At 62.4% G+C, this 57,004-nt stretch carries 50 protein-coding genes (1 of these 50 cut by a window edge); 33 read left to right on the top strand and 17 right to left on the bottom strand.

Annotation, left to right across the window (positions count from 1 at the left end):
• On the top strand, window positions 1–1,248 hold the 3' portion of the coding sequence (locus E4P32_RS15490; protein WP_116434940.1) for a sensor domain-containing diguanylate cyclase. It extends 267 nt beyond the left edge of the window; only the last 1,248 of its 1,515 coding nucleotides appear in the window; its start codon lies beyond the left edge, outside the window; its stop codon occupies window positions 1,246–1,248.
• A gap of 132 nt (window positions 1,249–1,380) precedes the next feature.
• On the opposite strand, the gene E4P32_RS15485 is transcribed toward E4P32_RS15490, so the two are convergent.
• The 4 genes from E4P32_RS15485 to E4P32_RS15470 form a co-directional block, all read right to left on the bottom strand.
• Window positions 1,381–1,710 (bottom strand): hypothetical protein, encoded by a 330-nt coding sequence (locus E4P32_RS15485; RefSeq protein WP_116434941.1) that lies wholly within the window; start codon window positions 1,708–1,710, stop codon window positions 1,381–1,383.
• 141 nt (window positions 1,711–1,851) lie between these two features.
• Entirely contained in the window at window positions 1,852–2,808 is a 957-nt protein-coding gene (locus tag E4P32_RS15480) for a chemotaxis protein (RefSeq protein WP_116434942.1), read from the bottom strand.
• Window positions 2,809–2,870: 62 nt separating this feature from the next.
• The gene (locus E4P32_RS15475; protein WP_116434943.1) at window positions 2,871–4,589 is read right to left on the bottom strand and encodes a methyl-accepting chemotaxis protein; all 1,719 of its coding nucleotides are present in this window, start codon (window positions 4,587–4,589) and stop codon (window positions 2,871–2,873) included.
• 298 nt (window positions 4,590–4,887) lie between these two features.
• Window positions 4,888–5,559, bottom strand: a complete 672-nt coding sequence (locus E4P32_RS15470) for a DUF1120 domain-containing protein (protein WP_116434944.1) — start codon at window positions 5,557–5,559, stop codon at window positions 4,888–4,890.
• Window positions 5,560–5,853: 294 nt separating this feature from the next.
• Between E4P32_RS15470 and map the strand changes: the two genes are divergently transcribed.
• Together map and E4P32_RS15460 are read left to right on the top strand one after the other, a co-directional pair.
• Window positions 5,854–6,621: a type I methionyl aminopeptidase gene (gene map / locus E4P32_RS15465; protein ID WP_116434945.1), complete on the top strand. Its 768-nt coding sequence runs from the start codon at window positions 5,854–5,856 to the stop codon at window positions 6,619–6,621.
• A gap of 156 nt (window positions 6,622–6,777) precedes the next feature.
• A complete protein-coding gene (locus tag E4P32_RS15460; RefSeq protein WP_116435320.1) occupies window positions 6,778–7,860 on the top strand; it encodes an ionic transporter y4hA in 1,083 nt (360 codons plus the stop codon).
• A gap of 14 nt (window positions 7,861–7,874) precedes the next feature.
• Here the strand turns inward: E4P32_RS15460 and E4P32_RS15455 are convergent, their stop codons facing one another.
• Entirely contained in the window at window positions 7,875–8,105 is a 231-nt protein-coding gene (locus tag E4P32_RS15455) for a DUF3820 family protein (protein ID WP_116434946.1), read from the bottom strand.
• 13 nt (window positions 8,106–8,118) lie between these two features.
• Window positions 8,119–9,696, bottom strand: coding sequence for a sensor domain-containing diguanylate cyclase (locus E4P32_RS15450; protein ID WP_116434947.1), 1,578 nt, complete (start codon window positions 9,694–9,696; stop codon window positions 8,119–8,121).
• Between the two features lie 205 nt (window positions 9,697–9,901).
• Between E4P32_RS15450 and E4P32_RS15445 the strand changes: the two genes are divergently transcribed.
• Window positions 9,902–10,099: an oxidoreductase-like domain-containing protein gene (locus E4P32_RS15445; protein ID WP_116435321.1), complete on the top strand. Its 198-nt coding sequence runs from the start codon at window positions 9,902–9,904 to the stop codon at window positions 10,097–10,099.
• Window positions 10,100–10,212: 113 nt separating this feature from the next.
• Window positions 10,213–11,121 carry a polyphosphate kinase 2 gene (ppk2, locus tag E4P32_RS15440; protein WP_116434948.1) on the top strand — a complete coding sequence of 303 codons (909 nt, stop codon included), beginning with the start codon at window positions 10,213–10,215 and terminating at the stop codon, window positions 11,119–11,121.
• A gap of 100 nt (window positions 11,122–11,221) precedes the next feature.
• Here ppk2 and E4P32_RS15435 read toward each other — a convergent pair whose 3' ends face one another.
• On the bottom strand, window positions 11,222–11,746 hold the full coding sequence (locus tag E4P32_RS15435; RefSeq protein ID WP_116435322.1) for a hypothetical protein: 525 nt from the start codon (window positions 11,744–11,746) through the stop codon (window positions 11,222–11,224).
• A gap of 315 nt (window positions 11,747–12,061) precedes the next feature.
• Between E4P32_RS15435 and E4P32_RS15430 the strand changes: the two genes are divergently transcribed.
• From E4P32_RS15430 to E4P32_RS15415, 4 genes are read left to right on the top strand one after another with little or no spacing between them, the layout of a single operon-like run.
• Window positions 12,062–12,541 (top strand): FecR domain-containing protein, encoded by a 480-nt coding sequence (locus E4P32_RS15430; protein ID WP_233526673.1) that lies wholly within the window; start codon window positions 12,062–12,064, stop codon window positions 12,539–12,541.
• On the top strand, window positions 12,534–13,145 hold the full coding sequence (locus E4P32_RS15425) for an OmpA family protein (RefSeq protein ID WP_116434949.1): 612 nt from the start codon (window positions 12,534–12,536) through the stop codon (window positions 13,143–13,145). The genes E4P32_RS15430 and E4P32_RS15425 overlap by 8 nt, the downstream gene beginning before the upstream one ends.
• An 18-nt stretch (window positions 13,146–13,163) precedes the next feature.
• Window positions 13,164–14,162 (top strand): hydroxyacid dehydrogenase, encoded by a 999-nt coding sequence (locus tag E4P32_RS15420; RefSeq protein WP_116434950.1) that lies wholly within the window; start codon window positions 13,164–13,166, stop codon window positions 14,160–14,162.
• Window positions 14,163–14,180: 18 nt separating this feature from the next.
• Window positions 14,181–15,005, top strand: coding sequence for an amidohydrolase family protein (locus E4P32_RS15415; protein WP_116434951.1), 825 nt, complete (start codon window positions 14,181–14,183; stop codon window positions 15,003–15,005).
• Here the strand turns inward: E4P32_RS15415 and E4P32_RS15410 are convergent.
• Complete coding sequence (locus E4P32_RS15410; protein ID WP_116434952.1) at window positions 14,993–15,934, bottom strand: hypothetical protein; 942 nt, start codon at window positions 15,932–15,934, stop codon at window positions 14,993–14,995. The genes E4P32_RS15415 and E4P32_RS15410 overlap by 13 nt on opposite strands.
• A gap of 248 nt (window positions 15,935–16,182) precedes the next feature.
• Between E4P32_RS15410 and E4P32_RS15405 the strand changes: the two genes are divergently transcribed.
• Complete coding sequence (locus tag E4P32_RS15405; RefSeq protein WP_116434953.1) at window positions 16,183–17,316, top strand: metallophosphoesterase; 1,134 nt, start codon at window positions 16,183–16,185, stop codon at window positions 17,314–17,316.
• Between the two features lie 366 nt (window positions 17,317–17,682).
• Here the strand turns inward: E4P32_RS15405 and E4P32_RS15400 are convergent, their stop codons facing one another.
• Window positions 17,683–18,654: a GlxA family transcriptional regulator gene (locus E4P32_RS15400; protein WP_116434954.1), complete on the bottom strand. Its 972-nt coding sequence runs from the start codon at window positions 18,652–18,654 to the stop codon at window positions 17,683–17,685.
• 119 nt (window positions 18,655–18,773) lie between these two features.
• Between E4P32_RS15400 and E4P32_RS15395 the strand changes: the two genes are divergently transcribed.
• Both E4P32_RS15395 and E4P32_RS15390 read left to right on the top strand, forming a co-directional pair.
• Window positions 18,774–20,039: an MFS transporter gene (locus tag E4P32_RS15395; protein ID WP_116434955.1), complete on the top strand. Its 1,266-nt coding sequence runs from the start codon at window positions 18,774–18,776 to the stop codon at window positions 20,037–20,039.
• Window positions 20,040–20,096: 57 nt separating this feature from the next.
• Window positions 20,097–21,002: a LysR substrate-binding domain-containing protein gene (locus E4P32_RS15390; protein ID WP_348533512.1), complete on the top strand. Its 906-nt coding sequence runs from the start codon at window positions 20,097–20,099 to the stop codon at window positions 21,000–21,002.
• A gap of 8 nt (window positions 21,003–21,010) precedes the next feature.
• Here E4P32_RS15390 and E4P32_RS15385 read toward each other — a convergent pair whose 3' ends face one another.
• Both E4P32_RS15385 and E4P32_RS15380 read right to left on the bottom strand, forming a co-directional pair.
• The gene (locus tag E4P32_RS15385) at window positions 21,011–22,126 is read right to left on the bottom strand and encodes an alkene reductase (RefSeq protein ID WP_116434957.1); all 1,116 of its coding nucleotides are present in this window, start codon (window positions 22,124–22,126) and stop codon (window positions 21,011–21,013) included.
• Complete coding sequence (locus E4P32_RS15380) at window positions 22,123–22,836, bottom strand: SDR family oxidoreductase (RefSeq protein ID WP_116434958.1); 714 nt, start codon at window positions 22,834–22,836, stop codon at window positions 22,123–22,125. The genes E4P32_RS15385 and E4P32_RS15380 overlap by 4 nt, the downstream gene beginning before the upstream one ends.
• Before the next feature lie 167 nt (window positions 22,837–23,003).
• On the opposite strand from E4P32_RS15380, the gene E4P32_RS15375 reads away from it, so the two are divergent.
• The 3 genes from E4P32_RS15375 to E4P32_RS15365 all read left to right on the top strand — a co-directional run bounded on the left by E4P32_RS15375 (window position 23,004) and on the right by E4P32_RS15365 (window position 25,809).
• The gene (locus E4P32_RS15375; RefSeq protein ID WP_116434959.1) at window positions 23,004–23,603 is read left to right on the top strand and encodes a TetR/AcrR family transcriptional regulator; all 600 of its coding nucleotides are present in this window, start codon (window positions 23,004–23,006) and stop codon (window positions 23,601–23,603) included.
• 104 nt (window positions 23,604–23,707) lie between these two features.
• The gene (locus E4P32_RS15370) at window positions 23,708–24,736 is read left to right on the top strand and encodes an NADP-dependent oxidoreductase (RefSeq protein ID WP_116434960.1); all 1,029 of its coding nucleotides are present in this window, start codon (window positions 23,708–23,710) and stop codon (window positions 24,734–24,736) included.
• A 56-nt stretch (window positions 24,737–24,792) separates the two neighbouring features.
• The gene (locus E4P32_RS15365; protein ID WP_116434961.1) at window positions 24,793–25,809 is read left to right on the top strand and encodes an LLM class flavin-dependent oxidoreductase; all 1,017 of its coding nucleotides are present in this window, start codon (window positions 24,793–24,795) and stop codon (window positions 25,807–25,809) included.
• Between the two features lie 83 nt (window positions 25,810–25,892).
• Here the strand turns inward: E4P32_RS15365 and E4P32_RS15360 are convergent, their stop codons facing one another.
• From E4P32_RS15360 to E4P32_RS15350, 3 genes are read right to left on the bottom strand one after another with little or no spacing between them, the layout of a single operon-like run.
• Window positions 25,893–26,729, bottom strand: coding sequence for a GntR family transcriptional regulator (locus E4P32_RS15360; RefSeq protein ID WP_116434962.1), 837 nt, complete (start codon window positions 26,727–26,729; stop codon window positions 25,893–25,895).
• Complete coding sequence (locus tag E4P32_RS15355; protein ID WP_116434963.1) at window positions 26,726–27,967, bottom strand: amidase; 1,242 nt, start codon at window positions 27,965–27,967, stop codon at window positions 26,726–26,728. The genes E4P32_RS15360 and E4P32_RS15355 overlap by 4 nt, the downstream gene beginning before the upstream one ends.
• Before the next feature lie 4 nt (window positions 27,968–27,971).
• Complete coding sequence (locus E4P32_RS15350; protein WP_116435324.1) at window positions 27,972–28,919, bottom strand: polysaccharide deacetylase family protein; 948 nt, start codon at window positions 28,917–28,919, stop codon at window positions 27,972–27,974.
• 255 nt (window positions 28,920–29,174) lie between these two features.
• Between E4P32_RS15350 and E4P32_RS15345 the strand changes: the two genes are divergently transcribed.
• The 13 genes from E4P32_RS15345 (at window position 29,175) to E4P32_RS24305 (ending at window position 49,644) form a co-directional block, all read left to right on the top strand.
• Entirely contained in the window at window positions 29,175–30,362 is a 1,188-nt protein-coding gene (locus E4P32_RS15345) for an ABC transporter substrate-binding protein (protein ID WP_116434964.1), read from the top strand.
• A gap of 87 nt (window positions 30,363–30,449) precedes the next feature.
• The gene (locus tag E4P32_RS15340) at window positions 30,450–31,328 is read left to right on the top strand and encodes a branched-chain amino acid ABC transporter permease (RefSeq protein WP_116434965.1); all 879 of its coding nucleotides are present in this window, start codon (window positions 30,450–30,452) and stop codon (window positions 31,326–31,328) included.
• The gene (locus E4P32_RS15335; RefSeq protein ID WP_116434966.1) at window positions 31,325–33,913 is read left to right on the top strand and encodes an ATP-binding cassette domain-containing protein; all 2,589 of its coding nucleotides are present in this window, start codon (window positions 31,325–31,327) and stop codon (window positions 33,911–33,913) included. The genes E4P32_RS15340 and E4P32_RS15335 overlap by 4 nt, the downstream gene beginning before the upstream one ends.
• Window positions 33,914–33,923: 10 nt before the next feature.
• Entirely contained in the window at window positions 33,924–34,313 is a 390-nt protein-coding gene (gene hpxZ / locus E4P32_RS15330; protein ID WP_116434967.1) for an oxalurate catabolism protein HpxZ, read from the top strand.
• Window positions 34,314–34,339: 26 nt separating this feature from the next.
• Window positions 34,340–35,929 (top strand): gamma-glutamyltransferase family protein, encoded by a 1,590-nt coding sequence (locus E4P32_RS15325; protein WP_116434968.1) that lies wholly within the window; start codon window positions 34,340–34,342, stop codon window positions 35,927–35,929.
• Between the two features lie 279 nt (window positions 35,930–36,208).
• Window positions 36,209–38,356, top strand: coding sequence for a diguanylate cyclase (locus E4P32_RS15320; protein WP_233526674.1), 2,148 nt, complete (start codon window positions 36,209–36,211; stop codon window positions 38,354–38,356).
• Window positions 38,357–38,639: 283 nt separating this feature from the next.
• Window positions 38,640–38,729, top strand: a complete 90-nt coding sequence (kdpF, locus tag E4P32_RS15315; RefSeq protein WP_053195662.1) for a K(+)-transporting ATPase subunit F — start codon at window positions 38,640–38,642, stop codon at window positions 38,727–38,729.
• Between the two features lies 1 nt (window position 38,730).
• A complete protein-coding gene (gene kdpA / locus E4P32_RS15310; protein ID WP_116434970.1) occupies window positions 38,731–40,515 on the top strand; it encodes a potassium-transporting ATPase subunit KdpA in 1,785 nt (594 codons plus the stop codon).
• 296 nt (window positions 40,516–40,811) lie between these two features.
• The gene (gene kdpB / locus E4P32_RS15305; protein ID WP_116434971.1) at window positions 40,812–42,875 is read left to right on the top strand and encodes a potassium-transporting ATPase subunit KdpB; all 2,064 of its coding nucleotides are present in this window, start codon (window positions 40,812–40,814) and stop codon (window positions 42,873–42,875) included.
• Between the two features lie 19 nt (window positions 42,876–42,894).
• Window positions 42,895–43,473 carry a potassium-transporting ATPase subunit KdpC gene (gene kdpC / locus E4P32_RS15300; RefSeq protein WP_116434972.1) on the top strand — a complete coding sequence of 193 codons (579 nt, stop codon included), beginning with the start codon at window positions 42,895–42,897 and terminating at the stop codon, window positions 43,471–43,473.
• 744 nt (window positions 43,474–44,217) lie between these two features.
• The gene (locus E4P32_RS15295) at window positions 44,218–46,923 is read left to right on the top strand and encodes a DUF4118 domain-containing protein (RefSeq protein ID WP_167735770.1); all 2,706 of its coding nucleotides are present in this window, start codon (window positions 44,218–44,220) and stop codon (window positions 46,921–46,923) included.
• A gap of 4 nt (window positions 46,924–46,927) precedes the next feature.
• The gene (locus E4P32_RS15290) at window positions 46,928–47,629 is read left to right on the top strand and encodes a response regulator (protein ID WP_116434974.1); all 702 of its coding nucleotides are present in this window, start codon (window positions 46,928–46,930) and stop codon (window positions 47,627–47,629) included.
• Between the two features lie 116 nt (window positions 47,630–47,745).
• The gene (locus E4P32_RS24305) at window positions 47,746–49,644 is read left to right on the top strand and encodes a methyl-accepting chemotaxis protein (protein WP_233526675.1); all 1,899 of its coding nucleotides are present in this window, start codon (window positions 47,746–47,748) and stop codon (window positions 49,642–49,644) included.
• A gap of 15 nt (window positions 49,645–49,659) precedes the next feature.
• On the opposite strand, the gene E4P32_RS15280 is transcribed toward E4P32_RS24305, so the two are convergent.
• The 3 genes from E4P32_RS15280 to E4P32_RS15270 form a co-directional block, all read right to left on the bottom strand.
• Window positions 49,660–49,983 carry a hypothetical protein gene (locus E4P32_RS15280; RefSeq protein ID WP_135008751.1) on the bottom strand — a complete coding sequence of 108 codons (324 nt, stop codon included), beginning with the start codon at window positions 49,981–49,983 and terminating at the stop codon, window positions 49,660–49,662.
• A gap of 7 nt (window positions 49,984–49,990) precedes the next feature.
• Window positions 49,991–50,791 carry a TorF family putative porin gene (locus E4P32_RS15275; protein ID WP_116434976.1) on the bottom strand — a complete coding sequence of 267 codons (801 nt, stop codon included), beginning with the start codon at window positions 50,789–50,791 and terminating at the stop codon, window positions 49,991–49,993.
• A gap of 114 nt (window positions 50,792–50,905) precedes the next feature.
• Entirely contained in the window at window positions 50,906–51,688 is a 783-nt protein-coding gene (locus tag E4P32_RS15270; protein ID WP_116434977.1) for a GntR family transcriptional regulator, read from the bottom strand.
• A gap of 324 nt (window positions 51,689–52,012) precedes the next feature.
• Here E4P32_RS15270 and E4P32_RS15265 point away from each other — a divergent pair, with 324 nt between their 5' ends.
• The 5 genes from E4P32_RS15265 to hydA are packed head-to-tail and all read left to right on the top strand — an operon-like array spanning window position 52,013 to window position 56,923.
• On the top strand, window positions 52,013–53,077 hold the full coding sequence (locus E4P32_RS15265; RefSeq protein ID WP_199525649.1) for an ABC transporter substrate-binding protein: 1,065 nt from the start codon (window positions 52,013–52,015) through the stop codon (window positions 53,075–53,077).
• A 46-nt stretch (window positions 53,078–53,123) separates the two neighbouring features.
• Window positions 53,124–53,939 carry an ABC transporter permease gene (locus E4P32_RS15260; RefSeq protein ID WP_116434978.1) on the top strand — a complete coding sequence of 272 codons (816 nt, stop codon included), beginning with the start codon at window positions 53,124–53,126 and terminating at the stop codon, window positions 53,937–53,939.
• 14 nt (window positions 53,940–53,953) lie between these two features.
• Window positions 53,954–54,745, top strand: a complete 792-nt coding sequence (locus E4P32_RS15255; RefSeq protein WP_116434979.1) for an ABC transporter ATP-binding protein — start codon at window positions 53,954–53,956, stop codon at window positions 54,743–54,745.
• 18 nt (window positions 54,746–54,763) lie between these two features.
• On the top strand, window positions 54,764–55,492 hold the full coding sequence (locus tag E4P32_RS15250; protein ID WP_116434980.1) for an aspartate/glutamate racemase family protein: 729 nt from the start codon (window positions 54,764–54,766) through the stop codon (window positions 55,490–55,492).
• A gap of 12 nt (window positions 55,493–55,504) precedes the next feature.
• Window positions 55,505–56,923, top strand: a complete 1,419-nt coding sequence (gene hydA, locus E4P32_RS15245) for a dihydropyrimidinase (protein WP_116434981.1) — start codon at window positions 55,505–55,507, stop codon at window positions 56,921–56,923.
• The last annotated feature ends 81 nt before the right edge of the window (window positions 56,924–57,004 follow it).

Genomic DNA, 57,004 nt, shown 5'->3' with positions numbered 1-57,004 from the left:
CACCGCCTGCTGGCGGTACAGGTCAAGGAGCTGCCGCAACTCAACGGCATCTTCGTCTACGACAGCCAGGGCCGCTGGGTCGTCAATTCGCAGCCGAGGCTGGACAACACGCAAAACAATGCCGATCGCGATTACTTCATCTATCACCGCGAGCATCCCGACGACGGCCCCTACATCGGCCCGCCGGTGCGCAGCCGGTCCACCGGAAAATGGATCGCCACCGTGACGCGCCGCGTCAATAATGCCGACGGCAGCTTTGGCGGCGTGGTGTTGGCGACGGTGGACATGGCCTACTTCCAGCGCTTTTACGACAGCTTCAACATCGGCAAGTCGGGCGCCATCCTGCTGGCGCTCAACCGCGGCACCATCCTGTTCCGCCGTCCCCTGCGCGAAGACTCGATCGGCAAGAGCATGGCCGACGCCGCCATCTTCCGCGACCATGCAGCGAAGAATGCCAGCGGCCTGGCCATCATCAGGTCGTCGCAGGACGGCGTGGAGCGCATCAACGGCTACCGTCACCTGCAGACCTATCCGCTGTTCGTCTCGGTGGCGCTGTCACGCGACGAGGTCTTCGCAGAATGGCGCGCCGACGCCTACATGCACATGGTCGGCGTGCTGATCCTGGTAACCGGGTTCGCGGTCATGGGGCGGCGCATGGTGGCGCAGATCGACCAGCGCTCGATCGCCGAGAACGAAGCCAACGAAGCGCGCGCGCAGGTGGAAAAACTGAATCAGACCTTGGAGCGGCTTGCCTTGCAGGACGGTCTCACCGGCCTGGCCAACCGGCGCCAGTTCGACGTCGCGCTGGCGCGTGAAATGAGCCGCGCGGTGCGCAGCGGCAAGAGCCTGGCGCTGGTCATGATCGACGTCGACCGCTTCAAGCTGTACAACGATTTATATGGACATCTGTCCGGCGACGAATGCCTGCGCAAGGTCGGCAAGTCCATCCTGTCCGGCGAACGACGTCCCGACGATCTGGCTGCGCGCTACGGCGGCGAGGAGTTTGCGATCATCCTGCCCGATTGCGATGCGGCGGGTGCGCTGGCGATTGCGGAACAGATCCGGCTGGCGGTACGCGCGCAGCAAATGGAACATGCGGCCAATCCGGACGGCATCGTGACGGTCAGTCTGGGTGTCGGTTGTTTGCCGGAAGTGAAACGGGACATGTCAGTGCGCGATCTGATCGGTGTTGCGGATCAGGCGCTGTATCGGGCCAAGGGCGAAGGCAGGGATCGTGTCGGCGTGTAAGAAGAGCGGGTAGAACGGGGTAGAAGAGGGCGTAGAAGCGGGAGTAAAAGCGGGAGTAAAAGCGGGAGTAAAAGCGGGAGTAGAAGAGCGAGGTAAATATGCGGCGAATCGGAGCATTCGCCGCAGAAGGCATCAACGACTAATGACGGATTTTTCCGGTTGTTTGAATTCCAGCTTCAATTCCTGCTCCATGGCCTCGCCGGCGACCACTTGCATTTCGTCGTCAAGATTGGCATCGACGACAGGTGTTTTGACGGTATTGCGATTGAGCACGTAGATCTCCGCACTGCGAATTTTCGGTGCTTCGTCGGGGATGACATTCTGAACCTGGTACATCGCGAGATCATTTTCCCATTTCTTTTCACGGTAGAAAAAGTAGAGCAGGAAAACCAGGCCGACGCTTAGATAGGAGACGACGGCGAGGAACATGTCTTGCTGGAACAGATTGGAGATGAAGTCCATGGTCAGGTGCGCTCTCTGGTGGTGAGGATGTGGTTGGGCGATGTAGTAATGATAATGAGCGGGTCCTTTTCCTGATATCGGGGAATTCCTTATTCCTTGCCGGCACTGCGTTGCAGACGCACGGCAAGGGCTTGCAATGCATTAGTGCATCAGCGTTTTCTTGAGAGCGGCGGCAAGTTCGTCGATAGCGAATTTGGCGACGTAACCGTTGGCGCCGACACTGCGCACGTGGTCCTCATTGGCCGAGCCCGACAGCGACGAATGGATCACCACCGGAATGCCCTTGTAGCGCTGGTCCGCCTTGATGTTGCGGGTCAGCGTGAAACCGTCCATCTCCGGCATTTCCAGGTCGGTCAGCATCAACGCCACCTTGTCGGCGACCTGCTTGCCTTCACGCTGTGCTTCGGCGCCCAGCGCCTGCAATTTTTCCCAGGCTTCCTTGCCGCTCTTGGTCATGATGTACGGCACGCCCAGTGTGGTGAGTCCATCCTCGATCAACGCCCGCGCCACCTTGGAATCGTCCGCCGCCAGCACGATGGCGCCGGGCTTGACCAGGCTCTTCAGTTCGCCGTTGTGGCCGCTGTCCAGCGCCTGCTTGACCGGCGAGGTCAGGTTGAGGATCTGTTCCACGTCCAGCACCTGCACCAGGCGGCTGCCGTCGACGTCCGAATCGAGACGTGCGATGCTGGTGACCAGGTCGCCGCCGGCGCTGGCTTCGGCCGACAGCACCTGGCTCCAGTCGAGACGCACGATTTCTTCCACCGATTCCACCGCGAAGGCCTGGGTATTGCGCGCGTATTCGGTGATCAGCAAAATGTTAAGGCCGGTTTTGGGCTTGCAGCCGGTCACGGCCGGCAGGTCGATCACTGAAATCACCTGGCCGCGGATGTTGACCATGCCTAGCATCGGTGACTTGGTGCCGGCGGCCGTGGTGATCGGCACCATCGGCACGATCTCGCGAATCTTGAAGACGTTGATGCCGAACAACTCGCCCGGGCCGTCGCCACCGGCGTTGCCCAGGCGGAACAGCAGCAGTTCGAATTTGTTGCTGGCCGTCAGGTTCGTACGCTCGTCGATTTCTTTTTGGAATGCATCCATGGGATACCTCAGGTGGTGGGTTTGGTTGCGGGTTCTAAGTGATTTCTAAGTGACGTTTCAGATCAGAATTGTTCCCATGAGCCGGTCTCGTCGTTGGCTGCAGTGGGCGACTTCAGCGCGGGCCGGGCTTCCTTGCGCATGACGGCGGGTTTGGCCGATTTCAATCCCGGTGCGCGTACCGGCGTGATGTCGATGGTGCGCTTCGGCGCCGCCGGCTTGCTCAGCGCGGCGCGCTCGTCCAGCTTGAATACGCTGACAACTTCCGACAGGCGACCGGCTTGCTCTTGCATCGACTGCGCGGCAGCAGCAGCTTGTTCGACCAGGGCGGCGTTCTGTTGCGTGACTTCGTCCATTTGTGTGATGGCGAGATTGATCTGCTCGATGCCCTGGCTTTGCTCGTGGCTGGCGGCGGTGATTTCGCTGACGATGTCGGTCACGCGACGCACGCTGTTGACGACTTCTTCCATGGTGCTGCCGGCTTGCTCGACCAGCTTGCTGCCGATGTCGACCTTGGATACCGAGTCGTCGATGAGGATCTTGATTTCCTTGGCGGCGGCGGCCGAGCGCTGCGCCAGGCTGCGCACTTCGGAGGCGACCACGGCGAAGCCGCGACCTTGTTCACCGGCACGCGCCGCTTCGACTGCCGCATTCAGGGCCAGGATATTGGTCTGGAAGGCAATGCCGTCGATCACGCCGATGATGTCGACGATCTTCTTCGACGAGTCGTTGATCGAACCCATGGTGTCGACCACCTGGCCGACCACGTTGCCGCCGGCGACGGCGACTTCCGAGGCCGTCACGGCGAGTTGATTGGCCTGACGGGCGTTGTCGGCGTTCTGCTTGACGGTGGACGTCAGTTCTTCCATGGCCGAGGCGGTTTCTTCCAGGGAACCGGCCTGTTGTTCGGTGCGCGAGGACAGGTCCATGTTGCCGCTGGCGATTTCGTTGGACGCGGTGGCGATGGTGTCGGTGCCGGTGCGCACTTCGCCGACGATCTTGAGCAGGTTGTCGTTCATGCCGCGCAAGGCTTCCAGCAACTGACCGGTTTCATCTTTGCTCTCGGCGCGGATGGTTCCGGTCAGGTCGCCGCCGGCGACGCGCTGGGCGACGCCGACCGCCTCGGTCAACGGACGCGAGATCACGCGGGAAATCCAGATTGCCAGTGTCATCGCTGCGGCCATGCAGATCAGCAACATGGCGATGATCCACATGCGTGCACTTGCGTAGGTGGCGTCGGCATCGGTGCTAGACTTCTCGGCGCCTTTTTCGTTGACCTCGACCAGCTTTTCAACCTGGTCGAGCAGGCTGCGATAGACCTTGGTCGATTCGCCCTTGAGCATGGTGCGCGCGTCTTCGTTCTTGTTGGTGCGGGAGACGTCGAGAATTTTCTTGTGTTCGGAAAGGAATACGGCGAGCGCCTTTTCCACATCGGGAAATAGCACTTTTTCTTCGGGCTCGCTGATCTGTATCTGGTAGTCGCGCTGTTGTTTTGCCAGCGCCGCGATCTGTTTGTCCGCATTGCGTTCGATTTCTTCAAACTCTTGCGGCGTTGACGCCAGGATGTGCTGCAACTCGAAACTGCGGATGCGCGCCAGCGACAGTTTCAACTGCGACAGTGTGCGAATGCTCGGCAGCCAGTTGGTGGCGATTTCGGTCGAGGCCTGGTTGACGCGGCCCAGTTCACGGATGGCGAAGGCGCCGAGGGCGGCTTCCAGGGCAACCACGATAAAGAAGACTGAAATCAGTTTTCGGGAAATTTTCAGATCGTAGAACCACTTCATATTTTTCTCCTGGGGACGGCGGGGCTGCATGTCGATATTGCCGTCGGCAATGCGACTGAATCTGGCCATCAGGCAGGGAACCGGCGCGGCGTCGGACGATCGTGGCTGTCGAAGCCGGGCCGGTGGAAATTCCGCTATGCCCGATGTATGGCCAGACTATCGAATCGACATACTCTTCGGTATCAGTGATTTCCTGATAGCTGAAAGGCAACAAAAGGGAGGACGGCGGAAAAGGCGGGACGTGAATGAACAAAGCCCGCTTGCGGGAGCAAGCGGGCGGGATGATGACTGGAAGAAATTACAGGTACTGCACTTCAATCGTGGCGGAGCCGTCGAGGTCGATGTTCTGCGTCAGCGGCAGGTTGTCGCCCTTGTCCAGCACGGCGGTCACGCCGAGGTTGCCGGACATGGTCTTGTACGAACCCGGTGTGGTCGAGCCGGTGGTGGCGAACGCCTGGCGGTTGGTGCCGTCAGCATGGAAGCGGCCGTAAGCCGACTTGGCCCAGGTGCCATTGTTGGCGGCATCGGCGACGATGTCAGGTGTCGCGCCGTCGGCTGTGAAGGAGCCGATGATGGAGCGCACGCTGTAGGCGCCGATGTTCTTGCCGCCTGCTGCGCCCAGACCGTAGGCATTCTTGTCGCTCAGGTTCGAGTTGATCGCGGTCATCAGGCCGGTGACCACAGTCGAGGCCTTGTTGTCGATGGCGCGGACGGCAACTTTGGTTGCTGCGTCGCAAGTGACGGTGAAGGCGATGGTCTTTTCAGGCAGTACATTGGCAGCTGTCTTTTTCAGGCCCGCGCCGGAGATGGTGCCGTAGTCGACCACGTTGGTGCCGGTGAAGGCCGGGGTACAGGCCGAAGGACGAATCACGCCTTTGACCTTCAGTTCGGCGGTGTCGGCGGCTTGCGCAGCGAAAGACATCAGCAGGGAAGCTGTCAGGGCGGAGAAGAGGGCGATTTGCTTGTTCATGATGGTTTCCTTAAGTAGTCAGAATGAGTTGAAGTTCGGTTGAATTCGTTTTGCATTCGTTGTGCATTCGTTTTGCTTCAGCGCTTTGTGTTTGCTTAAGCAGTGAAGCCATTCTGACGATTTAAGGATCGGATTTATATGAGAAAACTCTCAAAAAACAGGGTGGTGAAAAAACGAGACAACAGGCGTGAGGATCTTGCCGACACCTGTCTTGCACAGCGGAAACGCTGCAGTTGCCGGCCTGATCGGGGATAATAGAAGCCATTATTCTCTTTACTCTCAACAAGGAACGTCGTGGCAGTCTCCATCAAAACCGAAAAACAAATCGCCATGATGCGCGTGGCAGGCGGCCTTGCTGCGGAAGTGCTGGAGATGATCGGCGAGTATGTGGTGCCGGGCGTGTCGACCGAAGAGCTCGACCGCCGCTGCCACGACTACATCCGCAAGGTGCAGAAGGCCACGCCGGCCAACGTCGGCTATCACGGTTTTCCGAAGACCTTGTGCACCTCGATCAACGCGGTGGTGTGCCATGGCATCCCCAGCACCAGGGATGTGCTCAAGGACGGCGATATCGTCAACATCGACGTCACCGTGATCAAGGATGGCTGGCACGGCGACACCAGTCGCATGTATTTTGTCGGTACGCCCAAGCCGGAAGCGGCGCGGTTGGTGCAGACTACGCTCGACGCCATGCTGGCCGGGATTGCCGTGGTGCGGCCGGGCGCCCGCCTGGGCGACGTCGGCCATGCCATCCAGACGCTGGCCGAGGGCGCCGGTTATTCGGTGGTGCGAGAATATTGCGGCCACGGCATCGGCAAGGTGTATCACGAAGAACCGCAGGTGCTGCATTACGGCACGCGCAATTCCGGCCTGCTGCTGCGCGAGGGCATGACCTTCACCATTGAGCCGATGATCAATCTCGGCGCGCGCGCCGTGCAACAACTGGACGACGGCTGGACCGTGGTCACGCGCGACGGCTCGCTCTCCGCACAATGGGAGCACATGATTGCGGTGACGGCCGACGGCGCCGAGATCCTGACGTCCTGGCCGTCCTCCAAATAATTCCCCGACGCACGCATCGGTTATCATTTCTTGCCGCGCGGCATTCGCGCGCATTGTTTTCTTTGTTTTGCGTCGTTTCATTTCGTCTCGCTGCGCGCCGCCGTCTTTTCGCCCGCAACTTCCATCCACCGTCCTGACAACGATACTTATCCACTCATGAAAATTTCCCCGTCGCTGCCACTGTGGTCCATCGCTTCGCCCATCCTTGGTTGGCTGGTGTACGCCGTCAACGGCCTGCAACCCGGCGGCTGGTTCGTCGCCTTGCTGGTGGTCGGCCTGATGGCCAGCGTGCTGGCCGCGGTGTATCACGCCGAAGTGGTGGCGCACAAGGTCGGCGAGCCGTTCGGTACGCTGGTGCTGGCGCTGGCGGTGACGCTGATCGAGGTGGCGTTGATCGTGTCGCTGATGCTGGCCGGCGGTGAAGCGACCACCGGCCTGGCGCGCGACACGGTATTCGCGGCGATCATGATCATCCTCAACGGCATCGTCGGCATCTGTCTGCTGGTGGGCGCCAGCCAGCACCGCGAGCAGTCATTCGGCCAGCACGGCGTCAGCGCTTCGCTGGCGACGCTGGCAGCGATTGCGGTGTTGACGCTGGTCTTGCCGAACTACACGCTGACCAAGGTCGGGCCGTACTACAGCGCCAGTCAGCTGGCGTTCATCGCAGTGATTTCGCTGGTGCTGTACGGCACCTTCGTGCTGGTGCAGACGGTGCGCCACCGTGACTATTTCCTGCCGCCGAACGCAGCCGGCGATGCGGAAGCGCATGCCGAGCCGCCATCCAACAAGGTCGCCATTACCGCCGCCGTGCTGCTGCTGGCGTGCCTGGGCGCGGTGGTGCTGCTGGCCAAGGCGCTGGCGCCGACGCTGGAGGCCGGCCTCGACAATCTGGGCGCGCCGAAATCGGTGGTGGGCATCATCATCGCCGCCATCGTGTTGCTGCCGGAAGGACTGGCGGCAGTGCGCGCGGCGCGCGCCAATCGCTTACAGACCAGCCTCAACCTGGCGATCGGTTCGGCGCTGGCCAGCATAGGCCTGACGATTCCTGCGGTGGCGGTGGTGTCGCTGGCAACCGGCTGGACCTTGTCGCTGGGACTGGACATCAAGTCGACGGTGCTGCTGATGCTGTCCTTTATCGTCGCCGGCTTCTCGCTGAGCACGGGCCGTACGACGGTCATGCAGGGCATGGTGCACCTTGTGATTTTTGCGGTGTATTTGTTTACGACGATCGTACCGTAGCAGATCTGGTTTGATCAGCGCCGCAGGTTGGCGGCGTCCTTGCGCAGCGGATCGAGCAGCTGGCGCAGGGCGTTGTGATCGAGTTCGTACATGAGTGCAATCAGGCTGCCCAGTTCGCCGCGCGGAAATCCCTCACGCGCGAACCAGCCGAGGTAGTGGCCGGGCAGGTCGGCCAGCAGCCGGCCCTGGTATTTTCCATACGGCATTTCCATGCTGACCAGCTTGAGCAGAGATTCTTGATCCATCGCTACGATCTCTTCATGGAAACGCGTTGTCGATCCTGGCGTCGTCATGCCGCGCCACATAATTGCGCCCCTTGGCCTTGGCGACATACAGCGCGCGATCGGCTTCTTCGACCAATTCTTCCGGTTCTCCCGATTCTTGTGACGGTTCGATCATGGCGACGCCGGCGCTGACCGTCACGATGGTCAGCGGACTGGCGGCATGCAGGATGTCGAGCGCGACGATGTCGGCGCGGATGCGTTCGGCAATCAACGCGGCCGACTCCAGCGAGGTTTGCGGCAGCAGCACCACCAGTTCTTCGCCGCCGTAGCGCGCCACCAGGTCGCCGGTGCGCTGCGGCACCTGCTTGAGCAGCGCGGCGATGCGGCGCAGGCAATCGTCGCCGGCGCGATGGCCGTAGATGTCGTTGTACTGCTTGAACCAGTCGACGTCGAGCATGATCAGCGCGACGCTGTCCTTGTTGCGCAGCGCGCGCGCAAACTCCTGGCTGAGCGCGATATCGAAATGGCGCCGGTTGGCGAGGCCGGTCAGGCCGTCTTCCAGCGCCAGGTTCTGCAGATGGCGGTTGAGCTGGTCGAGGTTGTCGCGTGCGACGCGCAACTCGGCCTCGGTTTCCAGGCGCAACTTGATCTGGCGCAGCAGCCAGTTGCCCAACAGCGCCAGGATCACGATCAGCAGCAGGATGGCGGCGGTATGGTGCAGCGTGTCCTCGAACCAGCTGTCGAGCACTTCATCCTTGGACAGCGCAATCGCGACGAACAGCGGGAACTGGCTGAAGTGCCGGTAGGCGTTGATCCGGTCCTTGCCGTCGACGGTGGATGGCGCGATGTGCGTGCCGTGATGATTCTTGGTGACGTAGTCGCGGAAAATCGGCACATTGTTGAGGTTGTAGCCGACGTACTTGTCGAAGAACGGCCGGCGCGCCAGCAGCGTGCCGTCATTGAGGCCGAGGATGATCAGGCCGTTGTCGCCGATGTTGAAGGTGTTGTAAAAGTTGCGGAAATAGTCGATGTCGATCGCCGCCAGCACCACGCCGCGGAACCTGCCGTCGGGGTAGTCGAAGCGGCGCGACACGGTCAGGCGCCAGGCGCCGGCCGGATTCTTGATCAGCGGTCCGATGTAGGGACCGCGTTCGGGATGGTCGCGATGATATTGGAAATACTTGCGGTCGCTGATGTTGCCGCTGAACGGCGTGACGTTGGAGTCAACCACCGGATTGCCGTGGGCATCGAGGATGAATACGCCGGCCAGTTGGCTGACTTCCGCCACGCGCTTTTGCAGCAGGCTGTGCAGGCGCGGCTTCTGGGCATCGTCGACGCCGTCCGACTCCAGCCGTTCGACCACGCCGGAGAGAATGATGTCGGCCGCCTTGAGCGTATCGTCGCCATGCTGCGCCAGCGCACGCGCCATGTTGACGATATTGGCTTCGGTATCGTTGAGATGTTCCGCGCGCGCCTTCCATGCCTGCCAGCCATTGACTGCCAGCAGCGACACGCACACGATGACGAAAAAAATCTTCGCCCTGAACACGAGCGGCGCGGTTTCGCCGGGTTCTCGGGAGATGAGTTCTTTCAATCGCTGCAAGACGGTCATAACGAATGTTGTGTTTATTGTCGACGCGGAGGTGGTGGGACACCTGCGTCTTCAATGCTACTAGAAATATGCAAGAAATTCGCGGTAGTTTGTTCTTCTCCGGCAAATATTAGGGCCCGGCGCGACACTGTGCAATCGCGCATTGTCGCAGGGAAAGAATACCTTGCGGTTCTATAATCGGACAGTCCTCATTTTCATACCCGCCATGCCGACTTCCCGTGCCGACGATCCGCAACCCACCCCGCCCATCGAACCGGCGCTGGAAGATTGCTGCCAGAGCGGCTGCGATCCCTGCATCTTCGACATTTACCAGGATGCGCTGGAGCGCTACCGCCTTGCCTTGCAGGAGTGGCAGGCGCGCCAGCCGCCGCCAAAGCCTGTTCGGAAACGTTCTCTACGGTAATGGATTTTTCGTTGTCACCCGAGGGTCATAATCCTCAGGTATGTTCCAACGGTGCCGACCGCAGCAGGTCGCCGCCTATTCAGGCTATTCAGGCATCATCCGACGGAGAAAAAATGAACGACGAAGAACTGGTGCGCCGCATTCATCGCGAGCTCGCCGACAGTTACGACGAAGAGCTGGAACTGGAAATCGAAGATCGCACAATCGAACAGCTGGCCGGTGGCGTCGACGCCATCAGCGAGCAGGACAAGGCTGACCGCCGCCTGTATTTCCGCGAACTGTTCCGCTTGCAGGCTGAACTGGTCAAGCTGCAGGACTGGGTAGTCGCCACCGGCCACAAGGTGGTGATCCTGTTTGAAGGCCGCGATGCAGCGGGCAAGGGCGGCGTCATCAAGCGCATCACCCAGCGCCTCAATCCACGCGTCTGCCGCGTCGCCGCCTTGCCGGCGCCGAATGATCGCGAACGCACGCAATGGTATTTCCAGCGCTATATTTCGCATCTGCCGGCGGCCGGTGAAATCGTGTTGTTCGATCGCAGCTGGTACAACCGCGCCGGCGTCGAACGGGTGATGGGTTTCTGCAGCGACGACCAGTACGAAGAATTCTTCCGTTCCGCGCCGGAGTTCGAGCGCATGCTGGTGCGTTCCGGCATCCAGCTGGTCAAGTACTGGTTCTCGATCACGGACGAAGAGCAGCACATGCGCTTCCTGAGCCGTATCCACGATCCGCTCAAGCAGTGGAAGCTGAGCCCGATGGACCTGGAGTCGCGCCGCCGCTGGGAGGATTACACCAAGGCCAAGGAAATCATGCTGGAGCGCACCCACATCGCCGAGGCGCCGTGGTGGGTGGTGCAGGCAGTGGACAAGAAGAAGGCGCGCCTGAACTGCATCCATCACCTGCTCAGCCAGATGCCGTATGGCGAAGTCGAGCATGCGCCGATTTCGTTGCCGGAGCGCGAGCGCCACGACGATTACTTCCGTCGTGAAGTGTCGAGCGAGATTCTGGTGCCGGAAGTTTACTGACGGTCGCTGCCAGGTAAATCACCGGCATGAAAAACGGGAGCCCTTGGGCTCCCGTTTTTCATTGATGCCGACCATGCCTGGTCAGCTCAGAAGTACCGGTTCAGAAGTACTTTTTGACGATTTCACCGAAAGCCTGCTCAGCCGGCATGCCACCGCGCATGAGCGTAGTGATTTCTTCGGAGTGCTCGCCGATGGTGTCCGGCAAGGTGGCGCGATTGGCCTTGAAGTACTCGTACTTGTCGCTGTCGATCTGGTCCTTGGCGCGTGTCGCGGCGCTCGGCGCACGGGTGGTGCTGGCGCGCTTGACGCCGCCGGTGCTCAGCGTACGGGTGGTCTTGCTGCCGCCGGCCTTGGCCAACCGGATCTGGTCCAGCGTAAACACACCGGTGGCGTTGCCAGGAGCGAATTCGCCGTCTTCCGGATGATGCAGGTGATGATTGCCGTCGAAGGCCATCTTCTTGCCGGCAGTGTTGGTCAATTGATAACGAGGGCCGTTACCCGACGTGACGAGGGCGAACTGGACGCGTTCGCCGTAAATGCCCATTTGGGTAATGACGCCTGCCAGGTAGGGCGCTTTCAGGGTGTCGATGTTGCCATTCCAGCGTTTGCTTCTTGTCGTAGTCAAAATATGTACTTCCGTAATGATGACGGCCGCGCGCAATGAGGATCTTGATGAAACAGCGATCCGGGGCGGCCGGCCTTGAAAAAACAGCGTGACCTGCCATTATCCTCTTCTCCCGCCCAGATTGACAGCGCGACGCAGCAATTTTTGCCGCAGGGGATCATCCCGAAAACCCGGAATCCCCGCCCAGAGCGCTTTTCAGCCCCACGATTGATGCCCGGCAATGCTTCCATGGGGCAATAACAGCGCTATAATGCGCCAACTCCGCGCTCGCGGAGATCGCCCACAAAGCTGCACGCCAAAAAAAAACGGGGAATCATGGGATCGGGAAACCATACATATCGCGTCTTCATGCCGGCCGCCTTGTGCGTCTGTTTAGGCTGCGCCGGCAACATGGCGCATGCGCAAGTGCAGGATTACGTCCAGGCCGGCATCGTCAAAGTCGTCAGCGGCAGCGTCCAGCTGCTGCGTCGCGAACAACCATCAGCCGCCCATGTCGGCGACCGCGTCTTTTCCGGCGACCGCGTGGTCACCGCCGAGGGCGCCGCCATCGGTATCACGCTGCGCGACGACACTCTGTTGTCGCTCGGCCCCAAAAGCAATTTCCTGCTGGAGCAATACAACTTCGACACCAGCTCGGGCGACGGCAACGTTGCCGTGCGCGTGGTCAAGGGCACGCTGCGCTACGTCACCGGTCTGATCGGCAAGCATGCGCCGGAGCGCCAGCAAGTCGTGACGCCGACGGCCACCATCGGCATCCGCGGCACCGACTTCATTGTGGATGTGGCCGATGAATAAGCTTGTCAAAAAACTCATCGGCCCGGTCGCTCCGGTCGCGCTGGCGCTTCTGCTCACCGCTTGCGCCGGACCGAAAGAACGCTTCGTGCTGTTGCCGCAGGCGGACGGCTCATCCAGCAGCATCGTGGTCAAGGCCGGCGGCAGCGAGACCGCGCTGACGACGCCGTATGCTTCCGTCGAAACGCAGGCAGGCAAAGCCGGCAAGACGCTCACGCTGAGCGAAGCCGACGTCAGCAAGCGTTATGCGCCGGTGATGGAAAACCTGCCGATGCGTCCGCGCACCTATGTGCTGCAGTTCGAACTCGGGCGCGATCGCCTGACGCCGGCCTCGCGCAAATTCCTTGACCAGGCAATTGATGAGTTCAAGCAGTTCCCCGCCGGTGAATTCCTGGTGATCGGTCACGCCGACAACATCGGCAACGACGCCTTCAACGACACGCTGTCAGTGCGTCGCGCCAAGCTGGTCGAGAGCGAACTGATACGTGCTAAAGTCAATCTGATCAGCATCGAAGTGATCGGCAAGGGCTCGCGCGAACCGCGCTTCCCGGCCGGGAAAGGCGTGCCGGAGCCGCGCAACCGCTACGTCGAGATCAAGCTGCGCTGAAAAAACAAATTCAGAGACATGGCCGACATCTACCTCGCGTACTCCCCCGAGACGCGTGCGAATTACTATGGCGACAAACCGCTGGCGCTGTTGCAGGCGCTGGGAACGGTACGCCTGAATGACAGCGAAACGCCGCTCACCCCGACCGACCTGGTGCGCGTCGCCGCAGGCTGCGACATCATCGTCGCGCCGCGCATCCCGGCGGCGACTGCCGAGGTCTTCGATCAACTTCCGCAACTGGTCGCCTATTGCCGTGGTGCGGTCGATATCCGCAACATCGACGTTGCCGCCGCCAGCCGTAATGGCGTGCTGGTCACGCGCGCCACGCCGGGTTTCGCCGCCTCGGTGGCCGAATGGGTGCTGGCGGCGATGTTCGATCTCAGCCGCAACATCAGCGACGCCGCGCTGGCTTATCGCAACGGTATCGTGCCCGCCGTCAGGATGGGCCGCGAATTGCGCGGTGCCACGCTGGGCGTGGCCGGCTACGGCACCATCGGCCAATACCTGTGCCGCATTGCGCAGGCGCTGGGGATGAAAATACTCGTCGCCGATCCCTACGCAAACATCACCGAACCGGCGCACGTGGCGACCGGCTTCGAGGCCATGCTGGCGCAATCCGATGTCGTGGTCTGCCTGGCCCCGGCCACGGCGGAAACGGCGCACTTGTTCAACGCCGCCGCCTTCGCCAAGATGCAGGCATCGGCCTTCTTCATCAACGCCTCGCGCGGCGAGCTGGTCGACGAAGCGGCGCTGCTGCAGGCGCTGGACCAGGGCGTCATCGCCGCCGCCGCACTCGACGTCGGCATGGCGCCCGACCAGATGCCGTCGCCGCTGCTGGCGCGCCATCCGCGCGTGATCGCCACGCCGCACATCGGCGGCCTGACGCCGCAGGCGGCCGAACATCAGGCCATGGACACGGTCAACCAGGTGGCGGCAATTCTTGCCGGTCGTTTGCCGGAAGGCGCGGTCAACATCGAACAGGCACACCGGCTGACGCGTTTCGTTTCAGCACAATAAGATCAGCGGAGAAAGCCCATGAGTTCCAACGCCATACCGGACGGCGCCTGCGACTGCCATATCCACATTTACGATTACACGCGCTTTGAGCTCATGCCGACAGCGCCTTCCAAACCGCCGCAATCGCTGTGGTCCGACTACCGGCGCGAACAGCAGGCGCTCGGCCTGACCCGTGCGGTGATCGTGCAGCCGACCGGCTACGGTTTCGACAACCGCTGCACGCTCGATGCGCTGGAGCAGGCGCAGGGCAGTGCGCGCGCCATCGTCACGGTGCCGGCAGACATTTCCGAAAGCGAACTTGCGGCGCTGGACCGGGCCGGTGTGCGCGGCGTGCGTTTCATGATGGTGGCCAATGGCGGCGGCGTGATGCGCTGGGACATGCTGGAACCGATTGCCGCCAAAATTGCGCCGTTCGGCTGGAACATCAACCTGCAGATCGACGGCCGCGATTTTGAACAATACGAAGACGTGCTGAAGTCCTTGCCGTGCCGCATCGTGATCGACCACAACGGCAAATTCCTCAAACCGGTGGCGCCCGATCATCCCGCCATGCAAAGCCTGTTGCGTTTGTTGGATACGGGACGCTGCTGGATCAAGCTGTCGGCGCCGTACGAGACCTCGCAAACCGGCGCGCCGGAGTATGAAGACGTCGCCGCATTGGCGCACACTTTCGCGCGGGAGTTTCCTGAACGCTGTCTGTGGGCCAGCAACTGGCCGCATCCCGGCCGCAATCCGCAGCCATCCAATCGCGCGCTGCTCGACCTGCTGCCGGCATGGGCGCCGTCGGCCGACGTGCGCACGCGCATCCTGGTCGACAATCCTGCGGCGCTTTACAGGTTCTGAGCGAAGCTGAAAATGGAAGCCGGCGTGATTGCCGGATCTTCATCGAAGCTGTCGGGATCATCCAGCGGCCATGCCAGCGACAAGGGCGTCAATTGCACGCCGAAACGTGCAGCGGTTGTTTCAATTGCATGCGGCAGACAGTCGCGGGTCATCAGATCGACCATGGTGGCCGACGCCCCGCGCTGCGCTGAAAACTGTTCAGCACGTACACAGCGCAGCGGCACCTGGCGACCATTGACCAGCTGCGCCAGCTCGGCCAGGCTGTATTCTTCCGGACCGCCCAATTCATAAATCCCTGCATCGCCTTCGCCCAGCGCGGCGGCTTCGGCGATGGTAGCGACGTCGCCCAGGTTGATCGGGCGGCAACGCTGTTCGCCGTCGCCGGCCAGCAAGACCGTCTCGCCCGGCACGCGTTGCTGCAACGACAACTCGAACGGCAAGGGATGCGGACTGCCGCGCACCACCGGACCGATGCGAAAGATCACGCTGTTGTGCAGCCGCGCCAGCACGCGTTCGGCCAAGCCCTTGGCTTTCAGATGCCAGTTGTCTGCTTCGGCATCGGCATCGACGTGGGAAAAATACACCACGCGCGTGTCGCGCGTGCCGACCGCTGCGGCGATGCGCTCAGCGGTGTCCACCGTGCCCTGCTGATAGGCGGGCCAGTCGTCGGCATGGAGCCCGGCGCCGGTCAGCAACACCACCGCGTCCGCCTCGGCGATGACCTCAAAGCTGCGTTCGCTGTGGGTCCAGTGAGCCACGGTTTCATCGGCCGTCAGCCGCACCGGTTCGCGCACCAAGGCGGTGACGTGGACGTCGGCATCGCGCAGCAGCAACAGCAACAAGCGGCCGGTGGGACTGTTGGCGCCGGCCACGGCGACACGGCGTACCGGTGCAATGGATGTAGCTGATGGAATCTTTGACTTGTTCATGACTTCCCCTGTTCGCAACAATGCAGACATGCAGGTGAAGACGTACGGGCGAGCGGAATATTGTGCGCCGGTGAAAATATTTTTTACTGCTTTGCATTGCGCGACAAAACGATGACAATCCGGTCAGCATTCATGCCGACAACTGAGTTGCAGTCATTCAGCCTGCCGTCAGCTACGTAAAAACCGCCATTGAAAACACCGCATGCATACCAACATGCACGCCAATACATCTCCCTTTGCGAGGCCCCATGCCGTCACGTTTCACCATCGTATTCGTCCTCTCGGTCATGGGCGCGCTGCATGCCTTGATCGGTTGGCGCCTGTTGCCGGCGCTCGGCATTGATGCTGCCTGGCAGGGCGTCGGCGCGCTGTTGCTGGTGCTGTCATTCATCTTGATCCCGGCCGGCTTGCTGGCGCGCGGGATCAAGCAGCAGCCGCTGTCGGACCGGCTGGCCTGGGTCGGCATGCTGGTCATGGGCCTGTTCTCCTCCCTGTTGCTGCTGACCATCGTGCGCGAGCTGGTCTTGCTGGTGTTGTCGCTGCTGCATGTCGTCACGCCCGAGATTATCGAAAGCTCGGCGCGCGCCGTGATCGGTTGCGCCTTGCTTCTGACCGTGGTGGGCTACATGAACGCACGCCGGCTGGCCGAAGTGGTCAACGTCGATGTGCCGATCGCCGACCTGCCGCAGGCCTTGCAGGGTTTCACCATCGTGCAGATCAGCGACATCCATGTCGGTCCCACCATCAAGAAGCGCTACCTGCGCGCCATCGTCGACAAGGTCAACGAGCTCAAGGCGGACCTGGTGGCGATCACCGGCGACCTGGTCGACGGCAGTGTGCAGCAGCTTTCCGAACACACCGCGCCGCTGGCGCAATTGCGTGCACGTCACGGCGCTTATTTCGTCACCGGCAACCATGAGTATTATTCCAACGCGCCGGCCTGGATTGCGGAAGTGCGCCGGCTTGGTTTGACCGTGCTGTTGAACGAACACGTGGTGCTCGATCATGGCGGCTCACCGCTGGTGCTGGCGGGGGTGACCGATTTCACCGCGCATCATTTCGATGAGAGCCAGCGCAGCGATCCGCATGCAGCAATTCGCAATGCGCCGGTGAGTGCGGCGAAGGTGTTGCTGGCGCATCAGCCGCGGTCGGCTGCTGCGGCGGCGGATGCGGGGTTTGATTTGCAGTTGTCGGGGCATACGCACGGGGGGCAGTTCTTTCCGTGGAATTTCTTTGTGCCGTTGCAGCAGCCTTATGTGGCTGGGTTGAATCGGTTGCGGAATTTGTGGGTTTATACCAGTCGCGGTACGGGATATTGGGGGCCGCCTAAGCGGTTGTTGGCACCTTCGGAGATTACTCGGTTGAGGTTGGTTCGGGCTTGAGTGTTCGGCCGTTTTCTTTGTAACTGATCTTCGTAACTGATACTGTTTTTTCTTCGGACGACCGTGGTTGCCGGGGGCGGCCCGGCAGCCGCTCACTTTCTTTGCTTCGCCAAAGAAAGTAAGCAAAGAAAGGCGACCGCGATTCGCCGCCTCGCTGCGCGAGGTTCCCGTTGATGCCACGCACAAATCGGGAAGGGAAACAAACTCGCTGCGCTCAGACAAGTTTCCCTTCTTTTTCCGATTTGTGCGCGTCATCAACGGCGACTCATAAGCGGAATTCTTTTTCGGCTCGCTTCGCATTGCCTTGGGTGGCTCGCCTTCGGCTTCGTAATTCTGGTTCTTTAGTTTTTCAGCGTTTCTTCCACTTCAAAGATACAAAGCTTCCTGCCTTCGCTGCGCACGCCTGATCGCCTGCGGCGGATAGCCGAACACGCGCAGGAACGCCCGGCGCATGCGTTCCGGGTCGTCGAAGCCTACTGCTCTCGCGATGCTTTCCAGTGACTCTTCTCCTGCTTCGACTCTTGGACGTGCGGCTTCGGCGCGCAGTTTTTCGATCGCCTTGGCGGGGGTCTGGCCGGTCTCGGCGCTGAAGGCGCGGTCGAACTGGCGGCGGCTCAGGCAGGCTATTTCGGCCAGGCGTTCCGCCGTGAGCGACTCATGCAAATGGTTGCGCGCATAGCTCAGGGTCTCGCGGATTCTTCCCGAAGGTGGGTCCATTTCCAGTAGGTTGGAAAACTGCGACTGGCCGCCCGGACGACGGTGGTAAACCACCAGTTCCCTTGCCACCGCACGCGCCAACTCGACACCAAGATCTTCCTCGATCAGCGCCAATGCCAGGTCGATGCCGGCCGAGATGCCGGCGGAGGTCCAGACGTCGCCATCCTTGATGAAGATCTTGTCGCTGTCGACCTGCACCGATGGATGCATGCGTTGCAAGCGCGCGGCCATGCGCCAGTGCGTGGTGGCGCGTTTGCCTTCCAGCAGGCCGGCCGCCGCCAGTACGAAGGCGCCGGTGCAGACGCTGGCTACGCGGCGCGCCTTGCCTGCTGCATGGCGCGTGTATTCCAGCAAAGTCTCCGACAGTACGCCCTCGCGCGGTCCGGCGCCGCCGGCCACGATCAGTGTGTCGAACGCGGTGCGATCCAGCGGATGCGTGACAACCGCCGTGCCGGACGCGCTTTCCAGCATGCCGCCTTGCTCCGACATGACGCGCAATTGGTATGGTCTGCTTTTGCCGTCGCCCTCAAGGAGACGGTTGGCGACGTCGAAGGCGGTCAGCGGACCGGTGAAGTCGAGCAGGCTGCAATCGAGGAACAGCAGGAATCCGATTTTGCGCATGAGCGAGGTGCGTCCAAAAAAGCAGGTTGTCCGAAAAGGAGGTTTTTATGTCATTTTGGACGCATGGTGGCACGGCACACTGAGGCTGTCAAATTCCCAAATCACCTCGGAGTCGCTTCATGAACCCAGCAACACAACCGGACGCATGCGCGCCCGTCCAGCGCAAGGACAGCCATCGCTGGAAAATCCTCGGCATCGGCGTACTCGCCAACGCCAGTTTTTCGGCGGCCTTTGCCGGCATTCCGGTGACGGCGATTTTCATGCGCGCCGATTACCGGCTCGATAATACCCAGCTCGGGCTGGCGCTGGGTTCGCTCGGCTTGGGCGTGGCCGTGAGCGAATTGCCGTGGGGCGTGCTCACCGACCGCTGGGGCGACCGGCGCGTGCTGTTGTGCGGATTGATTTCGACCGCGCTGGCGCTGGCGGTGATGGCCGCCTGCGTTGCGCCCGGCGGCGCCGGCATTCCTCCGTTGTGGCTGCTGGCGCTGGGCTTGCTGACGGTCGGCCTGCTCGGCGGCAGCGTCAACGGTTCCAGCGGCCGCGCGGTGATGGGCTGGTTCCGCGAAGGCGAACGCGGTCTGGCGATGAGTATTCGCCAGACCGCCGTGCCGGTCGGCGGCGGCGTCGGTGCGCTGGTGTTGCCGTCGCTGGCTGCGGCGCACGGCTTCGCCCCGGTGTACGGCTTGCTGGCACTGTTCTGCCTGCTCAGTGCGGCGATGGCCTGGCTGTGGCTGCATGAGCCGCCGGCGGCGCCGTCATCCTCGACTGCCGCATCGCCGGACCGTAGCGCGCTGCGCAACATCGAAGTCTGGCGCGTGGCGATGGCGATCGGCATCCTGTGTTTTCCGCAAGTGTCGGTGCTGACCTTCGCCACCATCTTCTTGCACGACGTCGGTCACGCGGGATTGGGGCTGATCAGCGCGACCATGGCGGCGATCCAGATCGGCGCGGCGGTGATGCGCGTGTGGAGCGGACGCTGGACTGACCGCCACGGCAATCGCCGTCAATACCTGCGCGCCTGCAGCGCGCTCAGCGTGGCGTTGTATATCGCACTCGGTACGGCGGCCGCACTGGCGCCTGCCGTGTGGCCGCAGTGGGTGCTGGCGGCGATCGCGCTGCTGTTGGTAGCGGGTGGTGTGTGCGCATCAGCCTGGCATGGCGTGGCCTACACCGAGCTGGCGACGCTGGCCGGGCAGCATCAGGTCGGTACCGCGCTGGGGCTGGGCAATACCTGCGTGTTCCTGGTGTTCTTCCTGGCGGCGCAGGCGGTGCCTGCCTTGCTGGCGTGGCAATCGTGGTCGGCGGTGTGGCTGGCGGGCGCCGCCGGCGCCTTGATCGCTTGGCCGATTTTCCTGAAGCCGTTGCATCGGAATCGCCCGGGTTGATGTAATAATCGGCGGCTTCAGCCACTACTTTCTTGCGCCATGGATCGTCTGAGCGACATGCGTCTGTTTTTGAGCGCCGCTTCCGCCGGCAGCTTTTCCGCCGCCGGGCGCAAGGTGGGACTGTCGCCGGCGGCGTCCAGCGCCGCCATGCAAAGGTTGGAGCAGTCGCTCGGCGTCAAGCTATTCGAGCGCACCACGCGCCAGTTGCGACTGACGGAAGAAGGGCGGCTGTACCAGTATTACTGCCAGCAAGCCATCGACGCCATTACCGAAGCCGAGCATCAGCTGCAGGCGGGAAAAAAGCTGGTACAAGGCACGGTGCGCATCTCGGCGCCATCGGACCTTGGCCGCAACCTGCTGCAAGACTACCTGCTGGAATTTTCACAACAGTATCCCGACGTCCGCTTCGTGCTGTCGCTGACTGATTCGCACGCCAACCTGGTGCTCGACGACATCGATGTCGCCATCCGCTACGGCAAGCTGGCCGACAGCAGCATGGTGGCGCGCACGCTGGCGCCGAACCGCCGCGTGATCTGCGTAGCGCCTGCTTGCGACGATCATTTCGGTTCATTGAAGGAATTGTCGCAACTCGCGCAACGACCGGCGCTGGTGCTGACGACCGCGGCCGGACCGATGAACCTGTGGCAGTTCCAGAGCGGCAAGCGCGTCGAGTCCATCCAGCTCGATCACTATCACGAGACCAATGACGGCGAAATCCTGCGCAAGTGGGCGGTGCAGGGGCGCGGCTACGCGTACAAGTCGGCGCTCGACATCCTTGCCGACGTGCGGGCAGATCGCCTGCGCATCGTGTTGCGCGACAAGCTGTCGGCGCCGGCGCCGCTGCACGCGCTGTATCACCGCAACCAGCACCAGCCGCCGCGCGTCAAGCTGCTGCTGGATTTCCTGCAGGAGCGGTTTGCCACGCAGGCGGCCGAACTGGACGAGCTCGGCCTGGAACTCTGAATCACGCCCTAAGCCGCCGGCGCATAGTCCGTATAGCCGCGTCGATCACCGCCGAACAGGCTGGCGCCGTCGAGATCGGCCAGCGCCAGATTCTCTTGCAAGCGCTTCGGCAAATCCGGATTGGCGACAAACGGACGGCCGAAGGCCACCAGGTCGGCCAGTCCATCGCTCAAAATTTTCCCGGCGCGATCCTTGTCGTAGCGTCCGGCCACGATGATGCGGCCCGAGTACGCGGCGCGCAGCTGATGGCGGAAATCTTCCGGTATCGTCGGCGCATCGTCCCAGTCGGCTTCCGACAAGTGGATGTAGGCGACGTTCTGCTTTTCCAGTTCGGCGGCCGCATGCAAAATCGTATCGACGATTGCCGGATCGGCCATGTCCTTGAACGTGATGTACGGGGCGAGACGTACGCCGACGCGATGCGCGCCGATTTCTTCCGATACCGCCGCGACGACTTCGCGCAGGAAGCGCACGCGGTTGTCGACGCTGCCGCCGTACTGATCAGTGCGATGATTGGACACGGTGCGCAGGAACTGATCGATCAGGTAGCCGTTGCCGCCATGCAGTTCGATGCCGTCAAAACCGGCCGCCATCGCATTGGCTGCAGCCTGGCGGAAGTCGCCGACGATGACGCCGATTTCTTCCACCGTCAGTGCGCGCGGCATCGGCGTGTCGACCATGCGGCCGACGCCATCGTCACCCACGATCCATACTTGCGTGCCGCGCGGCTGGATTGCCGATGGCGCCACCGGCGCAGCGCCGTCATGGAACACCGGATGCGATACCCGGCCGACATGCCACAGCTGCACGAAGATGCGTCCGCCGGCTTTGTGCACGGCATTGGTGACCAGCTTCCAGCCGTCGATCTGTTCCTGTGTATGGATGCCGGGTGTGAAGGAATAGCCCTGGCTCTGTTTCGATATCTGTGTCGCCTCGGTCACGATCAGGCCCGCTGCGGCGCGCTGCGCATAATAGTCGGCCATCATCTGGTTTGGAATATTACCCGGCTGCGAGGAGCGGGCGCGCGTCATCGGCGCCATCACGATGCGGTTCGACAAAGCGACCGGTCCCAGCTGCAGGGGCGTGAACAGGGTCGAGTCTTTCAGGGGTGCGGTGTTGCTCATGACAGCAGTCCTCCACCTTCGACATCAATCACGGCGCCGCTGACGAAGCCGTTTTCCATTGCAAACAGATAAGCCTGCGCCATATCCTGCGGTGTCCCCACGCGGCCGACCGGCAAGCCCTTGCCGATACGCGCCATGGCGGCCACGCGCGATTCTGCACCGGCTTCGCCCCACAATTCCGTATCGACCACGCCCGGACTGACCACGTTGACGCGGCGCGGCGCGAGTTCCCTGGCGAGACTTTTTGCAGTTGCATCGACGGCCGCATTGAGGCCGCTCTTGAGCAGGCTGCCGGGACCGAACTTGCGCGACAGCAGGCCCGAGGTCAGCGTGATGGAGGCGTTCGGCGACAGATACGGCAGCGCCGCCTGGATCGCGAACAGCGAGCCGAACAGCTTGACGTTGAAGGCCAGTTCCAGCTCCTCGCGGGTGAGTTCGGTCAACTTGGGTGAGCCGACGCGCGCACCGGCGGTCAGGACCAGATGGTCGATCTTGCCGATGGCGGCGAATGCTTGCGTGAGTGCAGTGCTATCGGTGACGTCGGCCACGGCAGCGCGGATGTTGCCTGCATTTCCGTTGGCCTTGGCCGAACGGCCGATGACGGTAACGATAGCGCCGCGCGCTGCCGCTTCTTGCGCGACGGCGCGGCCGATGCCGGAGGTGCCGCCGATGACGACGACTTGCTGTTGTTGCAGTGTGGTGTCAGACATGATGGTTTTCCTGTGTGAGTGAAGACAATGCATTGTCTGCCTCGGGCACGTTTTCGAGAATGTGTCCGGCGCTTGAATCATCTTCTTGATATTTTTGAAGATGGGCCGAAACCATGGTTTTGGAGGGCTTTAGACGACTGGTCTAATTTTTCGGTAAAATAGTCCGCATGAGAGATACCTACGCCGAAACCAAACTCAGCATCCTGCAGGCAGGCCGCCGTCTGATCGCCCAGAAGGGCTTCACCGGCGTGGGCCTCAACGAGTTGCTGAGCGCCGCCGACATTCCCAAGGGCTCGTTCTATCACTACTTCGGTTCGAAGGAGCGTTACGGCCGCGAGCTGATTGAGCAATACGTCGATGAGTACCTGCTGACGCTGGACAAGACATTCGACGCGGCCGGCAACGCGAACACGACCGCACGCGAGCGCTTGCTGACCTACTGGGGCTACTGGCTGGAGACGCAATGCTGCGAAATCGCCGAGCACAAATGCCTGGTGGTCAAGCTTAGCGCCGAAGTGGCCGACCTGTCCGATGACATGCGCGTGGCCCTGCACAGCGGCACCGAAGCCTTCATCGCGCGCATTGCCGACGCCATCCGCACGGGCGTGGCCGAAGGTTCGCTGCATACCGTACTGGAGCCTTACCGTACCGCGCAGATGCTGTATCAGATGTGGCTCGGCGCCAGCCTGCTCAGCAAACTCAGCCGCGACCGCGAGGCGCTGGAAAGCGCCATGGACGTCACCCGGCGCGTGCTGGTTGCTCCTTGATTTCGCCTTGATTGCGCCATGATCACGCCCTGACGTCACTGCTCCGAAAATCTATCTCTCGCCGCCCGCCATCCGGCAGGCGACGCCTCCTTTAAAGGAATGCCATGTCCCAATCCGCTACCGTCAATCGCCGCATCGTGCTGGCGTCGCGCCCGACCGCCGCGCCTGCACCTGAACATTTCCGCCTGGAAGAAACCGCCGTGCCGACGCCGGGCCCGGGCCAGTTCCTGCTGCGCGCCGATTATCTTTCGCTGGATCCGTACATGCGCGGCCGCATGAGTGATGCGCCTTCCTATGCCGCCCACGTGGAAATCGACGCCGTCATGACCGGCGGCACCGTGTCGCGCGTGGTGGCGTCGCAGCATCCTGATTACCAGGAGGGCGATCTGGTCATGGCCTACACCGGTTGGCAGGATTACGCTCTGTCGGACGGTACCGGGGCTACCAAACTGGACAAGAACATGCCGCGTCCGTCGTATGCGCTTGGCCTGTTCGGCATGCCGGGCTTCACCGCCTATGCCGGCCTGCTCGACATCGGCCAGCCGAAGGAGGGCGAGACCGTGGTGGTCGCCGCCGCCACCGGCGCGGTCGGTTCGGTGGTCGGGCAGATCGCCAAGCTGAAAGGTTGTCGCGTGGTCGGCATCGCCGGCGGCGCCGAGAAGTGCCGCTACGCCGTGGAAGAACTCGGCTTCGACGCCTGCATCGACCATCGCGGCGACGACTTGCCGCAACTGCTGAAGGAAGCCTGTCCCAAGGGCATCGACGTGTATTTTGAAAACGTCGGCGGCAAGGTCTTCGAAGCCGTGCTGCCGCTGCTCAACGTGCATGCGCGCGTGCCGCTGTGCGGCCTGATTGCGCAGTACAGCGGCGTCGCGCCGAACGCGGCCCTGCTGGGCACGTTGCCGCGCAACCTGCTGACCAAGCGCATCCGCATGCAGGGCTTCATCATTTTCGATTACTACCAGCGCGCCGGCTATTTCGCCGAGTTCTTCAAGGACATGAGCGCCTGGGTCGCCGCCGGCAAGATCAAGTACCGCGAAGATGTGGTGCAAGGTCTGGAGAACGCACCACAAGCGTTCATGGGCCTGCTCGAAGGCAAGAACTTCGGCAAGCTGGTTGTTCAGATCGCCTAATGCAAATCGCGTAACTATTTTCAGACGCCCATTACGGGAGTCAGCAAGGACCCACCATGATTCCGTTTTCCGTACTCGACCTGTCGCCGATCAACCAGGGCAGCACCGCCGCACAAGCCTTCAACAACAGCAAGGAGCTGGCGCAGAAGGCTGAAGCGCTCGGCTATAACCGCTACTGGCTGGCCGAACATCACAACATGACCGGGATCGCCAGCGCCGCGACTTCCGTGGTGATTTCGCATATCGCCGCCAACACCAAGACCATCCGCGTTGGCGCCGGCGGCATCATGCTGCCGAACCATTCGCCGCTGGTGATCGCCGAGCAGTTCGGCACGCTGGAGTCGCTCTACCCGGGCCGCATCGATCTCGGCCTCGGCCGCGCGCCCGGCTCCGACCAGCGCACCGCGCGCGCCCTGCGTCGCCACCTCGGCGACAGCGCCGACACCTTCCCGCAGGATGTGGTCGAGCTGCAGGAATATTTCAAGGAAGCCTCGCCGTATCAGTCCGTGCGTGCAGTGCCCGGTTACGGCCTGAACGTGCCGTTGTGGCTGCTCGGCTCCAGCATGTTCAGCGCCCAGCTGGCGGCGGAAATGGGCTTGCCGTTCGCCTTCGCCTCACACTTTGCACCGGGCTTCATGAAGTCGGCCGTAGAAATTTATCGTTCCCGCTTCAAGCCCTCGGATGCTTTGAAGCGTCCGCACGTGATGCTCGGCCTGAACGTGTTCGCCGCCGAGACCGACCGCGAAGGCGAGCGCCTGTTCACATCCTTGCAGCAGCAGTTCGTCAACCTGGTGCGCGGCGTGCCGGGCCAGTTGAATCCTCCGCGCGAGAGCATGGAAGACTACTGGCGTCCGGAAGAGAAGTCCCACGTCGAGCGTTCGCTGTCCTGCGCCATCGTCGGTTCGCCCGAGACCGTGCGTACCGGCTTGCAGAATTTCATCGATGACACCGGCGCCGACGAGTTGATGATCACCGCGCAGATCCACGACCATGCGGCGCGTCTGCGTTCGTTCGAGATTGTGGCGGAAGCGCGCGAGGCCTTGACGCCGAAGGTGCCGACGCTGGAGTTTTGAGGTAGCAGGGAAGTTGAAGGCAGGAGACACGAAGGCCGGGACCATGAAAATGGCCCGGCCTTTTTTTATTCAGTGACGGATGTTCATTCCATCCCCAGCATGCGCGCCAAACTGTTGGCCGATTTTTCGCTGACCAGATGAATGCGTTGCTCCAGCACCAGCAAGTGTTCTTCCATGGCTGCGATGGCGCCGGCGGCGTCGCCTTTTTCGATGAAGTCGACGATGCTGGTGTGCTCGTCGTGCTCACAGGCGGCGTAGCCCGACGGTTCATGCAAGGCCACGATCAACGAGCAACGCGACACCAGTTCGCTCAGGTAGCGCTGCAGGATGGGATTGCGGCACAGCTCCGCCACGCGCAGGTGGAAGGCCGAGGCCAGCCGCGCCCAGTCGGTCTGGGCGTAGTTGTGCATGGCCACATGTTCTTCCTTGAGCTGGCGGCGCAGTTTGGCGAGGTCGGCCTTGGTGGCGTTCTTCACGGCCAGCGCCAGCACGGCCGATTCCAGTGAACGGCGCGCTTCGAAAATCTCGCGGGTTTCTTCCGGCGTCGGCATGGCGACGATGGCGCCGCGGTTCGGGCGCAGTTCGACGATGTGTTCGTGCGCCAGCTTTTGCAGCGCCTTCTGCACCACCGTGCGGCCGACACCGAACAGTTCGCACAAGGCAGCTTCGGGCAGCTTGGTGCCCGGCGTCAGGCGCTGGCTCATGACACTGGTGAACACGCTTTGGTAAATGCGCTGGATGATGTCGTCGCCATCGTCCGCATGTGCGGCATCGACGGAGGCGTTGGCCAACGCGTCGTGACGGACCTTTGGACGGCCGGTGCGTGCTGCTGCGGTCGGCGCGGCTGGTGCGGCCTTAAGGGACTTGAGCGCCGGCTTGCCGGCTTTCTTTGCGGTGCTGCGGAGAGGCATATCGTTCATCGTGTTCTGCGAATTTCCTGCAATTGATTCCACAAGGCCGTCGCCAGCCGTATCAGCGCCAGGTCGCTGCCGGCCGGGCCCAGCAATGATACGCCGATCGGCAGGCCCGCGTCTGTAGAAAACGGCAGGCTGACCTGCGGCAAACCGGCCAGTCCGGCGATGCATGTGATGCGGAAGCTGCGCGTGCGCACCTCGTCGACTTCGGCGCCGCCGGCGCTGAGCAGCGGCGCCACGCTCGCCGCCGACGGGATGATCGCCACGCCGTCTTCACCCAGCAAGTCGCTTACCTGTTTTCGGATGGCGTCCTGGCGATGCACCGCCAGCGCGGCATCGGACGCATCGACGCCGGCGGCAAACTGCCAGCGTGCCGCGACGGCGGGACTGAAGTCCGGGCGGTTCGCCGCGATCCACGCGCCATGGACTTGCCAGCCGTCGTAGGCGGAGGCGGTGACATAAGTGCGCCGCCATTCTTCCAGCATGCCGGGCGCGGCCAGCGCATGGCGCGTGCGTGCACCGTCGAAGGCCGTGAATACTTGTTCTACCCGCTCATGGAACACGGCATCGGCCTGCGCCAGCACGTCGGTCAGCAGCAGCGCGCGCCTGAAACCGTGCACCGGTTGCTGCCGCGACGGCAGCAACACGCGTCCCACGCGCTCGAACACTGCCGCATCCTGGGCGAACCAGGTCGCGGTATCGAACGCCGGCTGCAACGGCACCATTGCCTCGCGCGACAGCAGGCCGTGCGTGGTGCGCAAGCCCCACACGCCGCAATAGCTGGCCGGCACGCGGGTCGAGCCGCCGGTGTCGGTGCCCAGCGCGAAGTCGCACAGGCCGGCTGCGACCGCAGCGACCGAGCCGCTGGAGGAGCCGCCCGGGACACGGTCCGGCGCGCGCGTATTGAGCGGCGTGCCGTAATGGATGTTGTCGCCGTGGATGCTGTAGGCCAGTTCGTCGGTGACGGTCTTGCCGACCAGCGTGGCGCCGGCTGCCAGCAGCGTCGTGATGAGCGGATTGGTTTTCTGCGCCGGCGCATGCGTGGCCAGCCAGGCTGGATTGCCCGCGCCGGTGGGGTGGCCGGCGACGTTGAACACGTCCTTGGCGGCGAAGCGCAGGCCATGCAGTTCACCCTGAGGCGCGCCGGCAACGACAAAGCGGCCGTGCGGCACCCAGGCGCGCGCATAGTTGTCGTGCGAGGTGTTGGTCTGGTCGGTCTTATCGGTCTTGATCTGAGCGTTCATGCGATTACCCCTGCGCCAGTGCAACCGCCGGTTGCGATTTCAGGACCTCGAGTCCGTCGACGTGTTCGCAGATCGCGCCCGGCGTGGTGAACCAGACCTCGCCGCGGTCGCGCGCGGCGGCGATGTGTTCCAGCGCGCGGCGCAGGTGGCGCAGGCGGTAGGGTTGGCCGACCAGATAGGGATGCAGCGCGATGCCCATGACCAGCGGTTGGCGGCGCGACTGATCAAGCATCTCGTCGAAGTTGTCGACGATGAGCTGGGCGAAGTCCTTGCCGTCCATCTGGCGGGCGACGATCATCGGAATGTCGTTGACCTCCTGCGGATAGGGAATCGACCACAGCGTCTTGCCGCTGCGCGTCTGCATGTGCGTGGGCTGGTCGTCGTGGCACCAGTTGAGGTTGTAGCGGTAGCCGCTTTCCAGCAGCAGGTCGGGCGTAGCCTGGCTTTCCGAAATCCAGGGCGACAACCAGCCGGTCGGCGTCTGGCCGCTATGCTGCTGCATGCGCTCGCGGCAGAATTGCAGCAGCGCCAGTTCGGCGGCTTCGTCGAGCGTGCCTTGCTGATGGGCGTTGGTGTGGCCGTGGCCGATCAGCTCGTCGCCGCGCGCGACGAAGGCGGCGATCAGCTCCGGGCAATGGTCGTAGAGCGCCGTGTTGGCCAGCACGCCGGCCGGCAGGCCGAGGCTGTCGAACAGTTCCAGGCAGCGCCAGGCGCCGACGCGGTTGCCGTATTCGCGCCAGGCGTAATTGAGCACGTCGGGTTCGGCGGCGGCCGGTCCCAGCCGCGCGCCCAGGCCTTCGCCGAAGGCGAAGTGCTCGATGTTGAAGCCGAGGTAGACCGCCAGGCCGGCGCCGTTGGGCCAGCGGTAATGCGGGCGTTGCGTGATGGCCGAGTAGCCGAAACGGCCGTGTACCGGCAAGGCGCCGAGGCGGTCAGGTTGATCCGGCTGCATGGCGCTGATCGATGATGGTGCGGCGTGCATCATTTTATTCATCTCTTCCCACTTTCTGCACTTTGTCCGTGCATTATTGATTGCAATATTGAATTTATATTTGCGCCAATAAAAGTGATTTATTGCTTCTAATACTAGATACATATTGTCGGCAAAAACTATTTTTTATTGTGGCAGTTGGCATAGCCCTTGCATAAGTCATGCCGGGAACAAAGCAAAACCAACCACTCATCAATTCAGATCCGGGAGAGCCACATGATCCACTTCACTCGTCGCACCGCAATCGCCACTGCCTTGGCTGCCTTGGCCGCAGCCAGCCTGTCGCCGCTGGCGCTGGCCGCCGACCCCATCAAGATCGGCCTGGTCACGGCCCTGTCCGGGCAGTCCGCACAATCCGGCGAAGCCATCACGCGCGGCCTGACGGTCGCCATCGACGAGATCAATGCCAAGGGCGGCCTGCTCGGCGGCCGCAAGCTGGAACTGGTGCGCCGCGACGACGAAGGAAATCCGGCCAAGGGCGTGGTCGCAGCGCGCGAACTGATCTTCAAGGAAAAAGTGGCGGTGATCTTCGGCGGCCTCGACACGCCGGTGTCGATGGCCATCGTGCCTATCGTCAATGCGGAGAAGGTGCCGTTCATGGGTCCGTGGGCGGCCGGTACCGGCGTTACCAAGAACGGCGCCAATCCCAATTACGCCTTCCGCGTCTCGGCAGTGGATGAGCAGGTTGACAAGGCCATGCTGAGCTACGCGCAAAAGACTTTCAAGACCAGCAAGGCCGGCCTGATCCTGGTCAACAATCCTTGGGGCGAATCGAACGAGAAGGGTATCGTCGCCGCACTGGCGGAGAAATCCATGAAGCCGGCCGGCATCGAGAAGTTCGAGGCCAGCGACGTCGACATCGTGCCGCAGCTGACGCGTCTGAAGGCAGCAGGCGCGGATACCCTGTTTTTGGTCGGCAATGTCGGCCCGTCGGCGCAGGTGGTGAAGTCGCTTGATCGCATGGGCTGGAAGGTGCCGGTGGTGTCGCACTGGGGCCCGGCCGGCGGACGCTTCACTGAACTGGCCGGACCGAATGCCAGGAACGTCCATTTCGTCCAGACCTTCAGCTTCTTCGGCAAGCTGACACCGGTCGGCGACAAGGTGGTCAAGGATCTCAAGGCCAAGTATCCGAACATCAAGGGACCGGACGACATCACTCCGGCAGTCGGCGTCGCCAATGCCTATGACGGCATGCAGCTGGCCGCGCTGGCGATCGCCAAGGCCGGCTCCACCAACGGCGACGCGATCCGCGAAGGCTTCTACAAGATCGATCGCTATGAAGGCCTGATCAAGACCTATGTCAAACCGTTTTCGCCGACTGTGCACGACGCGCTGCAATCCGACGATTACGTGTGGGCGCAGTTCATCGACAACCGCATCCTGCCGGTGGGTTTAACTCAGTAAGCCGTCGTCGGTTTCGGGGATGACGAACATGCCCGGGTGACGCAATCTGCATCGCCCGGGCGACAAGATTCAATCAGGGAGAACAAGATGTTGCTGTTGTCGGCGCTGATCAGCGGGTTGGGACTGGGAAGCATGTATGGCCTGATGGCGCTGGGTTTTTACATCACCTATGCGGTATCGGGGACGGTCAATTTTGCGCAGGGCAGTTCCATGATGCTGGGCGCGGTCCTGTGTTTCACGTTTTCGCAGACGCTGGGCTGGCCGATGTGGTCGGCCGTGGTGCTGGCGCTGGCCTTATGCGCGCTGTACGGCCTGGTGGTGGAAGTGCTGGCGGTGCGGCCGTTCGCCAATCGCGGCTCCAATGCCTGGCTGATGTCGACCGTGGCGCTGGGCATCGTGCTCGACAACGTCGTCATGCACACCTTCGGCAAGGAGCCGCGCAGCCTGCCGTCGCCGCTGGCCCTGTCATCGATTGAAGTCGGCGGCGTCGGCCTCGGCGTGTATCCGCTGCAGCTCCTGATCCCGGTGGTCGGTCTGGTGCTGGCGGCGGTGCTGCATCGCATCTCTCGCCGCACGCGCTGGGGCATCGCCATGCTGGCGGTGGTGCAGAACCGCGATGCGGCGCGGCTGATGGGCATTCCCATCGTGCGCGCCATCGCGGTTGCCTTCGCCTTGTCGACGCTGCTGGCCGGCATCGCCGGCGTGTTGATTGCGCCGCTGTTCAACGTCAACGCCGACATGGGCACGCTGTTCGGCCTCAAGGCCTTCGCCGTCGCCATCCTCGGCGGCATCACCAGCGCCTGGGGCGTGATGATCGCCGGCCTGCTGTTCGGCATCGCGGAAGCGATGATCACCTCCACACTCGGTTCCGGCTACACGCAGATCATCACGTTCGCGCTGGTGATCGTGGTGCTGGCAATTCGTCCCAACGGCCTGTTCGGCCGCGCGCAGGTGAAAAAAGTATGATGACCATTCCTCCTTCTTCCGTCGTTGCTGCAGCAAAAACAGCAGCATCTGCATCGGCGCCATCACGTCGTCTGCTCGGCCTGGCCGGACCGTTGCCGCTGTCGGCGGCTCTGGCTGCGCTGGTGGCGGTGTGCTGCCTGGCGCTGACCGTCAACAGTTACTACGTATTCGTGCTGACCGGTATCGCCTTGATGGCGATCGTCGGCATCGGCCTGAACGTGCTGCTCGGCCTGACCGGGCAGGTCTCGTTCGGACACATCGGTTTCTACGCCATGGGCGCTTACACGGTGGCGATCCTGACCACCAAATTCGGCGTCAGCTTCTGGCTAGCCTGGCCGCTGGCGGCGTTGATCGCCGGCGCCATGGGCGCGGTACTGGCGCTGCCGGCCTTGCGCGTGAAAGGTCCGTACCTGGCGATGATCACGATTGCGTTCAGCTTCATCGTGCAGCACGCCATCATTGAAATGCGTGACCTCACCGGCGGCCAGAACGGCATCATGGGCATCGCCGCGCCAGGCTTCGGCGGCATGGTACAAGGCGAGCGCGGCATTGCGCTGCTGGCAATCTGCAGCGCCGCCGTCCTGCTTGCAGCGTTCTGCTGGCTGGCGCGCGGCACCTGGGGCGCGGCCATGCGCGCAGTCAAGGACGGCGAGACCGCCTCCGAGTCGATCGGCCTCAATCCGCTGGTGATCAAGACCGTGGCCTTCGCCGTGTCGGCCATGCTGGCGGGTCTGGCGGGCGGCTTGTTCGCGCCGCTGTCGACCTTCGTCACGCCGGACACCTTTGGTTTCATGCAGTCGATCCTGTTCGTGTTGGTGGTGGTGGTCGGCGGTGCGGGCGCGACGATGGGACCGCTGATCGGCGCCGTCATCGTCGGCGTGCTGCCGGAGTTGCTGTCCAGCCTGGAAGATTACCGCTTGCTGTTTTTCGGCGGCCTGCTGTTGCTGGTGCTGTGGATTGCGCCGGATGGCGTGACCGGCATGCTGCGTCAGCTGGCGTCAAAAATGGGGAGCAAGAAAATCCCCGGTGCAGCGACCGCTACTCCCTCCTACGACGACCTGCCGCAGCGATTGCAGGAGGCGGTGTTGCCGCAGCGTGATCGCCGTACTTTGCGCGCCGAGGGATTGACGATGATCTTCGGCGGCGTGCGCGCGGTCGGCGATCTCAGTTTCGATGTGCCGGCCGCCGCCGTCACCAGTCTGATTGGCCCCAACGGCGCAGGCAAGACGACTGCGCTGAACATGCTGAGCGGCTTCTACAAGCCCTCCATCGGCGGCTTCTCGCTGCAAGGTGCCGCGCTTGCAGGCTTGCCTGCCTTCCGCATCGCCCGCCATGGCGTCGCACGCACGTATCAGACCTCGCAACTGTTTGGCTCGCTGACGGTGGAAGACAACGTCGCACTGGCGATGGGCAAGGGCAAGCTCGGTGGCCTGCTCAACGCCGGCCGTTTCGGCGCGGCGGAGATTCGTGCGCGCAGCCGGCAGCTGCTGGCGTATTGCGGCTACGAAGGTGCGGTCGATATTGCATCGGCCGATCTGGCCCACGTCGATCGTCGCCTCGTCGAAATCGCCCGTGCGCTGGCGACCGATCCAGAGGTCTTGCTGCTGGATGAACCGGCCGCCGGCCTGTCGCGCGAAGACAAGGAAAAGCTGGCGCGCCTGCTGCAACGCATCGCCGCCGCCGGCATCAGCGTGGTGCTGGTGGAGCACGACATGTCGCTGGTCATGGACATCTCGCACCGTATCGTCGTGCTCGACGCCGGTCAGCGTCTCGCACTCGGCACGCCGCAGGAGATCCAGGACAACCCGGCGGTGCGCCAGGCGTATCTGGGCGAAGCGATGCAGGCCGAAGCGCGCATTCGCGGCAGCCGTTCCGGCCAGGAGTTGCTGGGCGTCGGCGAACTGATTGCCGGCTATGGCGCCGAGCCGGTCCTGCACGGCATCAACCTTCAAGTAAAGCAGGGTGAAATGGTGGCGCTGCTGGGCGCCAACGGCGCCGGCAAGTCGACGCTGATGCGCGCGCTGGCGGGACTGCATCGTCCGGTGCGAGGCGGCATCCACGTTGGCGGCGTCAACCTGATGCACCTGCGCGCGGAAGAGATCGTCAAGCACGGCGTGGTGCTGGTGCCGGAAGGTCGCCAGGTGTTCGCCGAGCTGAGCGTGCTCGACAACATCCGCCTCGGCGCCTTCCTGTATCCGCAAGACATGGACAGCCGCGTCGAGGAAATGCTGACGCGCTTCCCGCGCTTGCGCGAGCGCTTGCATCATCGCGCCGGTCTGTTGTCGGGCGGCGAGCAGCAGATGCTGGCGGTCGCGCGCGGGTTGATGTCGCGTCCGCGCATCCTGCTGCTGGACGAACCGTCGCTGGGCCTGGCGCCCAAAGTCATCGCCGAACTGTTCGCCGCGCTGGACGGTCTGCGCGATGAAGACATGACCATCCTGCTGGTCGATCAGATGGCGGCGCTGGCATTGGCATTGGCCGACCGCGCCTACGTCATCGAAGGCGGTCGCGTGGTCGCTGAAGGAACCGCTGCCGAGATCGCCGCCAACGATGCGCTGGCCAAAGCCTATCTCGGCGGACACTAAGAAAGTATCCATGGAATATGACATCAACCTGCCCGACGTCGTCGCCGAAGTGACCGCCGCCTTTGAACGCTACGAGGCCGCGCTGGTCAACAACGACGTCGCTGTCCTCGACGAACTGTTCTGGAACAGTCCGCACACCTTGCGCTACGGTGCGACCGAAAACCTGATCGGTTACGATACCATCCAGGCGTTCCGCAACGGCCGCTCGCCCAAGAACCTGGCGCGCGAATTGCATGCAACCGTGATCACGACGTACGGCCGCGACTACGCCACCGCCAACACCGAGTTCAGCAAGAACGGTGAAGCGCGCACCGGACGCCAGAGCCACACCTGGCTGCGCCTGCCAGAAGGAGAAGGATGGCGCATCGTGGCGGCGCACGTGTCGTGGATGGACAATTAATCGAAGACAGTTTCAGGAGCACATCTATGTTGTACAGCAAGACCTGTATCGGCGGCATGGTGACCGCACCGCATCACCTCGCGGCGCAAGCCGGCGCCGCTGTACTGCGCGAAGGCGGCAACGCGGTGGAGGCGATGGTCGCCGCCGCAGCCGCCATCGCCGTGGTGTATCCGCACATGAACGGCATCGGCGGTGACGGCTTTTGGGTGATCAGCGAACCGGGCCGCGAGCCGGTGGCGATCCAGGCCTGCGGCCAGTCGGCCGCGCTGGCGACCAAGGACTTTTATGCGCAGCATGGCGACGCGGCGATTCCGACGCGCGGTCCGCGTGCGGCGTTGACGGTGGCCGGCGCTGTCGGCGGCTGGGCGGCAGCGCTGGAAGCGGTCAAGGATTGGGACGGCGGCAAGCGCCTGCCATTGTCGCGCCTGCTGGCCGATGCGATTCATCACGCCAAGGCCGGCGTGCCGGTCACGCGCTCGCAGGTTGAGCTTACGCAGGACAAATGGGAAGAGCTGAAGGACCAGCCCGGTTTCGCAAGCACCTATGCCGCGCAGGGCGCACCGTCGCTGGGCGACATCCTGAAACAACCGGCGCTGGCGGCGACCCTGTCGCGCCTGGCCGAAGCCGGCCTCGACGATTTCTATCGCGGTGAACTGGCGCAGCAATTCGCGGCCGGTCTCGAACAGGCCGGCAGCCCGTTGCGCGCCGCCGACCTCGCCGCCTATCGCGCGCAGGTCGTCAAGCCGCTGATGGTGCAGATGCAATCCGGCCGCATCTACAATCTGCCGCCGCCGACGCAGGGCGTGTCGGCGCTGATGATCCTGGGCCTGTTCGATCGTCTGGGCGTCAAAGAGGCGGATGGCTTCGAACATATCCACGGCCTGGTGGAAGCCACCAAGCGCGCCTTCATCCTGCGCAACAAGCACGTCACCGATCGCGCCCACATGTCGGTTGATGCCGCCGACTGGCTGTCGCCCGAGGCGCTCGACCGCGAGGCCGCGCAGATCGACATGCAACGTGCGGCGCCGTGGCCGCATGTGCCGAAACCGGGCGACACCATCTGGATGGGCGCAGCCGATGCCCAGGGACGCGTGGTCAGTTATATCCAGAGCATTTTCTGGGAGTTCGGCAGCGGCGTGATCGCCGGCGACACCGGCGTGGTGTGGCAGAACCGCGGCGCCAGCTTCACGCTCGACGACGGCGCCAATCAGTTGCAGCCGGGCAAGCTGCCGTTCCATACGCTCAATCCTTCGCTGGCGCGTCTCAACGACGGCCGCACGCTGGCCTACGGCACCATGGGCGGCGAAGGCCAGCCGCAGACGCAGGCGGCGGTGTTCAGCCGCCACATCCTGTTCGGCCAGAACATGCAGGCCGCCGTCAGCGCGCCGCGCTGGTTGCTGGGCCGGACCTGGGGTACGGTGTCGACCAACCTCAAGCTTGAGGGACGCATCCCGGCCGACGTGGTCGAGTCGCTTCGGCGCGCCGGCCACGACGTCGAAGTGACGGCCGACTACACCGACATGATGGGTCATGCGGGCGCCGTTTGCGTGCATCCGAACGGCCTCATCGAAGGCGCCACCGATCCGCGCGCGGACGGTATTTGCGCCGGCGTCTGATTTCCTTTTGATTCTCTTTTGAGGTGTTCCGGAAGACTGCCGGGACGTCCCCGGTAGTTTTTGCAACAGATTGCCTGCTTATATGGACGAAAGCTTGTCTGACAGACAAGCTTTCGATCTTATTCCCGCGTCAAGTATTGCTCCGGATGCAATTGACCAGCTAATATTTCGGTATTCCTAATAAAAGAATCAAAGGGAACGCCCGGGAGGAAGGCAAACGATGCCATTTCCGTTCTTTCGGTGTCACGTCGAACAGTAGGAATCGTAGCCGGAGCCATCTTGAGCATCAAAAAACTCTCATCGACATTGAGTCTGTCCTCATGGGTCACGATAGGAGTTGTGCTGTCGGTGCTGATCACGACGGCGTCGGTTCTGGCGCTGGTGGATCAGTTCACGCGCAGTTATGCGCGTCACGAAGCCGAGGCGCGGCTCAATCAACTGGCCTGGCAAATGCAGGACGCGCTCGACCGCAGCATGGCGGAGCGCTACATCGACGTGAAGCTGCTGTCGCAACGTCCGTCGATCCGCGAGGCCAAGGATCCGGCGCGCATGCGTGCGGTCTTCAACGAATTGCAAAGAAACGTTCCCAACTACGCCTGGATCGGCTTCGCCACGCCAGACGGCAACGTGCTGGCCGCCGCCAACGGTTTGCTGGAAGGCCAGAGCGTCGAGCAGCGGCCGTGGTACCAGAAGGCGCAGAAGGATTTCTTCGTCGGCGACTATCATCCCGCCGTGCTGCTGGAAAAGAAGCTGCCGGTCATGAGCGATCCATGGCGCTTCGTCGACATCGCCACGCCGATCATGGGACCGGATGGCCAGTTCCAGGGCGTGCTCGGCGTGCACCTGAGCTGGACCTGGGCGCGCGACCTCGCCAAGAAACTGCTCAATCCGGCCAATGACCGCTACGACGTCGAGATCATGATCGTGCGCGAAGACGGCACCGTGCTGCTCGGTCCGCGCGAACTCGAAGAAAAGAAAATCGCCTCCGACAGCTTCAAAGCGTCGCTGCGCCTGCCGTCAGGTTCGATGCGCGAACTCGGCGAAGACGGCCAGCATTACCTGACCGGTTTTGCGCGCACCGGCCTCAACAGCGAATACACCGAAATGAAGTGGAGCGTGCTGGTGCGCCAGCCTGAGCAGGTCGCCATGTCCGGCTTCAAGGACCTGGAACGCCAGGTGCTGTTCGTCGGTTGCATCGTCGGCTTGTTGCTGATGACGCTGGCGTTCTTCATGACGCGCCGGCTGGTGGCGCCGATGAATGCACTGAGCGCTGCGTTGGAACGCCGCGCCACCGGCGACCATAGCGCCGAGATTCCCATCGTCGGCACCTATTACGAAATCCAGTTGCTGTCGACCACGCTGTCCACCATGGTCCTGCGCGAAGAAAATTACCTGCGCGAAGTACGCTCGCTCAATGAGGGCCTGGAGCAGCGCGTCGAAGACCGCACCCGGCGCCTGCACGAAACCGCCATCGCCCTGCAGCAGTCGCTCGACAACCAGCGCGAAAACCAGATCCGCCTCGAAGAAAGCGAAACCGAGCTGCGCGCGATCCTGCAAAACGCCCACGACGCCTTCATCGCCATCGACGAAGACGGTATGGTGCTGGAATGGAATCGCCAGGCCGAGCAACTGCTGGGCTGGGCCCACAAGGAAGCCGTCGGCAAGGAATTGGCCGAGCTGATCATTCCGTTCGAACAGCGCGAGTTGCACCGGCGCGGCATGACGCATTTCCTCAACACCGGCGAAGGCGTGGTGATCAACAACCGCATCGAAATCAACGCGCTGCGCCGCGACGGCAACGAACTGCCGGTCGAGATGACGGTCGGTTACGTGCGCCGCCGCGCCGGCCACCTGTTCATCGCCTTCCTGCACGACATCACCGAGCGCCAGGCCTTCCGCAACTCGTTGCAGGAAATGGCGCTGACAGACATCCTGACCGGCCTGCCCAACCGCCGCGCGTTTACCGAGAAGCTGCCCGAGGCGATGGCGCGCGCCATCCGCGAACCGCAGCAGATGGGCCTGCTGTTCATGGATGTCGACGGTTTCAAGAGCATCAACGACAAATACGGCCACGAAGCCGGCGACGAGCTGCTGGTCAAGTTTGCCGAACGCCTGATCGATGCGGTGCGTGACGTCGACACCGTGGCGCGCCTGGCCGGCGACGAATTCACTGTCATCCTCGAGCGCCTGCACGGCCCGGCAGATGCCATGGGCGTGGCGGAAAAAATCCTGGTGTCGATGCGCCGGCCGTTCATCCTCACGGCAGCGACCGTCAACGTCTCCACCAGCATCGGCGTGGCGATCTATGAGCCAGGCCAGCACATTGACCAGGACGCGCTGGTGGCGCAGGCCGACAAGGCCATGTACACCGCCAAGCGCGCCGGCAAGAACCGGGTGGAATGGAATACCGAGGAAAGCCCGGTCTGATCTGAGCCTTGTTCCCTGCAGCAATATCTTCCTGCATCACCATTCACGTACTCACTGTCCCCATCACCACGCGCCGCCCCGAGCGGCGCGTTCTTGTTTACACAAAATTTATACCGTCCTCCGATAGTTTTATCCGGATTTAACGCCCCCGAGAATATTGTTTGCTCCGTAAGTATTCACCAAGGGAGCAAGACATGGATTTTCTATATATCGGCGGCTTGCTGGCATGCAGCGTCGCGATGTGGGCGTTTGTCGTCGCCTGCAAAAAGCTGGAGGACATGCAATGAGCGTCATGCAAATACTGGGGCTGGCCGTATCGGTCGGCCTGTTGGCGTATCTGATCTACGCCCTGATCAAGCCGGAGGCTTTCTGACATGACTGCCTCGATAACCCAACTGGCGATCTACCTGGTCGTCCTGCTCGTACTGTCTGTCCCGGTGGGCTGGTACATTGCCCGCGTGATGGAAGGCAAGTCCGCCGTCAATCGCATCTTCGGCGGCATTGAGCATTTCCTCTATCGTCTGTGCGGCATACGCGCCGACGCCGACATGGGCTGGAAGCAATACGCGCTGGCGCTGCTGCTGTTCAATATCGTCGGCCTGTTCGTCGTCTACGCCCTGCAACGCCTGCAATTCTGGTTGCCGCTGAACCCGGCCGGCATGGTCAACGTCAGCGCCGACTCATCGTTCAACACGGCGGTCAGCTTCGTCACCAACACCAACTGGCAGGGTTACGTCGGCGAAAGCACGATGAGCTACCTGACTCAGATGCTGGCATTGTCGGTGCAGAACTTCGTCTCTGCCGCCACCGGCATTGCCGTTGCGTTCGCGCTGATTCGTGGCTTCGCACGCCACAGCAGCAAGAGCATCGGCAACTTCTGGGTCGACATGACGCGCTCCAGCCTGTACGTTCTGCTGCCGCTGTCGGTGCTGATCGCCGTGGTGCTGATGAGCCAGGGCGTGATCCAGAACTTCAAGTCCTATGTCGAAGTATCGACGCTGGAAACCACTGCCTACACCGTGCCGCGTCTGGATGCGCAAGGCCAGCCGCTCAAGGACGAGAAGGGTGCACCGCTGGTCGACGACATGAAGACCAGCAAGCAAACCTTGCCGATGGGCCCGGTCGCCTCGCAGGAAGCGATCAAGATGGTCGGCACCAACGGCGGCGGTTTCTTCAACGCCAACTCGGCGCACCCGTACGAGAATCCGACGCCGTTGTCGAACTTCGTGCAGATGCTGGCGATCCTGATCATCCCCGCCGCGCTGTGCACCAGCTTCGGCATGCTGGTCGGTGATCGTCGCCAGGGCTGGGCGATCCTGGCTGCGATGACCTTGCTGTTCATTGTCATGACGCTGACGGTGATGTACTTCGAGCAGCAGCCCAATCCCGCACTGGCGGTCGCCCATGCGACGCAGGGCAGCGGCATGATGGAAGGCAAGGAAACCCGTTTCGGCGTCATCGCTTCGAGCCTGTTTGCGGCGATCACCACCGCGGCATCCTGCGGCGCCGTCAACGCCATGCATGACTCGCTGTCGCCGTTGGGCGGACTGGTGCCGATGCTGCAGATGCAGCTGGGTGAAGTGGTCTACGGCGGTGTCGGCGCAGGTCTGTACGGCATGCTGATCTTCGCGGTGCTGGCGGTGTTCATCGCCGGCCTGATGATCGGTCGCACGCCGGAATACCTGGGCAAGAAGATCGGCGTGTTCGACATGAAGATGATGTCCATCGCCATCCTGATGACGCCCGCATTGGTGCTGGTGCTGACGGCGATTTCGGTGATGGTCGAAAGCGGCCTGGCCGGCATCGCCAACCCCGGCGCGCACGGCTTCTCGGAAATCCTCTACGCCTTCAGCTCGGCCGCCAACAACAACGGCAGCGCCTTTGCCGGCTTGTCGGCCAACACGCCTTACTACAACGTCATGACCGGCATCGCCATGTGGCTGGGTCGCTTCGGCATCATCGTGCCGGTGCTCGCCATGGCTGGCTCACTGGCCGGCAAGAAGCGCCTGGCGGCAACTTCCGGCACCTTGCCCACGCATGGTCCGCTCTTCGTCGCGCTGCTGATCGGCGCGGTGATCCTGGTCGGCGCACTGACGTATGTCCCGGCGCTGGCGCTGGGTCCGGTGATCGAGCATCTGCAAATGATGGCGATTAAATAGGCCCTGTTACCAACCAATCTGCGAGTGCGAACTAGTTCCCGAAGGGTTCCCGCCAGAAAGCGTGCTGGCAGCGTTGCATGGCTTGCAGGTGGGCCCACCACCTGCTACGCCACGCGCCTTGCCAGCACGCTTTCTGGCAGGAACGCATCTCGCAAATTGATTGTTAACAGGCCCTCATGTCTGAATTGGAGAAAAACATGGCAAATAATCCTGCCAAAAAAGTTGTTACCCCTGCTGGTAGTGCATCTGCTACCGCAACGCCTGCCGCATCGGGCGCGCAATCCGCAACCAAATGGATGTTCGATCCGGCCATCGTCAAACCAGCCGTGATCGACTCGTTCCGCAAGCTGTCGCCGCGCGCCCAGTGGCGCAATCCGGTGATGTTCGTGGTGTACCTGGGCAGCATCCTGACCACGCTGCTGTACCTGCAGGCGCTCAACGGCAAAGGCGAGGCGCCGTCCGGTTTCATTCTTGCCGTGACGGTGTGGCTGTGGTTCACGGTGCTGTTCGCCAACTTCGCCGAAGCATTGGCGGAAGGCCGCAGCAAGGCGCAGGCGGCATCGCTGCGCAGCGCCAAGAAGAGCGTGGTGGCCAAGAAGCTGCAGCGGGCAAACCGCAATGACCGCGTTGAGCTGGTGGAAGGTGCAAGCCTGCGCAAGGGCGACTTTGTGCTGATCGAAGCCGGCGACTACGTCCCGGCCGACGGCGAAGTGGTCGAAGGCGTCGCCACCGTCGACGAGAGCGCCATCACCGGTGAATCTGCGCCGGTGATCCGCGAGTCGGGCGGCGACTTCACCGCCGTCACCGGCGGCACCCGCGTGCTGTCGGACTGGATCATCGTGCGCGTCACGGTGAATCCCGGCGAAGCCTTCCTCGACCGCATGATCGCCATGGTGGAAAGCGCCAAGCGCCAGAAGACGCCCAATGAAATCGCGCTGACCCTGCTGCTGGTGGCGCTGACCATCGTGTTCCTGCTGGTGACCGTAACTCTGCTGCCGTTCTCGGTGTTCAGCGTCAACGTCGCCCAGAGCGGCGCGCCGGTCACCGTGACCGCGCTGATCGCCTTGCTGGTGTGCCTGATCCCGACCACCATCGGCGGCCTGTTGTCGGCCATCGGCGTGGCCGGCATGAGCCGCATGATGCAGGCCAACGTGATCGCGACGTCGGGTCGTGCGGTGGAAGCCGCCGGCGACGTCGACGTGCTGCTGCTGGACAAGACCGGCACCATCACGCTCGGCAATCGCCAGGCGTCGGCGTTCCTTCCCGCCAACGGCGTGAGCGAACAGGAGCTGGCCGATATCGCCCAACTCGCCTCGCTCGCCGATGAAACGCCCGAAGGCCGCAGCATCGTCGTACTGGCCAAGAAGCGCTTCAATCTGCGCGAACGCGAGATGGCCAGCCTGGGCGCGGTCTTCATCCCGTTCACTGCGCAGACACGTCTGTCCGGCGTCGACATCGGCCATCGCCAGATCCGCAAAGGCGCCGCCGACGCCATCCGCAAGCTGGCTGAGCAAGCCGGCCAGCAGGTGCCGGGTGAAGTCGCCGCCGCCGTCGACATCGTTGCCCGTCGCGGCAGCACGCCGCTGGTGGTCGCCGAAATCGACGGCACCAACGGCAGCATCCGTGTACTTGGCGTGATCGAGTTGAAAGACATCGTCAAGGGCGGCATCAAGGAGCGTTTCTCCGAGCTGCGCCGCATGGGCATCAAGACCATCATGATCACCGGCGACAACCGACTGACGGCGGCGGCGATTGCGGCCGAAGCGGGCGTCGACGACTTCCTCGCCGAAGCCACGCCGGAGAACAAGCTCTCGCTGATTCGCCAGCACCAGGCCGAAGGCAAGCTGGTGGCGATGACCGGCGACGGCACCAACGATGCGCCGGCACTGGCGCAGGCCGACGTCGCGGTTGCCATGAACACCGGCACGCAAGCGGCGAAAGAGGCCGGCAACATGGTCGACCTGGATTCCAATCCGACCAAGCTGATCGAGATCGTCGAGATCGGCAAGCAGATGCTGATGACGCGCGGCAGCCTCACGACGTTCAGTATCGCCAATGACGTCGCCAAGTATTTCGCGATTATTCCGGCGATGTTTGCGACCACGTATCCGCAGCTGGCGGCACTGGACGTGATGCATCTGAACAATCCGTCGTCGGCGATTCTGTCGGCGGTGATTTTCAATGCCTTGGTGATCATCGTGCTGATCCCGCTGGCCTTGCGCGGTGTGCGTTATCGGGCGCTGGGCGCGGCGGTGCTGTTGCGTCGCAATCTGCTGATCTATGGTCTGGGCGGGTTGATCGTACCGTTCGTCGGCATCAAGCTGATTGACGTGTTGCTCGGCGTGTTTGGCCTGGCTTAATTTTGTTGAAGGAATTGTCATGAAAACTTATCTGCGTCCTGCGGTCTCGCTGTTCATCCTGATGTCGATCATTCTGGGTGGCTTGTACCCGGCAGTCATCACGCTGGTCGGCCAGGCCTTCTTCCCGGCCCAGGCCAATGGCAGCGTCATCGTGCGCGACGGCGTGCCGGTCGGTTCCGAGCTGATCGGCCAGAACTTCACCGAGCCGAAATACTTCTGGGGCCGTCTGTCCAACTCGGGCACTTTCCCGTACAACGGCGGCGCTTCGGGCGGCAGCAACTTCGGCCCTTTGAATCCTGGGTTGGTCGATGCTGCCAAGGCGCGTGAGGAGGCGTTGCGTGCGGCTGATCCTGGCGCAGGCCGGGAGATTCCTCTGGACTTGCTGACGTCGTCCGGCAGCGGGCTGGATCCGCATATCAGTCCGGCTGCTGCTGCCTATCAGGTGGCGCGGGTGGCTAAGGTGAGGGGGGTGTCTGTCGAGCAGATTCGTGCGCTGGTCAAGGTGCAGACTGAGGCGCCGCAGTGGGGGTTGTTTGGCGAGCCGCGGGTGAATGTGTTGAAGTTGAATCTTGCGTTGGATGCGGCGGCTGGCGTTTGAATCTTGCCGGTTGTTTCGACGGGGTTGGTCGTTTGTTGATTGGTGTTTTTCTTCGGACGACCGTGGTTGCCGGGGGCGGCCCGGCAGCCGCTCACTTTCTTTGCTTCGCCAAAGAAAGTAAGCAAAGAAAGGCGACCGCGATTCGCCGCCTCGCTGCGCGAGGTACCCGTTGGTGCCGTACTCAAATCGGGAAGGGAAACAAACTCGCTGCGCTCAGACAAGTTTCCCTTCTTTATCCGATTTGAGCACGTCACCAACGGCGACTCATAAGCGGAATTCTTCTTCGGCTCGCTTCGCATTGCCTTGGTTGGCTCGCCTTCGGCATCGTGATTGTCGCGGCAGTGGAGTTCGCGAAGAAGGGTGACCGTCATTTCACCTCCGTCCCCTGGCGATGCGAAGCGAGCCAGTTTGGCCGTTCCGCTTGGAGCCAGCCGGTGATGCGATGCGAAAAATGGAAAAAGAGGGGAAACTTGTCTGAGCGCAGCGAGTTTGTTTCCCCTCCCATTTTTTGCTTCGCAGCACCGGGAAGTCCGAAGGACCTGGATCCCGCGGTCGCGTTTCTTTGCTTACTTTCTTTGGCGAGACAAAGAAAGTGAGTAGCTGCCGGGCTACCCCCGGCGAAGGGTTGATCGAAGAAAGAAAATAGTCCATCACCACTAACCTTAGTCGGAACAGAATACAGCAAGCATCCAGCTCAACCCAACGCCGCTAAAAAAGCCCATTTCAAACTACAATACCCCCACCATGCCCACCCGCCCCAACCCCGACGACCTACTCGACCGCGTCATGCGCGACGAAGACCGTCAGGCGCGCGGTCGGCTCAAGATCTTCTTCGGCTCCTCCGCCGGCGTAGGCAAAACCTACGCCATGCTGGCCGCCGCCAGAAGCTTGCAAGAACAAGGCGAACAAGTCCTCGCCGGCATCGTCGAAACCCACGGCCGCGCCGACACCGAAGCCATGCTCGACGGTATCGAGCGCCTGCCCCTGCGCAGCACGCAATACCGCGACCGCACGCTGCACGAATTCGACCTCGACGCCGCGCTCGAACGCAAACCGACCTTCATCCTGGTCGACGAACTGGCACACTCCAATGTACCCGGCTCGCGCCACGCCAAACGCTGGCAAGACATCGAAGAATTGCTGCACGCCGGCATCCACGTCTACACCACCGTCAACGTTCAGCACATCGAAAGCCTCAACGACGTGGTCGGCCAGATCACCGGCATCCGCGTGCACGAGACGATTCCCGATCATGTCTTCGATGAGGCCGACGACGTCACGCTGGTCGATCTGCCGCCCGATGAACTGCTGCAGCGTCTCAAGGAAGGCAAGGTCTACCTGCCGCAACAGGCCGAGAAAGCCGGGCGCAATTTCTTCCGCAAGGGCAATCTGCTGGCGCTACGCGAAATCGCCTTGCGCCGCACCGCCGATCGTGTGGACGCCGACATGCGCGAGTACCGCGCCGATCGTTCCATCGTCCAGCTGTGGCAGACCAAGGAGCGCATCGTGGTGGCCATCGGCGCACGCGCCGACGAAGACAAGCTGGTGCGCGCCGCCGCGCGTCTGGCGGCCAAGCTGCAGGCCGACTGGCTGGCGGTGCATGTGGATGCGCCGAGCTGGCCGCGTGTGACGCTGGCCGGGCGTGAGCGCATCCTCAAGAACCTCAAGCTGGCGCAATCGCTGGGCGCGGAAACCGCCAGCATCACCGGCGAAGATGTGGCGCAGGCGCTGGTGCAGTTCGCGCGCAGCCGCAACGCCGGCAAACTGGTGATCGGTCAGTCGCACGGTGGTGGATGGAAACGCTGGTGGCGCAAGAATCTGGCTGAACGCATCGCCGCAAACGGGCAGGATATCGACGTCTATACCGTAGCGCGACCAGAGGAGTCGGTACGCGACGACAGCGTCAGGACTCCGGTCGAAGAAACACGCGACGACAGTGGCCGCCTGCGCCGCCGCCGCGGCTATCTGTGGGCGACGGTCAGTTGCGCCGTGACTACGGCGCTGGCGTCATGGCTGATCGCCTATCTGCATCCCGCCAACGTCATCATGCTGTACCTGGTCGGAGTGATGATTGTCGCGGTGCGCTACGGGCGCTCGGCGTCGGCGCTGGCGTCGATCATGAGCGTGCTGGCCTTCGATTTCTTTTTCGTGGCGCCGCGTTTTTCCATCAGCGTCTCGGACGCGCAATATCTGATTACCCTGCTGGTGATGCTGGCGGTGTCGCTGTTCATCAGTTCACTGGCCTCGCGCATGCGGCACCAGGCCAACGTCGCCATGTTGCGCGAAGCGCGCGCGGGCAATCTGTACATGCTCGGCAAGGAGCTGGCGGCGGTGCTGACCCTGGAACAGATCCTGGAAATCGGCCGTCGCCATCTCGGTGCGGTGTTCGGCGCCAAGACGGCGTTCTGCCTGCCCGACAGCGGCGAGAACGTGCGCGTGGCCGCACCCGAAGAACACGACGCACATGCCCTGCAAGATGTCGATCTGGGCGTGGCGCAATGGGTCTACGACAACGACCAGGCGGCGGGACGCGGCACGGCGACCTTGCCGGCGGCGCAGGCGCTGTACCTGCCGCTGAACGCGACCATGCGCACGCGCGGCGTGCTGGCCTTTGTGGCCGAAGACCCTTTGCAGCTGGCCTTGCCAGAGAACCGCCAGATGCTGGAAATATTTTGCTCGCAGATCGCCATGGCAATCGAGCGCCTGCACTACGCCGAGGTGGCCCAGGATGCGCTGGTGACGATGGAGTCGGAGCGCCTGCGCAATTCGCTGCTGTCGGCAATCTCGCACGATCTGCGCACCCCGCTGACCTCGCTGGTAGGCAGCGCCGAAGCGCTGGCGCGACAACCGTCGCTGGGCGCCGACGAGCGCGAGATGGCGGTCACCATCAGCGAGCAGTCGCAGCGTATGTCGGGATTGGTGGAAAACCTGCTCGACATGGCGCGCCTGCAATCCGGCGGCATCACGCTCAACCGCCAATGGAATTCGATCGAAGAAGTGGTCGGCACCGCGTTGCGGCTGCTGAACAAGACGCTCGGCGAACGCCGCGTGGAGACGCATCTGCCGGCCGACTTGCCGCTGGTGCGTTTCGACGCCGTGCTGATCGAGCGCGTCTTCGCCAATCTGATCGAGAACGCCGTCAAGTACGCGCCGGCCGGCGAGATCATCGTGGTCGACGCCAGGGCCAATGCCGGCATGATGGAAATCAGCGTGATCGACCGCGGCCCGGGTTTCCCGGCAGGCATGGAAGAACGCGCGTTTGAAAAATTCACCCGTGGCGATACGGAATCAAGCACACCCGGCGTCGGACTCGGGCTGGCGATTTGCCGCGCGATTATTGATGCACATGGTGGCGCGATACGCGCGCTTCCCGGCGACGCCGGCCGAGGCGCGCGCGTCTGTTTTACCCTGCCCCTGGATAAACCGCCGGCCCTGCCGGAAGAGGAATAACGATATGTTGGATCACGCAGGCAATATTGTTTTCGTCGAGGACGACGCCCACATCCGCAAGCTGGTGCGCGGCGCGCTTGAGCAGGAAGGCTTTATCGTGCACGAGGCGCGCACCGCGCGTGAAGGCATGGTGGAAGCCGGCACCCGTAAGCCGGATCTGGTCATCGTCGATCTCGGCCTGCCCGACCAGGACGGCAAGCAGGTCATCGCCGACATCCGATCATGGAGCGATGTGCCGATCGTGATTCTGTCCGCGCGTACGCAGGAGGCGGAAAAAGTCGCGGCGCTCGACGCCGGCGCCGACGATTACCTGACCAAGCCCTTCGGCGTGCCGGAATTGCTGGCGCGCATCCGTGCGCAACTGCGTCGGCGCAGCCAGGCCAGCGCGGCGACCGGACGTTTCCGTCTCGGCGATCTGCTGATCGACCTGCCGGCGCGCACGGCCAGCAAGGGTGGCGAGGCGGTGCACCTGACACAGATCGAACATCGATTGATCGCCACGCTACTGCGTGACGCCGGCCGCGTGATCACGCACCGCACCTTGCTGGCGGCAGGCTGGGGGCCGTCGCATACCGAAGATCATCATTACCTGCGCATCTACATGCAGCGTCTGCGCCAGAAGCTGGAAGACGACCCGGCGCAGCCCAAGCACATCGTCACCGAAATCGGCGTCGGCTATCGCATCGTCAACGCCGAACCGGCCTGATACAGCTGTCTGCAGTTACGCGAAAATTACACTTATTCACGCTGATTCGGCACGCGCGCTCCCGATTCCCGCCGATTTGATAGACTGTCCCGCTAATAAAAAAACGGGAGGGTTTCATGACGCGGTTCTTGCAGCGTTTCAAGCTGTGGCAACGCATGGGGTTGTTGGGCGTACTGGGTGTGTTGCTGGTGGGGCCGCCGTTGTACCTGTATGTGGATGGCGCCGACAAGAGCATTGCCGTGTCGCGCCTCGAACAGAAAGGCCTTGAGCCCGGCGTCAAGACGCTCAAGGCGCTGCAGCTGGTGCAAAGCCATCGGGGCGTGTCGACGGCCTTCCTGACGTCGGGCCAGATGGTCGACCAGCTCTCCGAAACCACGCGGCTCGGCACGCTCGCCATGGACGCGCTGGCGCAGTCCATGCAAGGAGGTCATCCTGCTGAAGCGGCGCTGGTGCAGAAGATCCGCACCGAATGGGACGACCTCTCCAAAGCCGTAAGCCAGCGCGGCGTGACCCTGTCCGACAGTTTTCAGCGTCACAGCCAGCTATGCCTGAACCTGCTGCTGCTCAGCGAAAAAATCGCCGACCGCTATCACCTCAGTCTGGATGCCGATCCGGGCGTGTACTACCTCGTGCATGCCGTGTATTTCGACCTGCCGCAACTGGCCGAATATCTGGGCCAGGTGCGCGGCGCCGGTGTGCGCTACCTGATCGCCGGCCAGATTGACGACGATGCGCGCGTCAACCTGCACAGCCTCATTGCCGGCACGCGCCAGCACGGCCGCACCTCGCTGCGCTATTTCGAAAAAGTCTACGATGCAGTGCCGTCGCTCAAGGCGGAACTCGGCGCCAGCTCGGAGGCGTCAACCATCGCCAGCCGCAGCTCGCTGAACCTGTCGCGCGATGAGATCGCCGCCGCCGACACGCTGACCATGACGCCGGCGGCCTACTACGATGCGATGAGCGTCGCGGTCGACCAGCAATACCGCACCGCTTTCCTCGCATCCGATCGCCTGCAGAAAATGATCGCCGACCGTATTGCCGTGCAGGAGCTGCAGCGCAACCAGTTGACTGGCGGCGTGCTGCTGATCGCCTTGCTGGCGGCGTTGTCGGGCTGGCTGATCTGCCGCAGCCTGGTGCGACAACTGGGCGGCGAGCCGGCCGACGTGATCGAGGTGCTGAGCAAGGTGGCGCAGGGTGATTTCACGCAATGCATCGAAGTCGCGCGCAATGACGATTTCAGCCTGGTGTTTCACATGAAGGATATGGTCGACACCTTGTCGGCGGTGGTGGCCGATGTGTCGGAAGGCGCCGGCGTGCTGGCCGATGCTTCGCGCGAGATCAGCAGCACCGCGCAGGCGTTGTCGCAGGGCGCCAGTGAGCAGGCCGCCGGCATTGAGATGACCAGCGCCTCGCTGGAAGAAATGTCGACCTCGATTTCGCGCAATGCCGCCAATGCACGCGTCACCGATGCGCTCGCGGGCAAAACCGCCGACGGCGCCGGCGATGGCGGCAATGCGGTGTTGTCGACCGTGGTCGCCATGAAGCGCATTGCAAAGATGGTGGAAGTGATCGACGACATTGCTTATCAGACCAATCTGTTGTCGCTTAACGCAGCGATCGAAGCGGCCAGTAGCGGCGGGCAGAGCCGCGGCTTTGCGGTGGTGTCGGCGGAGATCCGCAAGCTGGCCGAACGCAGCCAGGATGCGGCGCAGGAAATCGGCGACGTCGCCGGCAACAGCGTGGCGTTGGCTGAACAATCCAGCCGCCTGCTGGAAAGCCTGGTGCCGGAAATCCGCCGCGCCTCCGAGCTGGTGCAGGAGATTTCCCATTCCTGCACCGAGCAGTCGGCCGGCGTCAGCCAGATCAATTCCGCCGTGGTGCAACTGAGCATGACGGTGCAGCAGAACGCCGCCGGCTCGGAACAGCTGGCGGCGACTGCCGAAGAAATGAGCGCACAGGCCGAGAAGCTAAGCAAGTCGATTGCCTTCTTCAAGCTGGCCGAACTGGAGTCCTAAGGTCGGCTGCTAAACCTAAAGATCCCCCCAGATATCAATCTGGCGGCGGATCGTGCCGGCGTGGCCGTCGCAGATGATCAGCACTTCCTTGCTGCCGCTGCGCATCACGAAGCGGAAATACTCCGCCTCGTTGCGCTGCACGAAACTCTCGCTTTCAATCTTGCCGGCGCCGGCCATGATTTCCATGGCGGCGCGCCGGCATGCCGGCAATTGCTTCCTTGCTTCGATGGACGGGCCGTAGTCTTCCGGCGAACGGTAGGGCACCACCGCGTGCGCATCGGGCAGCAACGTGAAGCACATGAGCAGCGCACTCAACGCCGCTGAAATTCTCCCGTCCATGTCAGCCTCAGAAGGTGCGCGACACCGACAACACCAGCTGGTCGCGGCCGAGGTTCTTGCCCTTGACCGTGTAGCCGGCGTCCTTGGCGTTGGTGCCGGTGTAGTAGGCCGCCAGCACGTAGCCGGAGAAGTCGCGGTTCAGGCCCAGCTTCCAGTCGGTGTACGACAGGTTGGAGGAGTTGGGGCCGGTATAGCGCTGATGGCCGACGTGGGCGACGCCGTTGATGCCGGCGACCAGCTCATGCGTCAGCGCCAGGTCGACGTAGCTGGAGCCGCGCGTGTCGGCGCTGCCGAAGGTGTTGCCGACGGCATAGGAATAGCGCAGCGTGATCCACTTGGCGTCGAGGCCGAGATACAGCTCATTGGTGTCGGCCTTGGTGAAGCCGTTGGGGAAGCTGCCGGGATAGGCGTAGTGCAGGAAGCCGACGTCGCCGGTCAGGGCATCGTTGAAGTTGTACTTGAAGCCGCCGTAGATATCGGCTTCCAGACTGGCTGATGCGCCTGGCGTGGCGTCGCTGATCCAGCTGATGTTGGACGCCCAGATGCCGGCGTAGAGACCGCTCTCGTGCGAGAGATCGAAGCCGCCTTGTATGGCCGGTTTTTCATTGGTCTGGGTCAGGCCGCGGAAAACGTACTGGCTGTAGAGGCCGATGTTGGCGGTGGTGGTGAAAGCAGGCGCCGGCGCAGCGGCAGCAGCAGCAGCAGGCACCTCGCCGCTCTCCGCCGCAGCGGCGGGCAGCACGTGCAGCAGTGCGGTTGCCGCCAAAGCGATGGACACGAAACGGAAAGGCGCAAATCGGGATGTCATTTTCTTGTACTCCACAGGTCAGGTTGATGTGGACTACAAGATAAGAAATGCGGCGTCTAATTCTTATAAAACTTTGTGCTGCGCGGATAAACGCACCATAAAAAACCGCCGGAATTACATCGCACTCAGCACGGCTTCCAGGTCGTCGTCTTCGGCCGGCGGAGCCGACATGTCGAGCACCGCCTCGATGTGGTTCAGGTGTTCGATCATTGATGCGACCGCCTTCTCGACCTTGCCGGCGGCGATGGCGTCGATGATGTCGCCGTGTTCGTCGTGGGTGCAGGCCGGCACGGTGGGGGAGTCGTACAGCACGATGATCAGGCAGGTCAGCGACGCCAGCTCGCGCATCATCTTGCTCATGACCGGGTTTTCGACCATGTCGGCGATGCGGATGTGGAACTCGCCCGACAGCCGGATGATTGCGCGGCGGTCGTTGGCTTCGCGCGCCTGCGCCTCCAGCGCGACATGCGCGCGCAACTGGGCAATGTGTTCGGGCCGGGTGTGTTCGCACAGATGGCGCAGCAGCGCCGGCTCGATCAGGCGGCGCGCCGAAAAGATCGCGCGCGCTTCGCTCGGCGTCGGGCTGGCGATGAAGGCGCCGCGATTCGGGATCGTGGTGATCAGGCCTTCGTGGCTCAGCCGCGCCAGCACTTCGCGCACGCGCGTACGGTTGACGTTGAAGATGCCGGCCAGTTTTTCTTCCACCAGTTTGGTGCCGGGCGTGAGGCGATGTTCCATGATCGAGGTGAGGATGCGTTCATAGATGACGTCGCCGGCCATCGGCCGCGCGCTCACGGCCTGGGCGGGCAGGGGGCTGTTGTCCGCGCTCTTGTTCACTTTGCTGGTGGTCTTCTTGCGGCCGGGTTTGATGGGGGTGATGTTGGTGGCGCTGGTCATTGCATTGTCCTGAGGCGATCTATTTTGTGGGGATATATTGTCACAATTATTAAAAACTTTCCCTACATTTATAAATTATTTTGTCGCACCGGTTTGGTTCGATTTCTCTGGTTTTGCACCAGCATGGATGTCTGCCGCCGCCTCGCCGCAGTGAATACACGCCATTTCATCTGCTCTTCCCCGTTAAAACCGATTGAAACTGTCCTGGCACAGGTATTGCATTGTTTGTCGCAATCAGTATTTTAAATTGTCACAATTCATATTTCGGTCCATGCTCATTGTTTTGATGAGTTCCATCTTTGAGTTACTTACGGGAGAGTCACCATGCACTATCAAGTATCCGGCGCACAAGAAAAACTGCCGCGTTCGTCCGTCATGCGCACTGTCGTCGTGGCGGCCGGACTGGCCTTCAGCCTGGCTTTTGCCGGCGTAGTACAAGCTCAAAATCAAGCCCAGGCGAAACCAAAATTCAAGCTGGCCTATGCCAAGTGCGCGCACTGTATGTCGATGGCGCTGGTGCCTGAGTTGGCAAAAAATGTCGACATCGAAGGCATCAACTTCACCGCCGGCAGCGATGCGCTGACCGCGCTGGTGTCCAAGAGCGTGGACATCGCGCAGGTGACTTACCTGTCCTTCGTCAGCGGCCTCGACAAGGGCTTCGACCTGGTGGCGGTGTCGGGCCAAGTTAATGGCGGCTCCGAAATGCTGGTCGGCAAGGACATGGCGCTGGCGTCCGACGACTGGGCCGGCCTGAAGAAATTGATCGCTGAATACAAGGCGCAGGGCAAGCCATTCCGCATTGCGGCCTCGCGCGGTAACGCACAAGACTTGCACATGCGCGGCGAGCTGGCCCTGAACGGCATCAATCCGAGCAAGGACGTGCAGTTCGTCAATATCCCGAATCCGTCCGACCATGCCGCGGCCCTGCAGCGCGGTGAAGTCGAGCTGATCTGCTCGGTCGAACCGTTCGCCTCGCAAATCCGCATGACCGGTGTCGGCAAGCATTTTGCATTCCCCTACAAGCAAGCGGCCGGCCGCCTGACCAATCTGATCGTGACGCGCTCGGACGTAATCAAGGAACATCCGGCGGAAGTGAAGGAAACCGTCGCCGCCGTGGTGCGTCTGGTTGACAACCTGCAAAAGGACAAGGGCGCCTGGGTTGCCAGCATCGTCAAGGGCACCGGCCTGGACAAGACCGTCGCCACCGAAGCGCTGAAGAATTCCTATCCCGACTTCAAGATGTACCGCGCGCAGACGCAAGCCATCGGCGCGATGATGAAGGATCTGAAGTACATCTCTACCGACGTCTCGGCGCAGATCGACAAGAACATGGACTACAGCTTCCTGATGGAAGTGACCAAGAAGCCGAAGTCCGAACTGGGCTATTGATTCAGGCGCAGGGCTGGTTTAACTGGATAGAAAGCAGGTGATCACAATGAATGGTTTGATGCGCTCCTTGTCGGAGGCGAAGTGGCGGTTCGCCGTACCGATTTTTCTGGTGCTGTTCTGGGAAGCGTTTTCCCGTTCGGGGGCGATCCCTGCTTCCTTGCTGCCGGCGCCGTCGCGCGTGTTTGCGACCTGGATGGACTGGATCTTCGGCTATAGCGAAGCGGCGCAGGACAGCAGCGGCCGCTGGATCTTCGACGCCATGGCCAGCTGCATGCGGGTCACGGCCGGTTACCTGATCGCGGCGATTTCCGGCATTGCGCTGGGCGTGGCGATCGGCTGGTGGCGCTGGGTGGAGAAGGCCATCGAGCCGACCATACAGATGCTGCGGCCGATTCCGCCGGTATCGTGGATTCCGCTGGCGATCATCTGGTTCGGCATCGCCAACAAGCCGGCGATTTTCCTGGTGTTCCTCGGCGCGTTCTTTCCCATCCTGATGAACACCGTGCACGGCGTCAAAACCTCCGACCGCAACCTGTTGCGCGCGGCGGCGATGGCCGGCGCCAACCAGAGCCAGCTGTTGCGCTTCGTGATTCTGCCGGCGGCCATGCCGAGCATCTTTGCGGGTCTGCGCATCGGCATCGGCAGCGCCTGGATGCTGACCGTTACGGCGGAAATGGTGGCGGTCAAGAGCGGTCTCGGTTACGCGCTGTGGGATTCGTATTACTTCCTGCGCTACGACCTGGTGATTGCGGCCATGATCAGCATCGGCTTGCTCGGCTATCTGGCCGACCTGATCCTGAAACTGATCATGAATTCGGTACTGCGCTGGCAGCATGTGGCGACGGTGCAGGGCAAGGCTTAAGAGGAAGAACCATCATGGCATTTATTGAACTGAACAATATCGTCAAAGTCTTCAAGGACAAGAAGCGTGGCACCGACATGCTCGCCATCGACAACGTCACGCTGAGCCTGGAGAAGAAGGAATTCCTCTGCCTGCTCGGTCCGTCCGGTTGCGGCAAGTCGACGCTGCTGAACATGATCGCCGGCTTCGAGCATCCGACTTCCGGCAGCGTGATCGTGGACGGCAAGCCGATCAGCGCTCCCGGCGCCGATCGCGGCATGGTGTTCCAGCAGGCCAACCTGATGCCGTGGCTGCCGGTGTGGGACAACATTGCGTTCTCACTCAAGCTGCAAGGCAAGAGCGCCGCCGAACGCCGCGCCGCCGCCCAACCCTTCATCGAAACGGTCAAGCTCAAGGGTTTTGAAAACCACTTTCCGGCGGAACTCTCAGGCGGCATGGCGCAACGCGTCGGCATCGCCCGCGCCTTGCTGCAGAATCCATCGGTGATCCTGATGGACGAGCCCTTCGCTGCACTCGACGCACAGACCAAGATGGAAATGCAGGAAGAGCTGGTCACGCTGTGGCAGCGTTATGAGGGTACGATCGTGTTCGTCACGCACAGCGTCGATGAAGCGCTGGTGCTGGCCACCAAGGTGGCCGTCATGACGCATAGACCGGGCCGCATCCGCGACCTGATCGACATCGACCTGGCGCGGCCGCGCGACACCACGAGCGCCGAATTCAACCAATACAAGCGCCATGTGCTGAGCCTGATTCGCGAAGAATCCGCGCTCGCCCATGCCGACGCAGTCAAAATCGCCGCATAGAATCTCAAGGAAATCATCATGACTCAACGTACTCTGCTCGGCATGCTGACGCCGTCCTCCAACACCACGCTGGAGCCGGTCACGACCGCAATGATCGCCGACATCCCGGAAGCCAGCGCCCACTTCGGCCGCTTCCGCGTGACCGAGATCGCCTTGTCGAATCAGGCGCTGGCGCAATTCGACGACAGCGAAATCCTGCGCGCGGCCGAGCTGCTGTCGCACGCCAAGGTGCAAAGCATAGGCTGGAACGGCACCTCGTCGGGCTGGCTCGGTTTCGACGCCGACGAACGCCTGTGCAAGCGCATCACCGAAGCGACCGGCATTCCGGCCTGCACCTCGGTGCTGGCATTGAATGAGATTTTCGACATCACCGGCGTCAAGCGCTTCGGCCTGGTGACGCCTTACCTGGACGACGTGCAGGCGGCGATCATCAAGAACTACGCGGCATCGGGCATGGAATGCATCGCCGAACGCCATCTGCGCAAGCAGGATAATTTCTCCTTCTCCGAAGTCGGCGCCGACGAGTTGCGCGCCATGGTGCGCGAAGTCGCCAAAGAGAAGCCGCAAGCCATCACCATCTTCTGCACCAACCTGCGCGGCGCACCGCTGGTGGAAGAGCTGGAGCGCGAAGTCGGCATCCCGATCTACGACACCATTTCCACCGTGGTGTGGAAGTCGCTCAGGCAGGCGGGATCGGATCCGTCGCGCATCCGTAATTGGGGCAGCCTGTTCCGTGATGTAGTGTAAAGCGGAGCGCACATGGAAGACTTTGATCTGGTAATCCGCAACGGCACCGTCGCCACCGCGTCCGACATCATGCAATGCGATGTCGGCATCGTCGGCGGCAAGGTCGTGGCACTGGGGCGCAATCTCGCGCCCGGTAAGAAAGAAATCGATGCCGCCGGCAAGCTGGTATTGCCGGGCGGCGTCGACAGCCACTGCCATCTCGACCAGCCGATGGAAGAGGGGCTGGAGATGGCCGACGATTTTCGCAGCGGTACGATCTCGGCGGCATGCGGCGGCACCACGACCGTGATTCCTTTTGCCGCGCAAGCCAAGGGCCAGTCGCTGCGCGCCGCGGTGGAGGACTATCATCGCCGCGCCGAAGGCAAGGCGGTGATCGACTACGCTTTCCACATGATCGTCAGTGATCCGACCGAGAAGGTCTTGAAGGAAGAACTGCCTCAACTTATCAGCGAAGGCTATACCTCGTTCAAGATCTACATGACCTACGACGATCTCAAGTTGAATGATCGCCAGATCATCGACGTGCTGGCCATCGCTCGGCGCGAAGGCGCGATGGTGATGATCCATGCCGAGAACGCCGACTGCATCGCGTGGCTCACCGAGCAATTGGAAGACGCCGGCCTGACCGCGCCGAAGTACCACGCGACCTCGCGGCCGATGCTGGTCGAACGTGAAGCGACGCATCGTGCGATCGCGCTGTCCGAGCTGGTCGACGTGCCGATCCTGATCGTGCATGTCTCGGGCAAGGAAGCCATCGAGCAGATCCGTTGGGCGCATGGTCATGGCCTGCGCATCTATGCCGAGACGTGCCCGCAGTATTTCATGCTGACTGCCGACGATCTCGATCAGGAGGGCTACCACGGCGCCAAGTGCATCTGCAGCCCGCCGCCGCGCGACAAGGAAAACCAGCAACACATCTGGGACGGCCTGGCCAATGGCTTGTTCACGGTGTTCTCGTCGGACCATGCGCCGTTCCGCTACGCCGATCCCAAGGGCAAGATGCCGGGCGGGAAGGAAGTGCCGTTCCGCTACATCCCCAACGGCACGCCAGGATTGGAAACACGTTTGCCGCTGCTGTTCTCGGAGGGTGTCGGCAAGGGCCGCATCGACCTCAACCGCTTCGTCGCACTGACGGCAACCGATCCGGCCAAGATGTACGGCCTGTATCCGCAGAAGGGCACCATTGCCATCGGTGGCGACGCCGACATCGCGATCTGGGATCCGCACAAGGAAGTCGTGATCGCCAACGACAAGCTGCATCACAACGTCGACTACACGCCGTATGAAGGCGTGGCCGTGACCGGCTGGCCGGTGACCACGCTGTCGCGCGGCGAGGTGGTGTATGACGGCAAGGATCCGCAGGGAGCAATTGGTCGCGGCGAGTTCCTCAAGTGCGGCTTGCCGGATCCGGCGCGTCCGCGAAAACGCTGAGCGGGGCGCTGCGAGGCAAGCGCTGCTCGTAAACGATAAGCACTCTCAATTCAGTATTTTTTTGACGTGTTGGTCGCACTT

This window comes from Herbaspirillum sp. 3R11 (assembly GCF_004563925.1).
GTDB lineage: Bacteria > Pseudomonadota > Gammaproteobacteria > Burkholderiales > Burkholderiaceae_D > Herbaspirillum.
The sequence above is the reverse complement of the archived record's forward strand: the minus strand, read 5'-3'. Positions and strand labels throughout refer to the sequence as shown.

Bases quoted from the DNA above. Each gene is read 5' to 3' on its own strand.
- E4P32_RS15485 (WP_116434941.1), bottom strand. From the start codon at position 1,710: ATGGACTTCATCTCCAATCTGTTCCAGCAAGACATGTTCCTCGCCGTC.
- E4P32_RS15480 (WP_116434942.1), bottom strand. From the start codon at position 2,808: ATGGATGCATTCCAAAAAGAAATCGACGAGCGTACGAACCTGACGGCC.
- E4P32_RS15475 (WP_116434943.1), bottom strand. From the start codon at position 4,589: ATGAAGTGGTTCTACGATCTGAAAATTTCCCGAAAACTGATTTCAGTC.
- E4P32_RS15470 (WP_116434944.1), bottom strand. From the start codon at position 5,559: ATGAACAAGCAAATCGCCCTCTTCTCCGCCCTGACAGCTTCCCTGCTG.
- E4P32_RS15460 (WP_116435320.1), top strand. From the start codon at position 6,778: ATGAAAATTTCCCCGTCGCTGCCACTGTGGTCCATCGCTTCGCCCATC.
- E4P32_RS15455 (WP_116434946.1), bottom strand. From the start codon at position 8,105: ATGGATCAAGAATCTCTGCTCAAGCTGGTCAGCATGGAAATGCCGTAT.
- E4P32_RS15450 (WP_116434947.1), bottom strand. From the start codon at position 9,696: ATGACCGTCTTGCAGCGATTGAAAGAACTCATCTCCCGAGAACCCGGC.
- E4P32_RS15445 (WP_116435321.1), top strand. From the start codon at position 9,902: ATGCCGACTTCCCGTGCCGACGATCCGCAACCCACCCCGCCCATCGAA.
- ppk2 (WP_116434948.1), top strand. From the start codon at position 10,213: ATGAACGACGAAGAACTGGTGCGCCGCATTCATCGCGAGCTCGCCGAC.
- E4P32_RS15430 (WP_233526673.1), top strand. From the start codon at position 12,062: ATGGGATCGGGAAACCATACATATCGCGTCTTCATGCCGGCCGCCTTG.
- E4P32_RS15425 (WP_116434949.1), top strand. From the start codon at position 12,534: ATGAATAAGCTTGTCAAAAAACTCATCGGCCCGGTCGCTCCGGTCGCG.
- E4P32_RS15420 (WP_116434950.1), top strand. From the start codon at position 13,164: ATGGCCGACATCTACCTCGCGTACTCCCCCGAGACGCGTGCGAATTAC.
- E4P32_RS15415 (WP_116434951.1), top strand. From the start codon at position 14,181: ATGAGTTCCAACGCCATACCGGACGGCGCCTGCGACTGCCATATCCAC.
- E4P32_RS15410 (WP_116434952.1), bottom strand. From the start codon at position 15,934: ATGAACAAGTCAAAGATTCCATCAGCTACATCCATTGCACCGGTACGC.
- E4P32_RS15405 (WP_116434953.1), top strand. From the start codon at position 16,183: ATGCCGTCACGTTTCACCATCGTATTCGTCCTCTCGGTCATGGGCGCG.
- E4P32_RS15400 (WP_116434954.1), bottom strand. From the start codon at position 18,654: ATGCGCAAAATCGGATTCCTGCTGTTCCTCGATTGCAGCCTGCTCGAC.
- E4P32_RS15395 (WP_116434955.1), top strand. From the start codon at position 18,774: ATGAACCCAGCAACACAACCGGACGCATGCGCGCCCGTCCAGCGCAAG.
- E4P32_RS15390 (WP_348533512.1), top strand. From the start codon at position 20,097: ATGCGTCTGTTTTTGAGCGCCGCTTCCGCCGGCAGCTTTTCCGCCGCC.
- E4P32_RS15385 (WP_116434957.1), bottom strand. From the start codon at position 22,126: ATGAGCAACACCGCACCCCTGAAAGACTCGACCCTGTTCACGCCCCTG.
- E4P32_RS15380 (WP_116434958.1), bottom strand. From the start codon at position 22,836: ATGTCTGACACCACACTGCAACAACAGCAAGTCGTCGTCATCGGCGGC.
- E4P32_RS15375 (WP_116434959.1), top strand. From the start codon at position 23,004: ATGAGAGATACCTACGCCGAAACCAAACTCAGCATCCTGCAGGCAGGC.
- E4P32_RS15370 (WP_116434960.1), top strand. From the start codon at position 23,708: ATGTCCCAATCCGCTACCGTCAATCGCCGCATCGTGCTGGCGTCGCGC.
- E4P32_RS15365 (WP_116434961.1), top strand. From the start codon at position 24,793: ATGATTCCGTTTTCCGTACTCGACCTGTCGCCGATCAACCAGGGCAGC.
- E4P32_RS15360 (WP_116434962.1), bottom strand. From the start codon at position 26,729: ATGAACGATATGCCTCTCCGCAGCACCGCAAAGAAAGCCGGCAAGCCG.
- E4P32_RS15355 (WP_116434963.1), bottom strand. From the start codon at position 27,967: ATGAACGCTCAGATCAAGACCGATAAGACCGACCAGACCAACACCTCG.
- E4P32_RS15350 (WP_116435324.1), bottom strand. From the start codon at position 28,919: ATGCAGCCGGATCAACCTGACCGCCTCGGCGCCTTGCCGGTACACGGC.
- E4P32_RS15345 (WP_116434964.1), top strand. From the start codon at position 29,175: ATGATCCACTTCACTCGTCGCACCGCAATCGCCACTGCCTTGGCTGCC.
- E4P32_RS15340 (WP_116434965.1), top strand. From the start codon at position 30,450: ATGTTGCTGTTGTCGGCGCTGATCAGCGGGTTGGGACTGGGAAGCATG.
- E4P32_RS15335 (WP_116434966.1), top strand. From the start codon at position 31,325: ATGATGACCATTCCTCCTTCTTCCGTCGTTGCTGCAGCAAAAACAGCA.
- hpxZ (WP_116434967.1), top strand. From the start codon at position 33,924: ATGGAATATGACATCAACCTGCCCGACGTCGTCGCCGAAGTGACCGCC.
- E4P32_RS15325 (WP_116434968.1), top strand. From the start codon at position 34,340: ATGTTGTACAGCAAGACCTGTATCGGCGGCATGGTGACCGCACCGCAT.
- kdpF (WP_053195662.1), top strand. From the start codon at position 38,640: ATGAGCGTCATGCAAATACTGGGGCTGGCCGTATCGGTCGGCCTGTTG.
- kdpA (WP_116434970.1), top strand. From the start codon at position 38,731: ATGACTGCCTCGATAACCCAACTGGCGATCTACCTGGTCGTCCTGCTC.
- kdpB (WP_116434971.1), top strand. From the start codon at position 40,812: ATGTTCGATCCGGCCATCGTCAAACCAGCCGTGATCGACTCGTTCCGC.
- kdpC (WP_116434972.1), top strand. From the start codon at position 42,895: ATGAAAACTTATCTGCGTCCTGCGGTCTCGCTGTTCATCCTGATGTCG.
- E4P32_RS15295 (WP_167735770.1), top strand. From the start codon at position 44,218: ATGCCCACCCGCCCCAACCCCGACGACCTACTCGACCGCGTCATGCGC.
- E4P32_RS15290 (WP_116434974.1), top strand. From the start codon at position 46,928: ATGTTGGATCACGCAGGCAATATTGTTTTCGTCGAGGACGACGCCCAC.
- E4P32_RS24305 (WP_233526675.1), top strand. From the start codon at position 47,746: ATGACGCGGTTCTTGCAGCGTTTCAAGCTGTGGCAACGCATGGGGTTG.
- E4P32_RS15280 (WP_135008751.1), bottom strand. From the start codon at position 49,983: ATGGACGGGAGAATTTCAGCGGCGTTGAGTGCGCTGCTCATGTGCTTC.
- E4P32_RS15275 (WP_116434976.1), bottom strand. From the start codon at position 50,791: ATGACATCCCGATTTGCGCCTTTCCGTTTCGTGTCCATCGCTTTGGCG.
- E4P32_RS15270 (WP_116434977.1), bottom strand. From the start codon at position 51,688: ATGACCAGCGCCACCAACATCACCCCCATCAAACCCGGCCGCAAGAAG.
- E4P32_RS15265 (WP_199525649.1), top strand. From the start codon at position 52,013: ATGCACTATCAAGTATCCGGCGCACAAGAAAAACTGCCGCGTTCGTCC.
- E4P32_RS15260 (WP_116434978.1), top strand. From the start codon at position 53,124: ATGAATGGTTTGATGCGCTCCTTGTCGGAGGCGAAGTGGCGGTTCGCC.
- E4P32_RS15255 (WP_116434979.1), top strand. From the start codon at position 53,954: ATGGCATTTATTGAACTGAACAATATCGTCAAAGTCTTCAAGGACAAG.
- E4P32_RS15250 (WP_116434980.1), top strand. From the start codon at position 54,764: ATGACTCAACGTACTCTGCTCGGCATGCTGACGCCGTCCTCCAACACC.
- hydA (WP_116434981.1), top strand. From the start codon at position 55,505: ATGGAAGACTTTGATCTGGTAATCCGCAACGGCACCGTCGCCACCGCG.